58 protein-coding genes (1 of these 58 cut by a window edge) are annotated in these 54817 nt (G+C 73.3%); 43 read left to right on the forward strand and 15 right to left on the reverse strand.

The window, feature by feature from the left end; all coding sequences use genetic code 11:
• Window positions 1-87 precede the first annotated feature (87 nt).
• The 4 genes from ACIRSU_RS08535 to ACIRSU_RS08550 all read right to left on the reverse strand — a co-directional run bounded on the left by ACIRSU_RS08535 (window position 88) and on the right by ACIRSU_RS08550 (window position 5533).
• Window positions 88-1338: a sensor histidine kinase gene (locus ACIRSU_RS08535; RefSeq protein ID WP_403789965.1), complete on the reverse strand. Its 1251-nt coding sequence runs from the start codon at window positions 1336-1338 to the stop codon at window positions 88-90.
• Window positions 1339-1434: 96 nt separating this feature from the next.
• Window positions 1435-2919, reverse strand: a complete 1485-nt coding sequence (locus tag ACIRSU_RS08540) for a SagB family peptide dehydrogenase (RefSeq protein ID WP_403789966.1) — start codon at window positions 2917-2919, stop codon at window positions 1435-1437.
• Window positions 2920-2963: 44 nt separating this feature from the next.
• On the reverse strand, window positions 2964-5246 hold the full coding sequence (locus tag ACIRSU_RS08545; RefSeq protein ID WP_403789967.1) for a TOMM precursor leader peptide-binding protein: 2283 nt from the start codon (window positions 5244-5246) through the stop codon (window positions 2964-2966).
• A complete protein-coding gene (locus ACIRSU_RS08550; RefSeq protein WP_403789968.1) occupies window positions 5243-5533 on the reverse strand; it encodes a hypothetical protein in 291 nt (96 codons plus the stop codon). Before ACIRSU_RS08550 ends, ACIRSU_RS08545 begins: the two co-directional genes overlap by 4 nt.
• 306 nt (window positions 5534-5839) lie before the next feature.
• Between ACIRSU_RS08550 and ACIRSU_RS08555 the strand changes: the two genes are divergently transcribed.
• The 14 genes from ACIRSU_RS08555 to ACIRSU_RS08620 all read left to right on the forward strand — a co-directional run bounded on the left by ACIRSU_RS08555 (window position 5840) and on the right by ACIRSU_RS08620 (window position 17048).
• Complete coding sequence (locus tag ACIRSU_RS08555; RefSeq protein ID WP_403789969.1) at window positions 5840-7390, forward strand: acyl-CoA carboxylase subunit beta; 1551 nt, start codon at window positions 5840-5842, stop codon at window positions 7388-7390.
• Window positions 7391-7404: 14 nt separating this feature from the next.
• A complete protein-coding gene (locus ACIRSU_RS08560; RefSeq protein WP_403789970.1) occupies window positions 7405-7578 on the forward strand; it encodes an acyl-CoA carboxylase epsilon subunit in 174 nt (57 codons plus the stop codon).
• A gap of 77 nt (window positions 7579-7655) precedes the next feature.
• Window positions 7656-7913, forward strand: a complete 258-nt coding sequence (locus ACIRSU_RS08565) for a DUF6059 family protein (protein ID WP_403789971.1) — start codon at window positions 7656-7658, stop codon at window positions 7911-7913.
• A gap of 98 nt (window positions 7914-8011) precedes the next feature.
• Entirely contained in the window at window positions 8012-9760 is a 1749-nt protein-coding gene (locus ACIRSU_RS08570) for a fatty acyl-AMP ligase (protein ID WP_403789972.1), read from the forward strand.
• Between the two features lie 18 nt (window positions 9761-9778).
• Window positions 9779-11584 carry an acyl-CoA dehydrogenase gene (locus tag ACIRSU_RS08575; RefSeq protein ID WP_403789973.1) on the forward strand — a complete coding sequence of 602 codons (1806 nt, stop codon included), beginning with the start codon at window positions 9779-9781 and terminating at the stop codon, window positions 11582-11584.
• Complete coding sequence (locus tag ACIRSU_RS08580; RefSeq protein WP_403789974.1) at window positions 11581-11901, forward strand: acyl carrier protein; 321 nt, start codon at window positions 11581-11583, stop codon at window positions 11899-11901. The genes ACIRSU_RS08575 and ACIRSU_RS08580 overlap by 4 nt, the downstream gene beginning before the upstream one ends.
• Complete coding sequence (locus ACIRSU_RS08585) at window positions 11898-12257, forward strand: hypothetical protein (protein ID WP_403789975.1); 360 nt, start codon at window positions 11898-11900, stop codon at window positions 12255-12257. Before ACIRSU_RS08580 ends, ACIRSU_RS08585 begins: the two co-directional genes overlap by 4 nt.
• On the forward strand, window positions 12258-13160 hold the full coding sequence (locus ACIRSU_RS08590; RefSeq protein WP_403789976.1) for a 4'-phosphopantetheinyl transferase family protein: 903 nt from the start codon (window positions 12258-12260) through the stop codon (window positions 13158-13160).
• 144 nt (window positions 13161-13304) lie between these two features.
• Window positions 13305-14135 (forward strand): BTAD domain-containing putative transcriptional regulator, encoded by an 831-nt coding sequence (locus tag ACIRSU_RS08595; RefSeq protein WP_403789977.1) that lies wholly within the window; start codon window positions 13305-13307, stop codon window positions 14133-14135.
• Between the two features lie 150 nt (window positions 14136-14285).
• Window positions 14286-15038, forward strand: a complete 753-nt coding sequence (locus ACIRSU_RS08600) for a thioesterase II family protein (protein WP_403789978.1) — start codon at window positions 14286-14288, stop codon at window positions 15036-15038.
• A 38-nt stretch (window positions 15039-15076) separates the two neighbouring features.
• The gene (locus tag ACIRSU_RS08605; protein WP_403789979.1) at window positions 15077-15907 is read left to right on the forward strand and encodes a BTAD domain-containing putative transcriptional regulator; all 831 of its coding nucleotides are present in this window, start codon (window positions 15077-15079) and stop codon (window positions 15905-15907) included.
• A gap of 40 nt (window positions 15908-15947) precedes the next feature.
• The gene (locus ACIRSU_RS08610; RefSeq protein WP_403789980.1) at window positions 15948-16211 is read left to right on the forward strand and encodes an acyl carrier protein; all 264 of its coding nucleotides are present in this window, start codon (window positions 15948-15950) and stop codon (window positions 16209-16211) included.
• The gene (locus tag ACIRSU_RS08615) at window positions 16211-16591 is read left to right on the forward strand and encodes a SchA/CurD-like domain-containing protein (RefSeq protein ID WP_403789981.1); all 381 of its coding nucleotides are present in this window, start codon (window positions 16211-16213) and stop codon (window positions 16589-16591) included. Before ACIRSU_RS08610 ends, ACIRSU_RS08615 begins: the two co-directional genes overlap by 1 nt.
• A gap of 10 nt (window positions 16592-16601) precedes the next feature.
• Window positions 16602-17048, forward strand: coding sequence for a DUF1772 domain-containing protein (locus ACIRSU_RS08620; RefSeq protein WP_403789982.1), 447 nt, complete (start codon window positions 16602-16604; stop codon window positions 17046-17048).
• Between the two features lie 52 nt (window positions 17049-17100).
• On the opposite strand, the gene ACIRSU_RS08625 is transcribed toward ACIRSU_RS08620, so the two are convergent.
• Complete coding sequence (locus tag ACIRSU_RS08625) at window positions 17101-17481, reverse strand: SchA/CurD-like domain-containing protein (protein ID WP_403789983.1); 381 nt, start codon at window positions 17479-17481, stop codon at window positions 17101-17103.
• Window positions 17482-17644: 163 nt separating this feature from the next.
• On the opposite strand from ACIRSU_RS08625, the gene ACIRSU_RS08630 reads away from it, so the two are divergent.
• From ACIRSU_RS08630 to ACIRSU_RS08675, 10 genes are all read left to right on the forward strand, one after another.
• Window positions 17645-17980: a TcmI family type II polyketide cyclase gene (locus tag ACIRSU_RS08630; RefSeq protein ID WP_403789984.1), complete on the forward strand. Its 336-nt coding sequence runs from the start codon at window positions 17645-17647 to the stop codon at window positions 17978-17980.
• On the forward strand, window positions 17977-18423 hold the full coding sequence (locus ACIRSU_RS08635) for a cupin domain-containing protein (protein WP_403789985.1): 447 nt from the start codon (window positions 17977-17979) through the stop codon (window positions 18421-18423). Before ACIRSU_RS08630 ends, ACIRSU_RS08635 begins: the two co-directional genes overlap by 4 nt.
• Window positions 18420-19709 (forward strand): beta-ketoacyl-[acyl-carrier-protein] synthase family protein, encoded by a 1290-nt coding sequence (locus ACIRSU_RS08640; protein ID WP_403789986.1) that lies wholly within the window; start codon window positions 18420-18422, stop codon window positions 19707-19709. The genes ACIRSU_RS08635 and ACIRSU_RS08640 overlap by 4 nt, the downstream gene beginning before the upstream one ends.
• 2 nt (window positions 19710-19711) lie before the next feature.
• Complete coding sequence (locus tag ACIRSU_RS08645) at window positions 19712-20935, forward strand: ketosynthase chain-length factor (RefSeq protein WP_403789987.1); 1224 nt, start codon at window positions 19712-19714, stop codon at window positions 20933-20935.
• Between the two features lie 18 nt (window positions 20936-20953).
• A complete protein-coding gene (locus ACIRSU_RS08650) occupies window positions 20954-21415 on the forward strand; it encodes an SRPBCC family protein (protein ID WP_403789988.1) in 462 nt (153 codons plus the stop codon).
• Entirely contained in the window at window positions 21412-21873 is a 462-nt protein-coding gene (locus ACIRSU_RS08655; protein WP_403789989.1) for an anthrone oxygenase family protein, read from the forward strand. The genes ACIRSU_RS08650 and ACIRSU_RS08655 overlap by 4 nt, the downstream gene beginning before the upstream one ends.
• A 33-nt stretch (window positions 21874-21906) precedes the next feature.
• Window positions 21907-22659: an SDR family NAD(P)-dependent oxidoreductase gene (locus ACIRSU_RS08660; RefSeq protein WP_403789990.1), complete on the forward strand. Its 753-nt coding sequence runs from the start codon at window positions 21907-21909 to the stop codon at window positions 22657-22659.
• On the forward strand, window positions 22659-22979 hold the full coding sequence (locus ACIRSU_RS08665) for an antibiotic biosynthesis monooxygenase family protein (protein ID WP_403789991.1): 321 nt from the start codon (window positions 22659-22661) through the stop codon (window positions 22977-22979). Before ACIRSU_RS08660 ends, ACIRSU_RS08665 begins: the two co-directional genes overlap by 1 nt.
• Window positions 22972-23280: an antibiotic biosynthesis monooxygenase family protein gene (locus ACIRSU_RS08670; protein WP_403789992.1), complete on the forward strand. Its 309-nt coding sequence runs from the start codon at window positions 22972-22974 to the stop codon at window positions 23278-23280. The genes ACIRSU_RS08665 and ACIRSU_RS08670 overlap by 8 nt, the downstream gene beginning before the upstream one ends.
• Window positions 23281-23389: 109 nt before the next feature.
• On the forward strand, window positions 23390-24250 hold the full coding sequence (locus tag ACIRSU_RS08675; protein ID WP_403789993.1) for an NAD(P)-dependent oxidoreductase: 861 nt from the start codon (window positions 23390-23392) through the stop codon (window positions 24248-24250).
• Between the two features lie 84 nt (window positions 24251-24334).
• Here the strand turns inward: ACIRSU_RS08675 and ACIRSU_RS08680 are convergent, their stop codons facing one another.
• A complete protein-coding gene (locus ACIRSU_RS08680) occupies window positions 24335-25942 on the reverse strand; it encodes an FAD-dependent monooxygenase (protein WP_403789994.1) in 1608 nt (535 codons plus the stop codon).
• Between the two features lie 169 nt (window positions 25943-26111).
• On the opposite strand from ACIRSU_RS08680, the gene ACIRSU_RS08685 reads away from it, so the two are divergent.
• Window positions 26112-26447, forward strand: coding sequence for an antibiotic biosynthesis monooxygenase family protein (locus tag ACIRSU_RS08685; RefSeq protein ID WP_403789995.1), 336 nt, complete (start codon window positions 26112-26114; stop codon window positions 26445-26447).
• Window positions 26448-26468: 21 nt separating this feature from the next.
• Here ACIRSU_RS08685 and ACIRSU_RS08690 read toward each other — a convergent pair whose 3' ends face one another.
• On the reverse strand, window positions 26469-27206 hold the full coding sequence (locus ACIRSU_RS08690) for an SDR family NAD(P)-dependent oxidoreductase (protein ID WP_403789996.1): 738 nt from the start codon (window positions 27204-27206) through the stop codon (window positions 26469-26471).
• Between the two features lie 173 nt (window positions 27207-27379).
• Here ACIRSU_RS08690 and ACIRSU_RS08695 point away from each other — a divergent pair, with 173 nt between their 5' ends.
• Both ACIRSU_RS08695 and ACIRSU_RS08700 read left to right on the forward strand, forming a co-directional pair.
• Window positions 27380-28555 (forward strand): nucleotide disphospho-sugar-binding domain-containing protein, encoded by a 1176-nt coding sequence (locus tag ACIRSU_RS08695; protein ID WP_403789997.1) that lies wholly within the window; start codon window positions 27380-27382, stop codon window positions 28553-28555.
• A gap of 25 nt (window positions 28556-28580) precedes the next feature.
• Window positions 28581-29438 carry an LLM class flavin-dependent oxidoreductase gene (locus ACIRSU_RS08700; RefSeq protein WP_403789998.1) on the forward strand — a complete coding sequence of 286 codons (858 nt, stop codon included), beginning with the start codon at window positions 28581-28583 and terminating at the stop codon, window positions 29436-29438.
• Between the two features lie 61 nt (window positions 29439-29499).
• Here the strand turns inward: ACIRSU_RS08700 and ACIRSU_RS08705 are convergent, their stop codons facing one another.
• Window positions 29500-31107 carry an FAD-dependent monooxygenase gene (locus ACIRSU_RS08705; RefSeq protein WP_403789999.1) on the reverse strand — a complete coding sequence of 536 codons (1608 nt, stop codon included), beginning with the start codon at window positions 31105-31107 and terminating at the stop codon, window positions 29500-29502.
• Between the two features lie 239 nt (window positions 31108-31346).
• Between ACIRSU_RS08705 and ACIRSU_RS08710 the strand changes: the two genes are divergently transcribed.
• Window positions 31347-32363, forward strand: coding sequence for a methyltransferase (locus ACIRSU_RS08710; protein WP_403790000.1), 1017 nt, complete (start codon window positions 31347-31349; stop codon window positions 32361-32363).
• Between the two features lie 84 nt (window positions 32364-32447).
• Here the strand turns inward: ACIRSU_RS08710 and ACIRSU_RS08715 are convergent, their stop codons facing one another.
• Genes ACIRSU_RS08715 through ACIRSU_RS08725 form a run of 3 tightly spaced genes read right to left on the reverse strand, consistent with a single transcriptional unit; the run spans window position 32448 to window position 36012 of the window.
• Window positions 32448-33458, reverse strand: coding sequence for a methyltransferase (locus tag ACIRSU_RS08715; protein WP_403790001.1), 1011 nt, complete (start codon window positions 33456-33458; stop codon window positions 32448-32450).
• Window positions 33455-34942 carry an MFS transporter gene (locus ACIRSU_RS08720; RefSeq protein ID WP_403790002.1) on the reverse strand — a complete coding sequence of 496 codons (1488 nt, stop codon included), beginning with the start codon at window positions 34940-34942 and terminating at the stop codon, window positions 33455-33457. The genes ACIRSU_RS08715 and ACIRSU_RS08720 overlap by 4 nt, the downstream gene beginning before the upstream one ends.
• A 41-nt stretch (window positions 34943-34983) precedes the next feature.
• Window positions 34984-36012, reverse strand: coding sequence for a methyltransferase (locus ACIRSU_RS08725; RefSeq protein ID WP_403790003.1), 1029 nt, complete (start codon window positions 36010-36012; stop codon window positions 34984-34986).
• A gap of 190 nt (window positions 36013-36202) precedes the next feature.
• Between ACIRSU_RS08725 and ACIRSU_RS08730 the strand changes: the two genes are divergently transcribed.
• From ACIRSU_RS08730 to ACIRSU_RS08765, 8 genes are all read left to right on the forward strand, one after another.
• On the forward strand, window positions 36203-37402 hold the full coding sequence (locus ACIRSU_RS08730) for a cytochrome P450 (RefSeq protein ID WP_403790004.1): 1200 nt from the start codon (window positions 36203-36205) through the stop codon (window positions 37400-37402).
• A 5-nt stretch (window positions 37403-37407) separates the two neighbouring features.
• Window positions 37408-37638: a ferredoxin gene (locus ACIRSU_RS08735; RefSeq protein WP_403790005.1), complete on the forward strand. Its 231-nt coding sequence runs from the start codon at window positions 37408-37410 to the stop codon at window positions 37636-37638.
• Window positions 37635-39032: an FAD-dependent oxidoreductase gene (locus tag ACIRSU_RS08740; RefSeq protein ID WP_403790006.1), complete on the forward strand. Its 1398-nt coding sequence runs from the start codon at window positions 37635-37637 to the stop codon at window positions 39030-39032. Before ACIRSU_RS08735 ends, ACIRSU_RS08740 begins: the two co-directional genes overlap by 4 nt.
• A 35-nt stretch (window positions 39033-39067) precedes the next feature.
• Window positions 39068-39925 carry an LLM class flavin-dependent oxidoreductase gene (locus ACIRSU_RS08745; protein WP_403790007.1) on the forward strand — a complete coding sequence of 286 codons (858 nt, stop codon included), beginning with the start codon at window positions 39068-39070 and terminating at the stop codon, window positions 39923-39925.
• On the forward strand, window positions 39925-41136 hold the full coding sequence (locus tag ACIRSU_RS08750) for an FAD-dependent monooxygenase (protein ID WP_403790008.1): 1212 nt from the start codon (window positions 39925-39927) through the stop codon (window positions 41134-41136). Before ACIRSU_RS08745 ends, ACIRSU_RS08750 begins: the two co-directional genes overlap by 1 nt.
• A gap of 19 nt (window positions 41137-41155) precedes the next feature.
• Window positions 41156-42007: an NAD(P)H-binding protein gene (locus tag ACIRSU_RS08755; protein ID WP_403790009.1), complete on the forward strand. Its 852-nt coding sequence runs from the start codon at window positions 41156-41158 to the stop codon at window positions 42005-42007.
• Window positions 42008-42111: 104 nt separating this feature from the next.
• Window positions 42112-42804 carry a TenA family protein gene (locus ACIRSU_RS08760; RefSeq protein WP_403790010.1) on the forward strand — a complete coding sequence of 231 codons (693 nt, stop codon included), beginning with the start codon at window positions 42112-42114 and terminating at the stop codon, window positions 42802-42804.
• A complete protein-coding gene (locus ACIRSU_RS08765) occupies window positions 42801-44393 on the forward strand; it encodes an FAD-dependent monooxygenase (protein WP_403790011.1) in 1593 nt (530 codons plus the stop codon). The genes ACIRSU_RS08760 and ACIRSU_RS08765 overlap by 4 nt, the downstream gene beginning before the upstream one ends.
• Before the next feature lie 58 nt (window positions 44394-44451).
• Here ACIRSU_RS08765 and ACIRSU_RS08770 read toward each other — a convergent pair whose 3' ends face one another.
• Window positions 44452-45129 (reverse strand): class I SAM-dependent methyltransferase, encoded by a 678-nt coding sequence (locus ACIRSU_RS08770; RefSeq protein WP_403790012.1) that lies wholly within the window; start codon window positions 45127-45129, stop codon window positions 44452-44454.
• Window positions 45130-45141: 12 nt separating this feature from the next.
• A complete protein-coding gene (gene asnB, locus ACIRSU_RS08775) occupies window positions 45142-46998 on the reverse strand; it encodes an asparagine synthase (glutamine-hydrolyzing) (protein WP_403790013.1) in 1857 nt (618 codons plus the stop codon).
• Window positions 46999-47169: 171 nt separating this feature from the next.
• Between asnB and ACIRSU_RS08780 the strand changes: the two genes are divergently transcribed.
• Entirely contained in the window at window positions 47170-48231 is a 1062-nt protein-coding gene (locus ACIRSU_RS08780) for a methyltransferase (RefSeq protein ID WP_403790014.1), read from the forward strand.
• A gap of 5 nt (window positions 48232-48236) precedes the next feature.
• Complete coding sequence (locus tag ACIRSU_RS08785) at window positions 48237-49442, forward strand: cytochrome P450 (protein ID WP_403790015.1); 1206 nt, start codon at window positions 48237-48239, stop codon at window positions 49440-49442.
• A gap of 64 nt (window positions 49443-49506) precedes the next feature.
• On the opposite strand, the gene ACIRSU_RS08790 is transcribed toward ACIRSU_RS08785, so the two are convergent.
• Window positions 49507-49950 carry a hypothetical protein gene (locus ACIRSU_RS08790; protein ID WP_403790016.1) on the reverse strand — a complete coding sequence of 148 codons (444 nt, stop codon included), beginning with the start codon at window positions 49948-49950 and terminating at the stop codon, window positions 49507-49509.
• Between the two features lie 151 nt (window positions 49951-50101).
• Between ACIRSU_RS08790 and ACIRSU_RS08795 the strand changes: the two genes are divergently transcribed.
• The 5 genes from ACIRSU_RS08795 to ACIRSU_RS08815 all read left to right on the forward strand — a co-directional run bounded on the left by ACIRSU_RS08795 (window position 50102) and on the right by ACIRSU_RS08815 (window position 54187).
• On the forward strand, window positions 50102-50713 hold the full coding sequence (locus tag ACIRSU_RS08795; protein WP_403790017.1) for a PadR family transcriptional regulator: 612 nt from the start codon (window positions 50102-50104) through the stop codon (window positions 50711-50713).
• A gap of 91 nt (window positions 50714-50804) precedes the next feature.
• Window positions 50805-51488, forward strand: a complete 684-nt coding sequence (locus ACIRSU_RS08800) for a TenA family protein (RefSeq protein WP_403790018.1) — start codon at window positions 50805-50807, stop codon at window positions 51486-51488.
• Window positions 51485-52690, forward strand: a complete 1206-nt coding sequence (locus tag ACIRSU_RS08805; RefSeq protein ID WP_403790019.1) for a cytochrome P450 — start codon at window positions 51485-51487, stop codon at window positions 52688-52690. Before ACIRSU_RS08800 ends, ACIRSU_RS08805 begins: the two co-directional genes overlap by 4 nt.
• A gap of 25 nt (window positions 52691-52715) precedes the next feature.
• The gene (locus ACIRSU_RS08810; protein WP_403790020.1) at window positions 52716-53414 is read left to right on the forward strand and encodes an SDR family NAD(P)-dependent oxidoreductase; all 699 of its coding nucleotides are present in this window, start codon (window positions 52716-52718) and stop codon (window positions 53412-53414) included.
• A gap of 2 nt (window positions 53415-53416) precedes the next feature.
• Window positions 53417-54187: an SDR family NAD(P)-dependent oxidoreductase gene (locus ACIRSU_RS08815; protein WP_403790021.1), complete on the forward strand. Its 771-nt coding sequence runs from the start codon at window positions 53417-53419 to the stop codon at window positions 54185-54187.
• Between the two features lie 136 nt (window positions 54188-54323).
• Here ACIRSU_RS08815 and ACIRSU_RS08820 read toward each other — a convergent pair whose 3' ends face one another.
• Window positions 54324-54817, reverse strand: partial view of an MFS transporter gene (locus ACIRSU_RS08820; protein WP_403790022.1) — the end only. The gene runs 976 nt beyond the window's last position; 494 of the gene's 1470 nt are visible here — the last part of the coding sequence; the start codon falls outside the window, past its right edge — the gene reads right to left on this strand; it ends in the stop codon at window positions 54324-54326.

A 54817-nucleotide genomic window follows, 5' to 3' on the forward strand; every position in this document is an offset into this window, starting at 1 on the left:
GATCGGGCCGGGCTCAGGAAGCGTCGGGGCCGCTCGACCGGATCGCGTTCTCCGGCCGGGCGCGGTCCCGGAGCAGGGCCCGTGTGCTCACCCCACCAGACGCTCGTCGTCGGAGGCGTCCGCGTCCGGTGCCGGTGCCGGTGCCTCGTGGGCATCCGCCGCGGCCGTGGCCTCCAGGTGGAACCAGCCGTCCTCGCGCACCCCGGCGGAGAAGGTGCCGCCGACCTCGGAGAGCCGCAGGGCGAGGTTGGACAGGCCGCCGTTGTCCCGGGTGAGCTGCTCCGGGCGGCCCCGGCCGAGCTCGCGCAGCCGCGGCGGCACGCCGTCGTTCGCCAGGCGCAGGCTGATCACGCCTTCCTGGGCGACCGCCTCGATGGTGCAGCGGGAGGCCTTGCTGTGCCGTATCACGTTGGTGACGCCCTCGCGCAGCACCGTCGCGAGGACGGTGTCGGCGCTCCCCGACAACCGGCCGCAGTCCACCCGCAGATGGGCGTCTATGCCGGCCGCCGCCAGCACGGAGCGGGCCGAGGACACCTCCGTCAGGAGCGACATCGATCGGTAGCTCCGGGCCACCTCGCGGACGTCCCGCAGGGCCTGGCGTGACAGCTCGACGATGCTCTCCAGCTCCGCCCTGGCCCGCTCGGGCGAGCGGTTGACCATGGTGTGGGCCAGCTCGCTCTTCAGCGTGATCGCCGACAGGGTGAAGCCCAGCAGGTCGTGCAGGTCCCGGGCGAACCGCAGCCGCTCCTTGATGACGGCGACGCGGGTGATGTCGTCCTGTGCCTCGTGCACGGCCAGCGTGAGGTCGGACAGCAGCGTGAGGCTGTACACGATGATGCCGGTGACCAGCGTCGACATCATCATGTACAGCACGTCGACGACTCTGCCCTGGTGGGTGTGGGCGGTGCCCACGCCGATGGCCACGATCAGCGTGCCGAACGCGGGGACCGCCACCCGGCGGGGCAGCAGGGTCAGCATGGACGCGCCGGTGAAACCGCCCATCCCGCCCCACGGCCCGCCGAGTAACAGCGCGGGCACGACCGTGAGCAGTGCCTGCCCGAGCAGCGTCCACCGTCCGTACATGGTGCGCAGCCGGCGGAACCGCGGGAGGGTGTGGACCAGTTGGAGCCCGAGGATCGCGGGCAGCACGGTGACGCTGCAGGCGACGGTGACCGCGGTGAGCGATTCGTTGAGGATGTCGACGATCTGCATCGTCAGGAACGCCGCGATGACCGTCCAGACCACGACCAGTGCGAACCGGGGCGCCGGAGCCTCGATGCCGAGGACCCGGACTCCGGGTTCCTGCCTGACTGGGCTCTCCATGTAACGGTCTGTCATGGCTCTCCCTCTGGTCACACCGGTTGCGGGCAACGGTCGATGGTAATGCCGTACCTTGACGTTGCAGCCAACTATGCGTGGTGCGACGGGTGTCGGTCAGTCCCTGGAGGACACTTCGCGTTCCTCGGGGAGAGTGCCGAGGACGAACTCACCGACCGCGGACTCCTCCCGCCAGTCGAGACCGAAGGCCTCCGCCGACAGCTGGGTGGTGCCGGTGCCCAGCGCGCACGGTGCCAGACCCATGCCGGTCGCCAGCAGGTACAGCGTCTGCTGCACCACGCCGACGTGCTTCAGCGTCAGCGCGTACGCGAGTCCGCTGTACTTCCAGGAGACCCGGGCGAACCGGGCCGTCAGGGTGAGCAGCAGTGCGGGCCGGGCACTCATGCCCGCGCCGGCCTGTGCCTCGTCGAGGAGCGCGGTGGCCAGTTGTGCGCGGTCGGGCAGCCGGATCAGCGCATGGTCGAGCGGGTCGTAGTAGTAGGCGCCGGGTTCGAGGCCGGCGCACCGGCCCACTGTCAGATAGCACTCCAGCTCGTAGCGCGCGCCGCCGCTCGGGTACGGGCGGCGCTGCGGCTCGTGCGGGGCGGCGGCCGCGCCGGGCCCGGCGGGCTCCCGGACGCGCAGGGAGCGGTGGAGGATCTCACCGAGCTGGTGGAGTGTCAGATCGGCGGAGCCGTGGTCGCGAACCGAACGCCGCCGCTCCAGGACCTCGGTCAGGGACGTGTCCCAGTCGGGGATGCCGGGGCCTGGCCCGGGCAGCTTGATCCGGGGCCCGTCCGGCGGCCGCTTGAGCCGGGGCGGCTCTTCCTGGCGGCCCCGCAGCGGGTAGGTGGCGCCGAAGTCGCCGTCGCGGCCGCCGGGGCGGCTGCTCCAGTGGAAGCGCAGGTCGTCGGCGGACCACGGGAGCAGCGCGGGGTCGTGGTCCTCGGGGAAGACGGCGTCGTGGGGCGCCGTGGGCTGTTCCGCGACCTCCACCATGCCGGTGGCGACGAGGTGGGAGACGAGCGCGCCGACCACCGGGGCGGCCAACGGCGTCCGGGCGGCGGCGCGTTCGAGGGTGACGGGCCGGCTGAGCATGCTGATCAGCCAGCCCGCCTCGGGCCGTGCGAAGACGGCGCGGAACTGCGACAGCGGCGACTCGAGCACCATGTCGTGGCCGTTGGAGCGCAGCTGGGCGAACCGCGACAGCCGCATCATGCGCCCGGCCGGCACCGGCACCGGATCGAGCCGGGCGCCGGTGACCGTCGGTACCACGGACAGCAGGGGACGCTCGCCGTCCGGCGCGCCGACGGAGCGTACGACGAGCCCGGCCAGCTGCCGCAACGCCTGCAACAGACGGAGCCGGGCGGCGAGTTCGTCGACGCCGGGCACGTTGTCCAGCTGGACGGGGCCGAGCAGCATACGGCGCAGTGTCTCGGTGAGCACCGTTCCGGGGCGCGGGATGCGCAGGTCGCCCCACCGGGAGTGCAGCACCAGGGCGGAACCCTCCGGGAGTTCCTCCAGCAGGGTCTCCTCCCGCAGTGACCACAGTTCGATCGAGGGGGCGGGCGCTGAACTGCCCGGGGGTTGCACGGGTGGCACGATCGCTCCTGCTCGGGACTCGGCGTTGCGCGGCTCGGCATTGCTCAGACAAACAGCGGTATCGGGTTCAGTCCCTCGTACGGCGTCGGCTCGGGCAGTCTGCCGAGGGACACCGGGACGTCGAAGAGCCTCCCTGGGGCGAACCGGGGCCAGAAGTGCCGCAGACCGGGAACCAGGGTCCGCACCACGGGCAGACCCAGGTCGGGACGGGTCTGATCCAGTATGTACACCTCAAGCCCGTTGCCCTCGATGGTTCGGCGCAGGTTCTGGAACTCCTCGAGCACGCCTCCGACACCGCTCCAGGCGTAGTCGAGCGGGGTGCGAGCGGGGACTCCGGGATCGGGGGCGAGGTAGGGCATCGCGTCCCGGGCCGCGGTGCGCCACCAGCGCAGGGCGACCGGGTCGGCACAGGCGTACCCGGTGCCGTCCGGGTGGGAGTCGAGGACCGGCGGGAGCATCTGGTTCAGTTCGGTGAGCGCCCGGGAGAGGGCGATCGCCGGGTCGGGGTGGGCGCCGAAACCGAAGACGATGTCCTCGGGGGCGCCGACGCCCCGGTCGGTGCGCCGGGACAGCGCGGCGAAGACCGGCACGCCGAGGTCCGAGGTGAGGTCCAGGGCCCAGACCTCGCGGCGGAGTTCCCGGTGCGTCCGGAGCACCTCGGCGGTCCAGTGGTCGTCGAAGGCGGTCAGGTCGACGCCCGGCTGGCGGGTGCGGTTGTACCACCACAGGGCGACGGCGTCGCGTTCGACGAGTTCGAGCAGACCCTGCAGGGCCGCGTCCTCCAGCGAGCTGCCTGCCGCGCAGCCGTTGGAGTCGGCGCGGACCATCCGCCGGCCGGTCGCGTCGGGGACGTGGTAGTAGAGCAGCGCGGCCGGGAAGAGCACGTGCCGTTCCCGGGTGAGCGACCAGACCGGCGACCAGTCCAGCTCCGCGTCCGGGTCGAACGCCTCGGCCACCTGGTGGAACGGGTGGCCTCCGGCGTTCCACCGGGCGCGCTCGGCGATCTGGCGCTCGTGCCAGAGCTGGCAGTCGCCGGGGTGTACGGCGTCCGGTCCGAGCGTGCGCAGCGAGCCCCGTACGACGGACTCGTCGCCCTGCCAACTGCCGCTGATCCGCTCCAGCGCCTCGCACAGCGCGCCGACCCGGGCGTCCAGCGGCGTCCTGCCCTTGCCCGAACTCTCCTGGCGCAGCGAGGCGTTCAGCTCGTTCATGTGGCGGGGCAGGGCCAGATTGTGTCCCGCCCGGTAGACGTTGAGCAGCTCGGGACCGCGCCGGTCGCGGCGGATCTCCTTCACGACGCCGGTCACCGGGCCGACCAGGTGGCCGTACCGGTCGAGGACCGCCTGCGGGGACAGCGCGCGGTGGCCTCCGGAGGTGCGTACGGTGCGGTGGCGGCCGGTCAGGACGACCGGCCGGGCCGCCTGGCAGGCCATCAGGGAGGGGTCCCCGCACTCGGGGCACTGCGGGCGCCGGGTGAGCGGGTGCGACCGGCTGGTCAGGTCGAGGGTGTCGAGCGTGACCACGCGGTCGTGTTCCTCGCCGCGGTGTCCCGCCAGCCACTTGACGCACTCCAGGGCGGCGATCTGGGCGCCGAGCGCGAGGGTGGCCGGAAGCCCGGCGTGCGGCACGTCCACCGCGGCCCCGCCGTGCGCCACCCGGACCGGTGCCTCGGCGCAGCGGTGGGCGCGAAGCCTGTGGGCCAGGCAGTTCCAGCAGGCGCCGGACGCCGTGCCGGGCCGGAACACCGGGCCCACCCAGAGCGTGGTGCCGCACAGCTTGGCGAGCAGCCACGGGCGCCCGTCGGCGCGGCGGGCCGCGTCCACGGCGGCCAGCCGCGGGTCGAGGTAGTCGGCACAGACGACCAGGTCGAGGGTGGCGGGAGCGTCGGACTCGGTGACGGTGATCCCGGCGCGACGGCACGCGGCGGCCGGCCGGGAGGCGTCCAGGTCGCCGACGGCGACGATGCGTACGGTCCCGGTCCCGTCCGGGGCCTCGGTGCCGGCGAGGTCCCAGTACGCGCGGGCCGCGGGATCCTCGGCGCCGCTCTCCCGGGGCGGGCGGTGGCCGAGCAGACCGCAGCGGGTCAGCTGCCCCACGATCTGCGCGACCCGCGCAGGGGGAACGACGGGCGCCGCGGCCTCCAGCAGGGTGGCGAGGTCACGCGTGCCGTCCAGCAGCGGCGCGACGGCCGCGAGATGGGGGCCGCGGACCGCGGTGACCCCGTGCTCCGACATCAGGTAGACGGCGTCCCCCGAGATCACCTCCAACCGCAGGTGGCGCTTGAAACCGATCAACGGCGCCCGCTCGTTCCTCCTGCGCCCGGTCATATCGTCAGGGCCTCCGCGCCGCGGCCGGCGGTGTCGTTCTCGACGTCGCAGATGGTCAGGCAGGAACCGGCCGCCGGGGCGTCGGCGGGCAGCAGCTCGAAGCGGTCCACGACCACGTCGAGTTCCTCGGCCAGTGGCAGCGCGGGCGCGCTCTCGCCGGGCAGCGGGCGGATGCCCGCCTCGGCCAGCACCTGGTACGGGTTCTGTTCGTAGCGGCGGCGCAGGGCCGGGTCGGTCCAGGCGCGGACGATCAGCTCTGCGAAACGCCAGTCCTTGTCGATGGACATGCTCTTCCTCCGTTGATCCGGCCGGATCCGGCCGCGAGTCGATGGATGCTGGAGCCGTGTTCAGGCAAGGAGTAAACGAAATCCGAGCGATCCTTGACCAGTGCCGCTCTCACGGGCGGACCGTGAAAAAGTCATAGCGAGAGCCGGGAGCCCCGCACTACCGGCCGGGCCCGGGCGGGTGCCAGGCTGCGCGCCACACGTGTGCCTTCCTCGCCGGGCCCGCGGTGCGCGTGTCGACCGGATCTCCAGCCCGCTCCGAGGTGCCTCTCCCAGCGTGACCGCAGCCGTCGCGCGGAGGAGGATGCCATGACCGCACGGGAACGGGTCGCCGAGCTGCACGAGATCCGGGAGCGGATCCTGCGGGGCCCCGATGACAAGGCCACCGAGGCGCAACACGCCAAGGGCAAGCTGACCGCGCGCGAGCGCATCGGACTGCTCCTGGACGAGGGTTCCTTCCACGAGGTCGAGCCGCTGCGCCGGCACCGCGCGCAGGGCTTCGGCCTGGAGGCGAAGCGGCCCTACACCGACGGGGTGATCGTCGGCTGGGGCACCGTGCACGGGCGGACGGTGTTCGTGTACGCCCACGACTTCCGGATCTTCGGCGGCGCGCTCGGCGAGGCGCACGCGCAGAAGATCCACAAGATCATGGACATGGCCATCGCGGCCGGTGCGCCGCTGGTCTCGCTGAACGACGGCGCCGGCGCCCGCATCCAGGAGGGGGTCACCGCCCTCGCCGGCTACGGCGGCATCTTCCAGCGCAACACCAGGGCGTCCGGCGTCATCCCGCAGATCAGCGTGATGCTCGGCCCGTGCGCGGGCGGCGCGGCGTACTCGCCGGCGCTGACCGACTTCGTGTTCATGGTCCGCGAGACCTCGCAGATGTTCATCACCGGCCCGGACGTCGTCCAGGCGGTGACCGGCGAGAAGATCTCCCAGAACGGGCTCGGCGGCGCCGACGTCCACTCCTCGGTCTCGGGGGTGTCCCACTTCGTCCACGACGACGAGCAGTCCTGCATCGACGAGGTGCGCTACCTGCTGTCGCTGCTGCCGCAGAACAACCGGGAGGCGCCCCCGGCCGGGCCGGCCGGCGACCCCGTCGAGCGCCGCAACGACTCGCTGCTCGACCTGGTGCCCGCCGACGGCAACCGCCCGTACGACATGCGGGCGGTGATCGAGGAGGTCGTCGACGACGGGGAGTACCTGGAGGTCGGCGAGCACTGGGCGACCAACGTCATCTGCGCCCTCGCCCGGATCGACGGGCATGTCACCGGCCTGATCGCCAACCAGCCGCAGTCGCTGGCGGGCGTCCTTGACATCGACGCCTCGGACAAGGCCGCGCGCTTCGTCCAGACCTGCGACGCGTTCAACATCCCGCTGGTGACGCTGCTCGACGTGCCGGGCTTCCTGCCCGGCGTCGACCAGGAGCACGGCGGCATCATCCGGCACGGCGCCAAACTGCTGTACGCCTACTGCGCCGCGACCGTCCCGCGCATCTCGCTGATCCTGCGCAAGGCCTACGGCGGCGCCTACATCGTGATGGACTCACGCTCGATCGGCGCGGACCTGGCGTACGCCTGGCCGACCAACGAGATCGCCGTCATGGGCGCCGAGGGCGCGGCGAACGTGATCTTCCGGCGGGAGATCGCCGCGGCGGAGGACCCCGAGTCGATGCGGGCCCAGCGGATCAAGGAGTACCGCAACGAGCTGATGCACCCGTACTACGGGGCCGAGCGCGGTCTCGTCGACGACGTCATCGACCCCGCCGAGACCCGTGCCGTACTGGCCGCCGGACTCGCCATGCTCCGCGCCAAGCACGCGGACCTGCCCAGCCGCAAACACGGCAACCAGCCCATGTGAGGAGACGCCCGACGATGTTCGACCTCCGCATCGAACGCGGCACACCCACCGCCGAGGAACTCGCCGCGCTCACCGCCGTACTGGCCGCCCGCCTCGCCGCCGCCGGCCCGCCGAACGAACCCACGCGCCTGCCGGTCCCCCGCCCGGCGGAGTACCTGTCTCCCCTGAGCTGGCAGCGCGCGGCCTGAGTTCGACTTGAGCGCCTGGTGCGAGGCTGGCGCGGATCCATCGGACCCCACCAGCCACGCACCAAGGAGGAGGAACCATGTCGTCCGCCACCGAGCGCTCCCTGGCCGGCTTCCTGCGGCAGCTCGCGATCCTCGGGGTGATGTACGGCTTCATGCCGCCCGCTCCGGTCCTGGCCCAGCTGCTGAGCCCCCAGGACGAGGCAACGGTACGCCGTCCGCCCGCGGCGGCGCACCCCGAGAAGGTCGTCGACGACCGCCCGCTCAGCGAGGCCGAACTGGGCTTGTCGCGGCAGCTGCGCCGGGTGCGGATGCTGTCCCGGCTGAAGGGCTGGTGAACGGAGGCGGACGCGGTCTCCCGGACTTCGAGCCGGGCTTGAGCGAGGGCACACACGCTCGACTGGTGCAGGGAGACCGGACGTAGAGGAGTTGTGTGGTGGCCAGAGCTGCTGATTTCACCGACCTGCTGCTTCGCCGGGGCGCGGAGCTGGCGGACCGCGAGGCGTACCGCCTCACCGGGGACGGCGACGACGTCATGGTCACCTACGGCCGGCTGGACCGTACGGCGAAGGGGATCGCCTCCCGGCTCCGGCAGCACCGGCCGGCCGGGTCGCCGGTGGTGCTCTGCCACGGCGACAACGCCGGTTTCCTGCCCGCCTTCCTGGGCTGCCTGTACGCCGGGGCGATCCCTGTGCCCGCACCCGCCCCGAGCGGCACCCGGCAGTCGGTCGAACGGCTGGTCGGCATCCTCAAGGACGCCGCCGCCGCGCTCGTGCTCACCGACACCCGGCACGCGCCGGCGGTCTCCCAGCTGCTCGCGGCGGCCGGCCAGTCGCACATCCCGTGCCTGGCGACCGACCGCCAGGATCTGGGCGACCCGGACAGCTGGGAACGCCCCGTCGTCCCGCCCGACCAGCCGGCGTTGCTGCAGTACACGTCCGGCTCGGTCAGCCGGCCCAAGGGCGTCGTGGTCAGCCACGCCCAGCTGCTCGCCAACCAGCGGGCCATCCAGCGCGCCCTCGGCACCGGCGAGGACTCCCGGTTCGGCGGCTGGCTGCCGTTCCACCACGACATGGGCCTGATCGGCCTGCTGCTGCACCCGCTGTTCCTCGGCGCCTCGACCGTGCTGATGCCGCCGCGCGCCTTCGCCCTGCGACCGCTCCGCTGGCTGCAGATGATCGACCGGTACGGCGTCACGGTCTCCGGCGCGCCCGACTTCGCCTACCGGCTGTGTGTCGAGCGGGTCACCGATCAGCAGGTGGCCGAACTCGACCTCACGCGCTGGGAGACGGCCGTCAGCGGCGCGGAGTCCGTCCGGGCCGACACCCTGGATGACTTCGCCGCGCGGTTCGCCCCGGCCGGCCTGCGCCCGGAGGCCCTGCGTCCCGGATACGGCCTGGCCGAGGCCACCCTGCTGGTGGCGGTCGGCGGCTCCGGCCCACGACCGGCCCGGCGCACCGTGGACGCCGCCGCCCTGGCCGACAACCGGATCGAGCCGCCGGTGCCCGGCCGGCCGTCCCGCACCTTCGTTCCCGTCGGCCCGGTCATCGACGAGGTGGAGGCGCTGATCGTCCACCCGGAGACGCTGTGTCCCCTGCCGGAGGGCGAGGTCGGCGAGATCTGGCTGCGTGGGAGCAGCGTGGCCGGCGGGTACTGGAACCGCCCCCTGGAGAGTGCCGAGCTCTTCCGGGCCGCACCGGACGGGGCCGGCCCGGAGGAGGACGGCTATCTGCGCACGGGCGACATGGGCTTCCTCGACGACGGCGAGCTGTTCGTCGCCGGCCGGCTCAAGGAGGTGCTGGTCGTCGCCGGGCGCAACCTCTACCCGCAGGACATCGAGCAGCAGGTGCAGAGGCTCAGCGTGCTGTTCGGATCGGCGGCCGCCTTCGCGGTGGGGGAGGAGCAGGACCAGGTCGTCGTGGTCCAGGAGGTGCGGACCAGCACGCGCGGCGGGGCCGAGGAACTGCCCGCGCTGGCCGACACCGTACGGAGCTGCGTGGCCGAGGAGTTCGGCATCGCCGTGCAGCATGTGCTGCTGGTGAGGCCCGGCACCGTACGGCGCACCACCAGCGGCAAGCTGCGGCGCACCGCGATGCGTCAGCTGTTCCTCAGCGGCCGGATCAAGCCGCTGCACGCCGTGGCCTCCGGCCCTGCGGCCGCGGTCGGCCGGCCGGGCCGTCCCTGAAGCCGGGAGCGGGCAGCCGTGGGCGAGCAGGAGCAGGAGGTACGGCGACGGGTCGCCGAGCTGGAGCGCGGATTCGGGGATCCCGCCGACGCGGACAACCCGGTCGGCGTCGCCGCGTTCGTCGCCGCCGACATCCGCGGGAAGCCCCTCGCGGCGGCCGAGCGGCTGCTCGAACGGTACGGACTGAACGCCGAGTTCGTACCCCGTGACCTCGGCGGCCGGCTGACCGGACTCGACACCCTCGCCCGGGTGACGCGGGTGGTCTTCCGGCGCGACGCCGCCCTCGGCCTCGGCCACGGCATCACGAGCTTCCTCGCCGCGGTGGTGGTCTGGGCGGCCGGCAGCCCGGAGCAGCGGCGCACCGTGGCCCGCCTGTTGCTCACCGGGCGCCATCTCGTTTCCGCCTACCCGGAGCTGGCGGCCGGCAGCAGCTTCCTGTCCAACGAGCTGACCGCCACCGCCGACGGCGCAGGCGACGCACCCGGCGGCTTCCGGCTCAGCGGACGCAAGGAGGCGCTCAACAACGTCGAACGCGCCGCCGCCCTGGTCCTGTTCGCCCGCACCGGCACCGGCCGGCACAGTCACTCCGCGCTGCTGGTGGAACGGGACGCGCTGCCCGCGGGCCGCGTCACCGCGCTTCCCCGGCACCGGACCTCGGGCATCCGTGGCTGCCAGGTGGCGGGCGTCGAGTTCGGCGACTGTCCGGTGCCGGCCGACGCGCTGGTCGGCGAGCCCGGACACGGACTGGAACTCGTCCTGCGGATCTTCTCCGTGACCCGCGGCGTCGGCCCCTCCGCGGCCCTCGGCTGCGCGGACACCGCACTGCGCACGGCGGTCGCCTGCGCCGTGGACCGCGGCGTGGTGGGCGACGCCGCCGACGACGTCACCGGCCCGCAGCGCCTCTCGCACGCCAGGAGCACCCTGACCGGTGCCTTCGTCGACCTGCTGCTGTGCGACTGCCTGGCACTGGTGGCGACACGCGCGGTCCATCTGGTCCCGGAGGACGCCGGACTGTACGCGGCGGCCGTCAAGTACCTGCTGCCGCAACTGCTCACCGACACCTCCTACGAGCTGTCGACCCTGCTGGGCGCCGACTTCCACGCCCGGAACGGCGCGTACGCCGCGTTCCGCAAGAACGTGCGCGACCTGCCGATGATCGGGCTCGGCGCGGCCGGCTCGGCGGCCTGCCGGGCCACGGTGATCCCCCAACTGCCCCGCCTCGCCCGCACCGTGTGGTGCGCGTCCGCCGCCACGACCGTGGACGGTCTGTTCCGGCTGGAGGCCGACGGGCTGCCCCCGCTGGATCTCGGCCGGCTCAGCCCGGCGGCCGGCGGCGACCCGCTGGCCGCCTCACTGGCGCTCGCCGCCGACGCCCCGGCCCCCGAAGGCGACCGGCCCGCCGAACTCGTCCGGCTGCTCGCGGGGGAACTCGCCCTGCTCCGGGACGGCTGCGCGGGGCTCGACCGGGACGGCCGCTCCGCGCTCGGCGACCCGCGCGGCCACGCCCTGGCCGAACGCTACGCGCTGATCCTGGTCGGCGCCGCCTGCCTCGGCGTCTGGCGCCACCAGCAGTCGGCGGGCACCGGTTTCCTGGCCCGCCCGGAGTGGCTGGAGGCGGCGCTCGCCCGGGTGCTGCGGCGCCTCGGCACCGCCCTGCCGAAGGCCACCCCGGACCACGAGGAACCGCTGCTCGCCGAGGTCCTGGCGAGGTACCGCGAGCACCGCAGCTACGACCTCTACGACACACCGCTGGCCGGTGCCCCCGGCGCACCCGGAGCATCCGGAGCAGATCAAGAGGCACGAGAGGGAGGGGAAGAACGATGACTCACCGGACGCGGCACCGGCCGCACCTGGTGCTCACCGCGCTGGACGGTACCGAGCACGAACTGCACGCATGGCTGGGGGCGCGGCTCCTGACGGGCGCGCCGCCCGGAAGCCGCGGGGACGACGCCGGCCGGCCGCTGCTCGACTTCGGAATGGACTCCGTACGGCTGCTCGGCCTGATCGGCGCGCTCGACGAGGTCTTCGGCCTTGAGCTGGATCCGGACGAAATCTACGCGTCGGAGACGGTGGGGGAGCTGGCCGCATACCTCGCGGACCGGGCGTCCGCCGCGGCCCGCGGCGGGCGGGCCGCGTCATGACGGCCGGCACCACCACCGCCGGCACGGTCACCGGCGGCACGGTCACACCGAGGCTGCGCCTCGCCCTGCTCGGCGTCAGCGGAATGACACCGGAACTGCTCGACGGCGAGGCGCCCGAGGGGCCCGCGGAGTACGACGGCGCCGCGGAGCACGACGGCGCTCTGGACGAGGAGCTCCAGCTGGTGGACGACCTCGACTTCGACTCCGTGATGCTCCTCGAACTCAAGTGCCAGCTGGAGCGGCGGTTCCCCGAACTGGGCGAACTGTCGATGCCGGAGATCCTGCCCGAGCTGCGCACCGTCGGCTCGATCCTCGGACTCCTCACCCGGCGGCTCGCCGCGGTCGGGGCGGTCTGAATGGTCTCCTCACTCGACCCGGCGACCGACCCGCGGATCCGGCGCGTGTTCGCCCGTCCGATCCAGGTGCGCGGACCGGACGGCCCCTGGGCGGAGGTGCGCGAGGCGGTCTCCCGGCACGGCAGCGCGCTCGTGCACGCCCGGCTGGACGACTGGCTGCCCGCCGACCTCGGCGACCCCGCCCTGCCCGAGCGGCTCGGACCGGACCACGCCCGTTTCCGGCGCATGCGGCACCCGATGGTGAAGGCGCGGTTCGTGGCCTCCCGGCTGATGCTCAAACACACCGCAGGAGCGGTCCTCGGTGAGCCGCCAGGGGCGCTGGAACTGGCCTACAAGCTGGGCGGACGCCCGTACCTGCGCGGTCACGAACAGCTCGACATCAGCCTGACGCACACCGCCGACCTGATCGTGGTCGGACTCACCCGGCGGGGCTGGATCGGAGTCGACGCCGAGCTGAACGACCGCCGCATGACCGGCCTCGGCACCGAGGCCCAGATGTGCACCCGGCACGAGCTGGCCGAGCTCGCGAAGCTCCCCGAGGACGCGCGCAACCGCGCCCTCGTCCGGCTGTGGACCCTGAAGGAGGCGTACAGCAAGGCGATCGGCCAGGGCATGCGGTTCCGCTTCACCGAGTTCGGCTTCGGGCCGCAGGACCGTCAGGCACGGGAGGTACTGCTCCCGGACGGCTCGCCCGGCACCGGCGACGAGTGGAGTTTCCACACCTGCGAGGTGCGGGGGCGCTACACGATCAGCGTCGCCCTGTACGACTCCGGATTCGGCGAGGGCGGTGACGGTCTCGACGCCCTGCGCGTGTCCGGCGGGCTGCTGGCGGAGTTGTTGACGGGTCCATCATCCGGCGATCGGCCGGAATCCACCAGTGCGGAGTTCACGCCCGCCACGTGAAGATCTCACCTTCGTCCGCAGGCGCACACTCCTGTCCGACTCCTGAAGATCTCACTGTTCGCGGCACGCTCCCCGTGCCAAGATCCGAAATGACCGGACGCACCCGCAGCCCGGCATTCGCGGAAAGAGACGGGGGAGCCACGAATGGAAATTCAGGTCCTTGGCCCACTGACCGCTGCCGTCTCCGGAGGGTCCATCGTCCCGACGGCCGCCAAGCCGCGTCAGATCCTCGCGCTGCTCGCGCTGAACGCCAACCGGGTCGTGTCGGTGGCGCAGTTGATGGAGGAGCTGTGGGGTGCGGACCTGCCCCGCAGCGCCGCCACCACGCTGCAGACCTACATCCTCCAGCTGCGCCGCATGCTGCGTGCCGCCGCCGCCCGCAGCGGGGTGCCCGGCAGTGCCGAGCACGTGCTGGCCACCCGGCACGGCGGATACGTGCTGGAGGTGGCACCCTCCGCGGTCGACGCGAACGAGTTCGACCGGCTGACCGCCGCCGGCCACGCCGCGTTCGGCGCGGGCGACATGGAGCGCGCCTCCGCCCTGCTCGGCGCGGCCTCCGCGCTGTGGCGCGGCTCGGTCCTGGTCGACGTACGGCACGGATCCCAGCTGCGCATCGAGGCCACCCGCCTGGAGGAGTCCCGGATCGGTGTCCTTGAACGGCGGATCCGCGCCGACCTGCGGCTCGGCAGGCACCACGAGGTGATCGGCGAACTGTCCGCGCTGACCGGACACCACCCGCTGGACGAGGCGCTCCACGCGCACCTGATCGTCGCGCTCTACCGGGCCGGCCGCGCACCCCGGGCGCTCGGGGTGTACCGCCAGTTGCGCGAGACGCTGATCGAGGAGATCGGCCTGGAGCCGTCCGCCGTGCTCCAGCACCTCCAGCGGGCCATCCTGCGCGGCGAGCCGGTCGACGACTACGGCCTGGAGGGCACGGCACCCGCCGTGCCGGCCCGGGGCAGCCTCGCCGGCTGAGCCGGCGCGGACACCGAAGAGCCCTCCGATCGCCACGCCGAAGACCCCTTCGATCGCTTCTCCAGTTCATGTCCAGTGACCTTCCAGAGTCCTTGGCCACCATCGTCGGGCACTGCCTTCCGGTGGTGCCGACGGGGCGAAGGAGGCCGCGTGAACCGGTATTTCGCAGCCAGACCGCGGGACGGGGCGCCACTCCGGCTGTTCTGCTTCCACCACGCCGGGGCCGGGGCGATGGCCTTCGCCGGCTGGGCCGGCCGGATCGGCCCCCAGGTCTCGGTGGTACCGGTCCGGCTGCCGGGCCGGGAGAGCCGGCTCGGCGAAGCCCGGATCACCGATGTCGCCCCGCTCTTCGACGAGCTCGACGAGCACCTCGGCCCGCTCCTCGAACAGGGCCCGTACGCCTTCTACGGCCACAGCCTGGGCGCCCTGGTCGCCTACCGTTTCGCCGAGCACCGGATCGGCTCCGGACGACAGGCGCCCGTCGGCGTGGTGGTCGGCGCCTGTATGCCGCCCGACCTGCCCAATCCGCTGATCGGGGCCGGCCACCTGGACGACGAGGCGCTGCTGGCCCTGCTGTCGTCCTTCGGCGGGGTGCCCGAGGAACTCCTCGCCCGCCCCAAGTGGCTGCGCGAGATGCTCGCCACCACCCGTGCCGACCTCCGCCTCGGCCGGGCGCTGCGCGAGGGGGCCCGTACCCCGTTGCCGTGCCCGATCTGGGCGTTCGCCGGGGAGAGCGACCGGGTGGCCACCCCGGGCGCCGTCGCCCAGTGGGAGCGCTGGACCACCTCGTCCTTCCACTTCCGCACCCTGGCCGGCGGCCACTTCTTCGTCCGCGACGACGAACTCCCCCGCGTGCTGGGCGAACTGCTCGCCGAGGAGCATCTGTTCGCCGTCGTCGACTGACCCCGGCACCACCGCGAACCTCGAAGGGAGAAGGCGATATGGATATCGGCCTGCTCGGCCCGCTACGGGTCGACCAGTCGGGGGTGTCCGTCGTGCCGACGGCCGCCAAGCCGCGCAAGGTGCTGGCCCTGCTGGCCTGCCGGGCGGACCGGCTGGTGTCCGTGGAGTCACTGATCGAGGAGGTCTGGGGCGAGGACCCGCCGCGCAGCGTCCAGACCACCCTGCAGACGTACGTGCTGCAGCTGCGTGGCTGCATCTCCGCCGCGCTGAACGGGCAGCTGCCCCCCGATCTGCCGCTCGGCTCCAAGAGCGTGCTGGTCACCGAGCCCGGCGGCTATCTGCTCGACACCCAGGGCGGCACGCTGGACAGCGCCGAGTTCGACCGGCTCGCCCGGCGCGGACACGCCGCGATGGAGACCGGTGACTGCGCGACCGCCTCCGCCGTCTTCCGGCAGGCGCTGGCGCTGTCCCGCGGGCCCGCCCTGGTCGACGTGCAGTGCGGCCCGCTCCTCGAGGCCGAGGCGCGCGCCCTGGAGGAGTCCCGGCTGAGCATCCTCGGCCGGCGCATCGAGGCCGACCTGCGGCTCGGGCGCCATCACGAACTCCTCGGCGAACTGGCGGGACTCTGCGCCCAGTACCCCCTGCACGAGGGCCTCCAGGCGCAGCTGATGATCGCGCTGTACCGGGCCGGACGCCGCAGCACCGCCCTGGAGACCTATCAGCGCCTGCGCACCCTGCTCAGCCGCGAGCTCGGACTCGATCCCTCCCCCGAACTGCGCGAGTTGCAGAGCGCCCTGCTGGCGGCCGACCCGGCCCTCGCCGCGCCTCCGCAGACCCCCGCCTCCACCCGGCTGCTGCGGGCCATCTGACGTCCGTCCGATCCCGTTCCCACCCTCAGGAAGGTGCCCGATGAACGCGTTCACCCTGCCCGAGCTGATCGAGAAGCTGCGCGAGTGCGCCGGCGACAGCGACACCTACGACCTCGACACCGACGACGTCAACGACGTCCCGTTCCTCGAGCTCGGCTACGACTCCCTCGCCCTGCTCCAGGTCACCGGAGTCCTCGACCGGGAGCTCGGGATCGAACTGTCCGACGACGAGGTGGCCGCCGTCGAGACCCCCCGGCTGTTCCTCGGCCTCGTCAACGACGCTCTCGGTCTGCGAGCCGCGTGATGCCGTACGCAGCGATCACCTACCGGGTCAAGCCCGGCCACGAGGACGAGATAGCGGCGGTCTTCGCGGACTTCCAGCGGGTCGACACCCCTGACTACACCGCCGAGGACGGACGTGCCGCCGGGCGGCTGCTCGGCACCGGGGTGTTCGTCAAGGACGACGTCCTCGTCCGGGTCATCCACTACGAGGGCGACTTCGCCGCGATCGGCCGGCACATGGCGGCCCAGCGCGGAGTGCACCTGCTGGAGGAGCGGCTGGCCCCGTACCTCGCCGAGGAGCGGGACACCACCAGCGCCGAGGGCTTCGCGGCGTACTTCCGTGCCGCCGTCATGCGGCCCATCGCCCAGCTCACCGTGGACACCCATCCGGCCCGGCGCTGAGGGACGGCCCATGACCACGGTACTGGGCGTGCTGGCGCTGCTCGGCAGCGGCGTCACCGCCGGAGTGCTGTTCGCCGTCGCGCTGAGCGTCCTGCCGGCGCTCTTCGCGATGCCGGCCAGCACCTACGTCTACGCGCACCAGCTGCTGGGCCGGAACTGGGACCCGACCATGCCGGTCATCGTCCTCGGCTCGACGCTGGCGGACATCCTGTGGGCGGTGTCCGGTGACGGGGGAGTGCCGGCCGCGGCGGCGGCCGTGCTGCTGCTCGGGGTCTCCGCCGTGTCCCACCTGTGCAACGTGCCGATCAACCGCCGGGTCAAGGCCGTCACCGACCCGGAACGGCTGCCCGCCGACTGGACGGACCCGCGCCCGCTGTGGCGGCGCTGGCACCTGCTGCGGTGCGCCCTCGCCGTGGTGGCGCTCGCCCTCAACAGCGTGGCGGCCCTGCACGGTTGACGGATCGGGCCGGCTCCCCGGGGAGGGGGGCCGGCCCGATCCGCGCGTACGGTCAGGACGCCGCGGGCACGTCCCGTACCGAGATCTGTGCCACCGTGCGCAGCAGGCTGCGCCGGAAGGTCGCGACGAAGCCCTCGACGGTGTCGGTGTCCCGGGGCCGGGTCAGGTACGGCTTCAGCTTCCGCTCCACCTCGCGCACCCCCGGCTGGGACGCCATGTGACGCGCCACCGCGTCCAGGTCGCCCTCGTACTCGATGACCCGCACCAGGGTGTCGTCCCGGAGGAAGACGGCCGTGGCGAGGATGCGGCCGGCGTCCTGCCCGCCCGCGTCACGGACCCGGTCGGACTTCACTCGGCGGAAGTCCCCGAAGATCTCGGCGAGTTCGGCCTCGCAGCCGGGCTTGATGTCGTAGGTCAGGGCGGCGAAGGGCATGGGATCGCTCCACAGGTCGGCACACAGGACGCCACGATGCCAGCACCCGCGACTCGCGTTCGCCTCAAGTCCGTTGTCTGGACGCGTACTTGAGCCGGTCTCCAGGTTGCCCGGGGACAGTCTGGCGTGTCGGTGTCGGCACCCTATCCGCAGGAGGACAGCAGTGCACCGCACCCTGATCGTCGCCCGGCTGAAGCCGGGCAAGGCCGATGACATCGCGAGCATCTTCGGTGACTCCGACGCGACCGAGCTGCCCCACCTGGTCGGTGTCTCCCGACGCACCCTGTTCCGCTTCCACGACCTGTACTTCCACCTGGTCGAGGCGGACCAGGACATCTCGCCGGACCTCTACAAGGCCCGCAGCCACCCGCTCTACCAGGACATCAACACCCGTCTCGCGGCCTGCGTGAGCCCGTACGACCCGGACTGGAAGGAGCCCAAGGACGCCATGGCGACCCCGTTCTACGTGTGGACCAAGGATGAGGGGCGGATCCAGTGACCGACACCGACCGCACCGCCGGCACCCGTACGGTGAAGGTCTCCGCCGGAGAGGTGGAGCCCAACACCAGGCGCGGCGGCGACATCCGGGTGACCCTCAGCCCGAAGACCGTCGGCTGCACCTCCGGCTTCGGCGGCACGCTCACCCTGGTACCCGGCGACCACATCACCGAGCACTACCACCCGTACTCCGAGGAGTTCCTCCACGTCACCACCGGTGAACTGGAGATGACCCTGGACGGCCGGCCGGTGCGGCTGACGGCCGGGGACTCCCTGCTGGTCCCGATCGGCGTGCGCCACCGCCTGGTGAACACCGGCACCGGCACGGCCAGGTGCGTCTTCCACCTGTCCCCGCTGGCGCCGCGCCCCGAGCTCGGGCACGTCGACACCGAAGGCGTCCAGCACCCGGAGGCGGCCAACCCGCGGGTGGGTGGCGGCACGTGAGCGGCGGCGGTGAGCGCCGGGCGGTGATCACCGGCATCGGCGTGGTGGCGCCCGGCGGCGTCGGCAGGGAGGCGTTCTGGCAGCTGCTCACCGAGGGCCGCACCGCGACCCGGCGGCTCAGCCTCTTCGACCCCGCCAAGTTCCGCTCCCAGGTCGCCGCCGAGGTGGACTTCGACCCGGCCGGCGCCGGTCTGACCGCCAGGGAGATCCGGCGCATGGACCGCGCCGCCCAGTTCGCCGTGGTGTCCGCCCGCGAGGCCATCGCCGACAGCGGACTCGACCTGACCGCCGTACGCCCCGAGCGGATCGCGGTCGGCCTCGGCAGCGCCGTCGGCTGCACCATGGGCCTGGAGGAGGAGTACACCGTCCTCAGCGACCAGGGCCGCAACTGGCTGGTCGACCACGAGTACGGCGTTCCGCACCTGTACGGCTACATGGTGCCCTCCACCCTCGCGGTCGAGGTGGCCTGGGCCGCCGGCGCGGAGGGCCCGGTCTCCCTCGTCTCCACCGGCTGCACCTCCGGCATCGACGCCGTGGCGCACGCCGTCCAGCTGATCGAGGAGGGCAGCGCCGACGTGGCGCTGGCCGGTGCCACCGACGCACCCATCTCCCCGATCAGCGCGGCCTGCTTCGACGCCATCCGGGCCACCACCGCCCGCAACGACGACCCGGAGCACGCCTCCCGGCCGTTCGACCGCGACCGCGCCGGGTTCGTGCTCGGCGAGGGCTCCGCCGTCCTGGTGCTGGAGGAGAAGACGGCCGCCGAGGCGCGCGGCGCCCATGTCTACGGCGAGATCGTCGGCAGCGCTGGGCGCAGCAACGCGCACCACATGACCGGCCTGAAGCCGGACGGCCGCGAGATGGCGGAGGCCATCGGCATCGCCCTCGACCAGGCCCGCCTGGATCCGACGGCGGTCGGCTACGTCAACGCCCACGGCTCCGGCACCAAACAGAACGACCGGCACGAGACCGCCGCCTTCAAACGGGCCCTCGGGGACCACGCGTACCGCGTCCCGGTCAGCTCGATCAAGTCGATGATCGGGCACTCGCTGGGCGCCATCGGCTCCATCGAGGTGGCCGCCTGCGCGCTCGTGCTCGACCGGCAGGTGGTACCGCCGACCGCCAACCTGGAGAACCCCGACCCGACGTGCGACCTGGACTACGTCCCGCGCACCGCCCGCGAGCACCGCACCGACGTGGTGCTGACGGTCGGCAGCGGCTTCGGCGGGTTCCAGAGCGCGATGGTCCTGGCGCGGCCCGGGGCGGTCGCCCACGGGAGGAGCTGACCATGTCCAACGGGCACCGCCCGCCGGTGATCACCGGCATCGGCGTCACCGCGCCGACCGGGCTCGGCGTGGAGGCCCACTGGGCCGCCGTGCTGGCAGGGAAGTCCGGCATCGACCGGATCTCCCGGTTCGACCCCACGCCCTACCCGGTACGGCTCGCCGGCCAGGTGAGCGGTTTCAGCGCCGCCGACTCGGTGCCCAGCCGGGTCGCCCGCGAGACCGACCACTGGACCCACCTCGCCCTCGCCGCCGCCGAGGCCGCCCTGGCCGACGCCGGGGCCGACCCCGCCACGCTGCCCGAGTACGAGATGGCCGTGGTCACCGCCAGCTCCTCCGGCGGCACCGAGTTCGGCCAGCACGAGATGGAGGCGCTCTACCAGCACGAGCCCTCGTGGGTCGGCGCCTACCAGTCCATCGCCTGGTTCTACGCCGCGACCACCGGACAGCTGTCCATCCGGCACAAGATGCGCGGCCCCTGCGGCGTGCTCTGCGGCGAGCAGGCCGGCGGACTCGACGCCGTCGGCCAGGCCCGCCGGCTCACCCGGCGCGGCGCCCGGCTGGTGCTCACCGGCGGCACCGACGCCTCCCTGTGCCCGTACGGACTGAGCGCGCAGCTGTCCACCGGCAGGCTCTCCACCGTCACCGACCCGGCCCGCGCCTACCTGCCGTTCGACCGCTCGGCCGCCGGCTACCTGCCCGGCGAGGGCGGCGCGATCCTGGTGCTCGAGAGCGACGCCGGAGCCACCGAACGGGGTGCCGGACAGCGGTACGGCACCGTGCTCGGCTACGCCGCCGGCTTCGACCCGGCCCCCGGCTCCGACCGCCCCCCGGCCCTGCGGCGCACCATCGAGGCGGCGCTCGCGGACGCCTCCCTCAGCCCCGGTGACATCGACGTCGTCTTCGCCGACGGCGCCGGCACGCCCGCCGAGGACCTCGCCGAGGCCCGGGCGATCAGCGCGGTGTTCGGCCCGCGGGCCGTACCCGTCACGGCGCCCAAGGTGCTCACCGGCCGGCTGTACGGCGGCGGCGCGCCGCTGGACGTGGTCACCGCGCTGCTCGCGCTGCGCGACGGCGTCGTCCCGCACACCGCCGGCGTCGAGCAGCTCGCCCCCGGCTGCGACCTCGACCTGGTCACCGGCGAACCCCGCACCACACCGCTGCGCCGTGCCCTGGTCCTGGCCCGCGGCCACGGCGGCTTCAACTCAGCTGTCGTCCTCGGACGTTGACGAAAGGTTGGCGCACCCATGGCAGGCCACACCGACAACTCGATCCTCATCGACGCACCCCTGGAGACCGTCTGGGAGATCACCAACGACCTGGAGAACTGGCCGAACCTGTTCAGCGAGTACGCCGCCGCCGAGGTGCTGGAGCGCGACGGCGCCACCGTCACCTTCCGGCTCACCATGCACCCCGACGAGAACGGCACCGTGTGGAGCTGGGTCTCGCGCCGCACCCCCGACCCGAAGAGCCGCACGGTCGAGGCGTACCGGGTGGAGACCGGCCCGTTCGAGTTCATGGACATCCGCTGGGAGTACACCGAAGAGGACGGCGCGGTGCGGATGCGCTGGATCCAGGACTTCCACATGAAGCCGCAGGCCCCCGTGGACGACGCGGGCATGACGGAGCACCTCAACCGCAACACCGCCGTCCAGATGAAGCTGATCAAGGAGAAGGTCGAGGCCGCGGCCCGCCGGGAGCCGCGGTGACCGCAGTCCTCGCACCCCTGGTGGTGCTCCTCAACGGCCTGGGCGCGGGGGTCCTGCTCGGCACCCAGCTCGGCGGCTGGCCCCTGCTCGCCGCCCTGCCGCCCGACCGCTACGTCCACGCGCACGCCTTCTTCGCCACCCGCTACGACCCGGCGATGCCGATCTGCCTGCTCGGCACACTCGTCGGCGACCTGGTGCTGGCCGTCGGCGGCCGGCCGCCCGCGGCCCGGCTGCTGTACCTGACCGCCGCGCTGCTCGCCGCCGCCACCGTCACCATCTCGCTCGTCAAGAACGTCCCCATCAACCGCTGGATCCAGGGCGTCGACCCCGGCCGGCTCCCGGAGAACTTCGACGAGGTCGACCCGCGCCCCGTCTGGGGCCCCTGGAACCGGCGGCGCAGCGCGCTCGCCATCCTCGCCTTCGCCGCCAACTGCGGCGCACTGTCCGTCCTGCTCTGACGCACCCACCGCCCAGCCTCACGGAGGAAGACCATGAACCTGGCCCTGGAGGGAAAGAAGGCCCTCGTCACCGGCGGCACCCGAGGCGTCGGCCGGGGCATCGTGCTCGCGCTGGCCCGGGCCGGCGTCGACGTGGTGACCTGCTACCGGCAGCCCAGCGACCACGTCGGTTCGCTGGAACGAGAGCTGAAGGAGACCGGCGGCGACCACCACGTCCTGCGCGCCGACCTCAGCAGGCCCGAAGAGGTCGCCTCCCTGGTGGAGCAGGCCGGAGCGGCGTACGGCCGCCTCGACCTGGTCGTCAACAACGCGGGCACGATCAGCCACGTCCCCTACGCCGACCTGCCGGTGGAGGAGTTCCAGCGGATCTTCACCACCAACGTCACCGCCGCCCACCTCGTGATCCAGCACTCCCTTCCGCTGCTGCACGCGGGCTCGTCCGTCATCAGCATCGGCTCCAAGGCGGTGGACGCCGGCATCCCGCTGCGCTCGCACTACACCGCCACGAAGGCGGCCCTGGTCGGCCTCAACCGGTCGCTGGCCAAGGAGTTCGGCGCCAAGGGCATCCGGTTCAACGTCGTCGCCCTCGGCGTGGTGGAGACCGAGAACCTGCACGCGCTCCCCGAGGACCAGCGGAAGCTGATGGTCGAGCGCTACAGCGCCAAGACCGCGCTGGGCCGGCTCGGCACCCCGGACGAGGTGGCCGGCGCCGTCCTCTGGCTCGCCAGCGACCTGTCCCGGTACGTCACCGGGTCCACCGTCAGCGTCGACGGGGGGATCTCCTGATGACGTTCCGGGTCACCCTGCGGATGGAGCTCAAGCCCGGCGCCGAGCACGCCTTCGTCGACGAGTGGCACCGCGGCACCGACGCGGTCACCGGCCACCCGGCCAACCTCGGACAGTGGCTGTGCAAGGACACCACCGTGGACGACGTCTACTGGATCGTCAGCGACTGGCTCGACGAGCCGCGCTTCCGCGCCTTCGAGAACAGCCCCGCCCACCTGGAACACCGGGCCAGGCTGCACCCGTACCGCAGCGGCGGCTCCTTCCACACCATGGAGGTCACCGCCCACATCCCCGGACCGGCGGCGAGCCCCGATGCCTGAGGTGCGGGTGCTGGTGTACCAGTTCGCCCGCGACGACGCCGAACTGGCCGCCGTACGCACCGCCTACCACCAGGTCAGCGAACGGCTCGCCGAGGTGCCCGGAATGCTCGGCAACGAACTGCTCCTCCGGCTCCACGACCCCGGCTCGCTGGTGGTGGTCAGCCGCTGGGCGAGCATGGCCGCCTTCCAGGACTGGGAGGCCGGTCCGGAACACCGCGACGACACGGCGCCCCTGCGCCCCTACCGGGACACCCGCACCGGCACGCCGTTCGCGGTCTACGAGGTCGACGCGGCCTACTGAACGACCCGCACCCCGCGACCGCTGTCCCCGGCGCCCCTCCCCCTGGCGCCGGGGACAGCCCCCTGTCGCGGCAACCCCCTCACCAAGGAACACGAAGGAAGGCGGCACGATGAGCCCCACCACTCTGGCCTTCATCGGACTCGGCAGCATGGGCGGCGGCATGGCACACCGCCTGCTCGGGGCCGGATACCGGCTGACCGTCCACAACAGGACCGCGGACAAGGCCGCACCGCTCCTCGCCCAGGGCGCCGTGGCCGCGGGCTCGCCCGCCGAGGCCGTGGCAGGCGTCCGCACCGTGCTGCTCAGCCTCAGCGACGAGGCCGCCGTCGAGAAGGTGCTGTTCGGCGAGGTGGTCGCCGCCCTCGAGCCCGGCAGCATCGTCATCGACACCTCCACGGTCTCCCCGGAGTACGCCCGGCACAGCGCGGCCCGGCTCGCCGAGGCCGGGCTGCGCCGGGTCGAGGCGTGCGTCGTCGGCAACCCGCTGCAGGCCCGGGAGGGCCTGCTGCGAGTCTTCGTCTCCGGCGACGACGCCGACATCGAGGCGGTGCGGCCCGTCCTGGAGACCATCGGCTCCGAGGTCGTGCCGCTCGGCGCGCCGGGCGCCGCCGCCACCGCCAAACTGATCCTCAACCTGCTGCTCGGCGCCCAGGTCGCCGCGCTCGCCGAGGCCGTGACGTACGGCCAGCGGGCCGGCCTCGACCGGGACCGGCTGCTCGCGACCGTCGCCGGGAGCGGGTTCAGCTCCGAGGTCCTGCGGTTCCGCGCCGAGCTGATGCGCAAGGGCAGCTACCGGCCGGCGTTCTTCCGCTCCGCGCTGATGGAGAAGGACCTGCGCCTCGCCGTCGCCGACGCGGCGCGGGCCGGTGTCGCGATGCCCGTGCTCGACACCGTACGGGCCCGCTTCGCCACCGTCGTCGAGGCCGGGGACGGCGACCACGACGCCGCGGTGCTGATCGAGCACACCTAGGGCCTGTCGTTCACACGCCCGCCTGCCCGCCTGCCCGCCTCCCGGCGACGCCTGGCACGCCCGCTCGGACCGCCGGGGCGGGCGTCAGCGGCGGAGCATCCGGGCGAGGGCGGCGTGCAGGGCGTCCTCGGCGTCGTCCGGTATCCCGGCCGACCGCCAGGCCACCACCCCGTCCGGGCGGACCAGCACCGCCCCCGCGTCCGTCGTGCCGTACGCCTTCGCCCAGCCGCCGTCCCGGTCCCCGTACGCCCCGCCGCCGCCGATGCCGTGCACCCGGAGCGGCACGCCGAGGCGCCGCGCCGCCGCCGCGGCCGCCGCCGGCCACGGTCCCGGCCGGGCACCCGTCAGCAGCACCGGGCCGTCCCCGAACAGGTCCAGGGTCGAGCACTCCGCACCGTCACGCAGCAACGTCACGTGCGGGGCGCGGGTCCCCGGCAGGCCGCGCGGATCGGTCACCCAGACGTCGCCGCCCACCGCGTAGCGCCAGCCGAACCACACGGTGGTGTCGTCCACGACACCGGGCGGCAGCACCCGCCGTGCCCCGCGCCCACCGTCGCGCGGCCGGTCCCGCTGGCGCAGCACCGCCTGCCGTACGGTGGCCGCACCGACCGGCCGGCGTTCGGCCTCGTAGCTGTCGAGCAGAGCGGGGGAGGCCTGCCCGGCGAGCACCGCGGCCAGCTTCCACGCCAGGTTGTGGGCGTCCTGCACACCGCAGTTCGAGCCGAAGGCGCCGCTCGGCGGCATCACGTGGGCGGCGTCGCCCGCGAGGAAGACCCGGCCGGCCCGGAACCGGCGCGCCACCTTGGCGGCGGCCTCCCACGGAACGGCGCCAAGCACCCGCACGGCGAGATCCGGCACGCCCGAGGCGGCCCGCACCAGCGCGGCACACCGCTCGGGCGGGAAGGCGGCGAGCACCTCCTCGGGCGTGCCCGGGTCGTCGGGGCCGAGGATGACGTCCAGCCGCCATTCGCTCGCGTTGTCCAGCGGGATCAGCGCGCCGCGTACCCGGTCGTTGAACGTGTAGCACATGACGAACCGCCGTTCGCCGAGCTCCTCCGTGAGATCGGCGCGGAAGTGGATCGCCAGGAAGCGGCCGAGACCGCCCGTCCCGTCGAACGGGATGCCAAGGCGGCGGCGCAGCCCGCTGCGGGCGCCGTCGGCCGCGACCAGATAGCGCGCCCGGAGCCGGCTCGTCGCACCGGCCGCGCCGTCGCGCACCACAGCCGTCACCCCGTCGGCGTCCTGCGCGCACGACACGAGCTCGCTGCCGAAGCGGAACTCGGCCCCGGCCCGTTCGGCGGCCCGGCGCAGCACGCCCTCCAGCTCGTTCTGATGGCACAGACACCAGCTCGTGGGCGACAGCGCGCCGAGATCGGAGGCGACCTCGCGGTAGTATTCCTCCTGGAACGCGCCCAGTTCCGGCCCGGCCAGCGACCGCGCCAGCCGCAGCCCGCTGTTGCGGGCCAGCGCCCGCGCGGACGGCAGGGCGCGCAGCTCGTCCTCGAGCCCGGCGGCGCGCAGCAGCTCCATCGAGCGCGGGTTGACGCCCCGGGTACGCGGATGGGCGGACAGGCCCGCGCGCTGCTCGAGGACCACGCAGGCCACGCCGCGCCTCGCCAGGAAGAGCGCCGTCGACAGCCCGACCAGGCTGCCTCCGACGACCAGTACGGGAACCTGCGGCTGCTCGGTCATCCGGATCTCCTCTGCGGGGACGTCGGGGGCCCGAGGATCGGCACGGGGTGTCGAGGACGGCTCAAGAGGGGCCCCATCGAGCGCGATTCGAGTCCGGCCGGGCAGCCTGGCGGCGCGGGCGAGCGCCACGACCCGCCTGAGCAGCGAACGAGTCGAGGGGAGCGTGGAGATGACCGAGTACGCGCGCGGGCCGGTGCGGGTGGTCCTGCGGATGGAGATCGCCCCGGGCCGGGAGGCCGAGTTCGAGGCGGTCTGGCTGGAGATCGGCACGATCATCGCCCGGCAGCCGGCCAACCGGGGCCAGGTCCTGGTCCGCGACGAGGACCAGGACCGGCCCGTCTACCACGTGTTCACGGACTGGGCGGACGAGGCGAGCTTCCGCGCCTTCGAGCGGAGCGCGGAGCACGTGGACCACCGGCGCCGGCTGGCTCCGCTGCGCACGGGCGGCGCCATGACCGTCACCCGGATCGTCCACGACCTCCGCCCCGCGCCCGCCACCGCCTAGGGGGTCTCGAAGACCCCGGATCTACACCCCGCCGTCCACGTTCAGCGTCACCCCGCTGATGTACGCGGAGGTGTCGCCGGCCAGGAACAGCACCGCGCCGGCCACGTCCTCGGGGCGGCAGATCCGGCCGAGGGCGGTCATGCCGACGATGCGGGTGACCGCCTCCGGCGGCAGCCCGGCGCCCGGCTCGGTCTCGGTCAGGCCGGGCGCCACGGTGTTGACGCGAATGCCGCGCGGCCCCAGCTCCTTGCAGAGCGCCCGGGTCAGGCCGATCAGCGCGGCCTTCGACGCCGTGTAGTGGACCCCGCGGACCCGGCCGCGCAGCGCCACCGACGAGCCCACGTTGACCACGGACGCACCGTCGGCCAGCAGGGGCAGCGCCGCCTGCGTGACCAGGTACGCCGAGGTGACGTTGGCGTCCATCACCCGGTGCCACTCGTCCTCGGGCAGCTCCTCGAACCAGACCTGCCCGTCCACGCCGACGTTGTTCACCAGCGCGTCCAGGCCGCCCAGCGACTCCCGCGCCCGCTCGGCCAGCTCCGCCGCCCCCGCCGAGGTGGTCACGTCGGCCCGGACCACCAGATGCCCGTCACCGGTCTCCTTCAGTTCGCGCACCAGCGAGTCGGCGTCCGCGCCGGCCGTCCGCGAGCACACCACCACGCGCGCGCCCGCACGGGCGAACGCGAGTGCCGTCGTCCTCCCGATGCCCCGTGTCCCACCGGTGACGAGTACGCGCTTGCCCGCGAGTCCCTGTTCCATCCGAGTCTCCTTCCGCTGCCGTCATGCCCGGGCCGTGCAGGGCCGGGCCACCCTCCCGCGCCGTTCTCGCGAACTCCTGGACGGCAGCTCGAGCGGCCCGCGATCCATCCGAGAGCCCGATGGGGGACCTTCCGGACCGTCAGCTGAACCTCCGGAGAGGGTGGGGCGGATCGATGCGGGTACTGTTCACGACCTGGGCGTGGCCCTCGCACCTGTACGGGCTGGTCCCGATGGCCTGGGCCTGCCGGGCGGCCGGGCACGAGGTGCTGGTCGCCGGCCAGCCCGGCATCCACGACGAGACCGTCCGGACCGGGCTGCCCGCGGCGACGGTCGGGCACGACGTGGACGCGGTGGGGCTGGTCCGCGGCTATGTGCTGCCGTCGCGGACCCTGCCCGCGCCGGCCGCGCCGGCCGGCCCCGAGGGGCGCGGCCCGCGCGCGCTGCGGATGTTCCACGCCCACGCGGACTCCATGGCCGACGACCTCACCGCGCTGGCCCGCGACTGGCGGGCCGACCTGGTGGTGTACGAACCCACCGCCCTCGCCGGTCCGATCGCCGCCGCCGCGGCCGGAGTCCCGGCCGTACGGCTGCTCTACGGCACCGACCTGATGCTGCGCGCGCGGCCCCTGCTGGCCGACGTGCTCGCGCCACTCGCCGCACGCAACGGCGTGGACGCCTTCGACCCGTTCGGCGACCTCACCGTCGACCCGTGCCCCGACGAGTTCCAGCTCCCGACGGACCTGCGGCGGCTCTCCATGCGCTACGTGCCGTTCAACGGGCCCGGCGCCGGCACCCCGATCGCACCGCCCCCGCCCGGCCGGCGCCGAGTGGTGGTGACCTGGGGCCACACCATGGCCCGGCTGTCCCCGGCGCACTTCCTCGCCCCTCAGGCGGCCCTGGCCGCCCACGGCCCCGACACCGACGTGGTGCTGGCCGTCTCCGCCGACCAGCTCCCGCTCCTCGGCGACCTCCCGGCCGACGTCACCGTCGCCGTGGACACCCCGCTGCGGCAGCTGCTCGGCGACGCCGACCTGGTCGTCGCGCACGGCGGCGCCGGCACCGTACTGACGAGCCTCCAGGCCGGCGTACCCCTCCTGCTCGTCCCCCAACTCCCCGACCACGCCGGCCACTCGGCGCGCGTCCTGGCCACCGGCACCGGCGAGGTGCTCAGCCGCGACGAGGCCGGCCACGAACGGCTGCGCGGCGAGATCCGGCGCCTGCTCGCATCCGACCGGGAGCGCGCCGCGGCCCGGCGCCTCGCCGAACGCAACCTGGAGCGGCCCGCCCCCACCGACCTCGTCGCCGAGCTGGAACGGCTCACCGACACGCGGGCGGCAGCCGTCCGCTGAGCGCACACCAGAAGGAGAGAGAGCCTTGGAGATCGGACTGGGTCTGCCCACCACCGTCCCCGACGTCGACGGCCGGACGCTGCCGCAGTGGGCCCGCCGTGCGGAGGAGTGCGGCTTCGCCAGCCTCGGGGTGCTGGACCGGCTGGTGTACGCCAACCTCGAGCCGTTGGTCTCGCTCGCGGCGGCGGCGGCCGTCACCGAGCGGATCAGACTGCTGACCACCATCCTGATCGCGGCCTACCGGGGCGACACCGCGCTGCTCGCCAAGCAGGCCGCCACCATCGACGCCCTCTCCGGCGGCCGGCTGGTGCTCGGGGTCGCCGCCGGCGGCCGGGAGGACGACTACGCCGCCACCGGCACCGGCTACCGGGACCGCGGAGCACGCCTGGACGCCGCGCTCACCGAACTGCGGGAGATCTGGGCGGGCCGCGGCAAGGTCCCCGGCATCGGCCCCGCCCCGGTCCGCCCGGAGGGAGTACCGCTGCTGGTGGGCGGTCACTCGCCGCGCGCGATGCTGCGCTCGGCGCGGTTCGGCACCGGCTGGATCGCGGGCGGCAACTCCGTCACCGCGTACGCCGAACTGGTCCGCCAGGCGCGGCAGACCTGGATCGACGAGGGCCGCACCGAGCGCCCGCGGATGGTGGCCATCCTCTACGCCCACCTCGGCCCGGACGCCGCCCGCGTCGCCGGTGACTACCTGCGCGGCTACTACTCGTTCGTCGGCCCGAAGGCCGAGCGGACGGCCGCCGGCGTCCTCACCGATCCGCGGCGCGTCCGCGACGCCGCCCAGGCCTACGCCGAGGCGGGCTGCGACGAGCTGATCCTGCTGCCCTGCACGGCGGATCTCGCACAGGTGGAGCTGCTGGCCGACGCGGCGTTCTGACCGCGACCGCCGAAAGGGCCCGCCCCGGAAGATCCGGAGCGGGCCCTTTCGGCGGTCGCGGTCAGCGGAGCCCGGCCGACCTGCCCAGCACGTCGTCGAGCACCTGCTCGGCGTCCGCGCCGCCCGGACCGGTGGCACGCCAGGCGACGAAGGCGTCCGGGCGGACCAGCACCGCACCGCCGGCCCCGACCCCGTACGCCTCGGCCCAGTCACGGTCCTTGGGCCGCAGCTCGCTCTCCGGGCCGACGCGGTGCACCCGCAGCGGCACGCCGAGCCGCTCGGCCGCCGCGACGGCCGCCTCGGCCCAGGGGGACCCGGCGTCGTCGGTGAGCAGGACGTACGCGTCCCAGAACAGGTCGATCGTGGAGACGATGGCGCCGTCGCGCTCGATCCAGACGTGCGGCGCTCGCGTGCCGGGCTCTCCGGTGAGCTGCAACTGCGGCGTGAGCACCGGGCCGGTGGTGTCGCTGACGATCGACGGCGACGTGTACCGGTAGCCGAGCGTGATGATGATGTCGTCCACCATGTCCGCGCGGTCCTGCTCGGTGGCGTGGCCGTGCCGGATGCGGTTGCGGACCATCGCCTGCGCGGCCATCGCCGAACCCACCGCGTGCCGCTCGTCGTGGTAGCTGTCGAGCAGCGGGTCGCCCGCCCAGCCCTTGAGCACGGCCGCCAGCTTCCAGGCCAGGTTGTGGGCGTCGTGGATGCCCGTGTTGGCGCCGAAGCCGCCCGCGGGCGGGTGCAGGTGGGCGGCGTCGCCGGCCAGGAAGACCCGCTGCGTGCGGAACCGCTCCGCGACCAGCTGGGCGCCCTGCCACGGCACCTTGTCGACGATCTCCACCGCCAGGTCCGCCTTGCCCGCCGCGGTCCGGACGATCTCGACGCAGCGCTCGTCGGTGAAGTCCTCCGGCTTCTCGCCGCGCTCGGGATGGTAGATCGGCGCGGCCAGGTACGGGTCGCAGCCGTGCAGCCGGGACAGCCCCATCAGGGTGCCGTCGACGTTCGCGTAGCAGAGGATGAACCTGCGGCCCTTGAGCACGGTCTCCAGCTCGGGCGCCTTGAAGTAGATGCTGAGCGCGTTGAACACCGTGCCGCGTCCCTCGCGCTCCACCCCGAGGTGTCCGCGGACGCTGCTGTTCGCGCCGTCCGCGCCCACCAGGTAGTCGGCGCGGATGGTGAACCGCCGGCCGGTGGCGTTCTCCTCGGCGACGGCGGTCACCCCGTCCGCGTCCTGGGTGAACTCCACGAGCCGGGTGGCGAACCGGACGTCGGCGCCGTACTCCCGGGCCTTCTCCACCAGTACCTTCTCGTACCGGTCCTGGCCGCAGCCCATCACCCGCTCCGGGCTGACGGTCGGGCCGTCCAGCGACGGCGACTCGAGCACCACGGCGTCGTCGATCCCGGAGAAGGTGTCGACCTGGATGATGCCGCCCTCGAAGTAGGGGTGCGAGTCGCCCATCTCCAGCGCCCGGATGTCGGCGGAGACGCCGGCCGCCCGGAACAGCTCCAGGGTGCGCGCCTGGAGACCCGGGGCGCGGGGCAGCAGCGACGTGCCGTCGCGCTTCTCCAGCACCATCGTGCGGATCCCGTGCCGCCCGCTGAACAGGGCGGTGGAGAGGCCGACCGGCCCCGCTCCCACGATCAGCACAGGGATGTTCACGTCATACATGCGTGTCCCCTCATGAACAGACGAACAGTGCCGGGTTGATCCGCCGCACTGCGACCGGAGGAAAGAGTTACCGGCGGCGCCTCGAGGATTCCTGGCCTCACGGTCGGGCGCCCTCGGGCCGGCGGGCGGCGCTCCGGGTCTCCAGGGAGGTTCGAGGGGCGCTCCACGCCCTGCTGACAGCGTCTCAGGCCGACAGGTGCGGCGCCTGGCAGGCAGGCGTCCAGGAAGGAGTCCTCACCATGACGACCAAGGCCCCGGACGTCGGCACTGCCGCCGGGATCCTGCGCCTCGGCAACGCGTTCTGCGACGCCAAGGCCCTGCTGACCGCCGTCGAACTCGACCTGTTCACCCACTTGCACAACGCGCCGGGCGGATCGGCCGACGAGGCCGGGATCAGGGAGGCGCTCGGGCTGCACGGACGCGGCCTGCGCGACTTCCTCGACCTGCTGGTGGCGCTGCGGATCCTGGAGCGCCGAGGCGGCCGCTACCGCAACGCCGCCGGCGCCGACCGGCACCTGGTGCGCGGCGCCGGCGAGTACATCGGCGGCTTCCTGCTGCGCTCCAGCCGCAACCTCTACCCGGCGTGGGGCCGCCTGGAGGAGGCCCTGCGCACCGGGCAGCAGCAGTCGGGCAGCCACTACGACGAGGTGACGCAGAATCCGGAGATCCTGCGCCAGTTCATCGGCAGCATGGACGCCTTCACCAATGTCCTCGGCGCCCAGCTGATCGAGGCGTACGACTGGTCCGGTCACGCCTCGGTGCTCGACGTCGGCGGCGCCCGGGGCAACCTCGCCTCGCAGATCGTCCGGGCCCGGCCGCACCTCGCCGGGCACGTCTTCGACCTGCCCGAGATGGAGCCCTTCGCCAAGGAGCTGATCGCGGACCTCGGCCTCGGCGGCAGGCTGGAGTTCCACGGCGGCAGCTTCTTCACCGATCCGCTGCCCTCGGCCGACGTGGTGATCCTCGGGCACGTCCTGCACGACTGGGACCCCGGGCAGCGGAGCATGCTGATCCACAAGGCGTTCGACGCGGTCAACCCCGGGGGCACCCTGCTGGTCTACGACCGGATGCTGGACGACGAGCCCGAGCACGCCGAGAACCTGGTGATCAGCCTCGACATGCTGCTCGTCACCGACGGCGGCTCGGAGTACCCGGCCGCGGAGATCGTCGGCTACGCCGAGCAGGCCGGCTTCGCCCGTACGGAGGTCCGTCCGCTCGGCGACTACGACACCCTGGTGGCCTGCCACAAGGCCTGACGGGTGCCAGGAGCGGCCCGCGCACACCGCAGCGCCCCCGGAGGTTTCCGGGGGCGCTGCCGCATAGGGACGCGATCGTGGCGGTCAGGGCTTGCGGGCGACGACCAGGGTGTCGAACGCGGCGAGCGGCCGATGGGTGATCCCGGTGAACCCGGCGTCGCGGGCCTCGGCGGTCAGCTCCGCGACGGTGTACTCCGCGCCGCCGTCGGTGACGAGCAGCATGTTCAGGCTGGCCACCAGGTTCTCGGTGTCGTCCTGCCGCTCGCCGAGCATCCGGTCGTAGATCAGGACCGCCCCGCCGGGGCTGACCGCGTCGAACGCCTTGCCCAGCAGGTGGCGGCGCTGCGCGGGGTCCCAGTCGTGCAGGATGTGGCCGAGGACCAGGACGTCGGCCGGGGGCAGCGGGTCGCGGAAGAAGTCGCCGGGGTGGAACACCGCCTGTCCGGTGCGGCCCAGTTCGGCCATGTGCTCGTGGAAGAACGGCTCCAGCTGCGGCAGGTCGAAGACGTGCCCTTCAAGGCCGGGCCGTGCGGCGAGGAGCTGGCCGAGGAGTCCGCCCCGGCAGCCGCCGACGTCGAGCACCGAGCGGTGGCCGGAGAAGTCGTACGCCTCGGTCAGCCGGGCGCCCAGGCCCTGGGTGAGCCCGTCCATCATCCGTACGAAGTTCCCGGTCGCCCCGGCGTCGTCGAGCATGCCCGTGTAGTCGGTGTACGCCTGCGGCTCGCCGGTGCGCAGGGCCTCCGCCAGTCGCCCGTACACCGGGTACAGGTTGAGGTCCGAGCCGCGCAGGAAGCCGCCGACGGCGCCGGGCCGGCCGGAGACCAGGTAGCGGGCGGCGCCCTCGGCGTTGCGGTAGCGGCGCTCCTCGTCGCGGTGCAGCAGCCCCAGCGCGGTGAGCAGGTCCAGGAAGTCGGTCAGGCCCCGTCCGTGCAGCCCGAGCCGCACGCGCAGCTCCTCGGCGCCGGCCGGGCCCTCGTCGAGGACCGTGAACAGGTCGAGACGGACCGCGGTGAGCAGCGCCTTCGCGTCGCAGAACCGATTGCCGAGCCGGAGGATGCCGGCCGCCGTGCCGGTGTCCCAAGCGGTTGCTGTCATGCCGGGTCTCCTTCGTGTGGGCGGGCCTGTGGCCCGGATTCCTCCGGCGCCTGGCGCGCGGCGCGAGCGGGGAGCAGGAACACCAGCAGGAAGGCCGCGGCGAGCAGCCCCGTCTCGTACCAGAGCACCTGGGAGAAGGAGACGGAGAAGCCGCGGTGGCCGGCGAGCAGGCCGAAGAACAGCACGCCCAGTACGGCGACACCGGCCGCCGAGCCCAGCTGGTTGACGGTGTTGAGGACGCCGGACGCCGCGCCGGCGTCCCGTTCGGGCACCCCGGACAGCACCAGCTGGACCAGGGGAGAAGCCACCACGCCCATGCCGAGGCCCGTGACAAGCAGCCACGGCGCGAGCTGCCAGGTGCCGGCGGAGGAGCCGAGGTGCCGGACCGTCAGCAGGAGCGCGAGCGTGCCGGCCGTCATCACGGCGATGCCGACGGCCAGCACCACCCGGCCGAAGCGCCGGGCGGCCAGCGGGGAGACCGCGGAGGTGGTCATGGCGCCGAGGGCGTACGGCATCACCGCCAGGCCGGCTTCGGACGGCGAGAAGCCCAGGCCGTTCTGCAGGTAGTAGGTGAACGGGAAGAAGAAACCGGCCACCGCGGCGAAGAACACCGTGAGCAGCGCGAGGCCCACGGTGAAGGTCCGCCGTTCGAAGAGCGCGGGCGGCACCAGCGCGAAGCCGTCCCGTCGCTCCTTGGCCCGCTCGTGGAGCGCGAACCCCACGGCGAGCGGGACCGAGCCGGCCATCAGCACGAACGACCAGACGGGCCAGCCCAGTTCGCGCCCCTGCACCAGCGGGAACAGCACCGCGAGCAGGGCCGCGGTCAGCAGCAGTACCCCCGTGAGGTCAAGGCGCCTGGCCACGGGGGCCCGCGAGTCGCGGACGCAGACGGCCACGCCCGCCAGCGCGACGAGCCCCACCGGCAGGTTGATCAGGAAGATCGGCCGCCACGAGAGACCGAACAGGTCGGCGTTGATCAGCAGGCCGCCGAGCATCGGTCCGAGCGCCGAGGACAGCCCGGACAGCGCGCCGAACAGCCCGAAGACCCGGGCGCGTTCATGGTCGGGGAACGACACCTGAAAGGTCGACATCCCCTGGGTGACCACGAGCGCGCCCCCGAAGCCCTGGAACGCCCGTGAGACGATCAGGACGCCCGCGTCCGGCGCGACGCCGCAGCTCAGCGACGCCAGCACGAACACCACGATCCCGGTCAGCAGCACGCGCTTGCGCCCGACGAGGTCGCCGATCCGGCCCGCCGTCACCAGGCTGAGCGCGAACGTGAGGGTGTACGCCTCCACCACCCACTGCAGGGTCGCCCCGCCGGCGTGCAGCTGCCGCTGGAGGCCGGGCAGGGCCACCACCACGATGGAGGTGTCGATCAGGTCCAGCGCCATCGCGACCAGGACGAAGACCGCGGCCCGCCAGCGGGCCGGGTCGAGGGCGCTCGGATCGGCCAGGGTCACGGAGTCGGATGAAGTCGTCATGCGGATCTCTCGGTGGGGGCTTGCGGGGGCGCGGGCGGAGGTCAGGACGCGGCCGGGGCGGCCTCCAGCGCGTGGTACTGGTAGGGGCACGGCAGCGGGACGGTCGCGGTGAGCTCCAGACCGGCCGCCTCGAACACCCGGCGGTACTCCTCCAGCGTCCGCTCCCGGCCGGTGGTCATCACCAGCATCTCGATGTCGGAGATGGCGGCGCCGAGCGCGTCGGCCGGATCCGTGTCCGCGCCGTTCTCGGGCAGCACCGAACTGAACACCACCACGCGGCCGTCGGCGGGCAGCACCTCGCGGATGTTGCGGAGGATGCGCACGCTCTCCTCGTCGTTCCAGTCGTGCAGGATGTTCTTCAGCAGGTACAGGTCACCGCCCGCGGGCACCGAGTCGAAGAACGAACCCTCGCTGATGCCGCAGCGCTCCGAAAGACCGGCCTCCGCGAGCACGCCCGCCGTCTCCGCCAGTCCGTTGTCGGTGTCGAAGACGGTGCCGCGCAGCTCCGGGTTGGCCGCCAGGACGGCCGAGAGCAGGGTGCCGCGGCCGCCGCCCACGTCCACCACGTGGCGGAACCGGGTGAAGTCGAAGTGCCGCACGATCGCCGGGGACTGCACGTCGCTGCCGCCGGTCATCGCGGCGTGGAAGGTCGCCGCCAGCTCGCCGTCCTTCTCGAAGTAGTCGAACAGTGGGGCGCCGTTGGCGATCTCGAACGCCGAGCGCCCGGTGCGCACCGACTCCTCGAGCACCTCCCAGGCCCGCCACACCGGCGCCGCCGCGTGCATGTCGGACAGCGGCCCGAAGTGCTCGGCGACCGGCGTCGCCCGGTACCCGTCGGCGTCCAGCGAGAGCACCCCCGCCCGGACGGCCGCGTACAGCAGCCGGCGCAGACTGCGCGGGTGGGCACCGGTGGTCTCGATCAGCTCCTCGGCGGTGCGCGGGCCGTCCTGCACCGCGGCGAGGACACCGAGGCTGCTCACGGTCGCGCCGATCTGGTGGAGGGCGAATCCGAAGGCCAGCGGCAGGTACTCCGCCGCGGTCGCCGGCTGCGTCGGGATCTGACTGCTCATTGCTCTCCCTCTGGGTTCCGTACGGAGGTGTACCGGGGGGAATGTCGCAGTGCCCGATGGAGTCTCGCTCGAACCCGCGCCGGGCCGTGGCGCGGCCGCGGCGTTCGACCGGGCTTCGAGCGGATCCCCAGGACGGATGCGCACGCTGGCCCGGTCCGAGCAGTGCGCGCAAGGAGAGGGCGGTTCAGACATGAGCGGCGACCGGTGCCCCGTCGGGTATCCCCTTCCATGGGCCCCCGCCCCCGACATACCGGAGGGCTGGACGACGCTGCGCGAGCAGCCGCTCCTCGAGATCACACTGCCCAGCGGCGAACCCGCGCTGCTGGTCACCCGGTACAAGGACGTACGGCGGCTCTTCGCCGACGAGCGGCTCAGCCGCAACACCTTCGGCCGGGCCTCCCGCGTCTCCGCCAGCAACGACCTGTTCGGGGATCCCCGGATCGACAACGACCCGCCCCGCTATCTGACCGAACGCGCCGTCGTCATGCGGGCGTTCAGCGCGCGCCGGATCGAGGCGCTGCGCGTGGTGGTCAAGGAGATCGTCGGGCAGCTCCTCGACGAGATGACCGCGGCGCCGCAGCCGGTCGACCTGATGGAGGCGTTCGCCTACCCGCTGCCGATCCTGGTGATCTGCCACATGCTGGGCGTGCCGCCGCAGGACCGGGCCAAGTTCCGCCGCCTCATCGACGGCTTCCTGTCCGTCTCCCGGCTGCCCGAGGACGAGGTCGAGGAGTGCCGGCGGCAGTACTGGGACTACCTGACCGAGCTGATCGACGCCAAGCGCGAGAGCCCGGGCGACGACCTGATCAGCGAGCTGATCGAGATCAGCCGCGAGGACCCCACGAAGCTGACCGACTACCAGCTCCAGCACTGGGTGAAGACCCTGCTGATCGCCGGCTACGTCACCACCGCCTCCCAGCTCGGCACCGGCATGGCCGTGCTGCTGCACCGGCCCGAGGTGGCCGCCGAGCTGAAGGCGGACCTGTCGCTGGTGCCGTCGGCCGTGGAGGAACTGCTGCGCTACCAGATCATGGGCACCTCGCTGGGCACGCTGCGCTACGCCGTCGAGGACATCGAGCTGCTCGACGGCACCACGGTCATCCCCAAGGGCTCCACGGTGCTGCTCTCCCAGGAGGCCAACATGGACGCCGACGAGTTCGAGAACCCGCTCGACCTGGACATCCGCCGCACCGAGAACCACCACCTGACCTTCGGCGCGGGCATCCACTTCTGCGCCGGCGCCGCGCTGGCCCGGATGGAACTCCAGGAGGCCACCGAGGGCCTGCTGCGCCGCCTGCCCGGGCTGCGGCTCGCGGTGCCCGGCGAGGAGCTGAAGCGCCCGGAGGGCGGCTTCCTGGCCGGCTACACCGAGATCCCCGTGAGCTGGTGACGGCGATGGGCTCCCTGCGTGTCTCCGCCGACCGGGAGACCTGTGTGACCAGCAGCCTGTGCGTCTACCGGCTGCCGCAGGTGTTCGACCAGGACGAGGAGGGCCGCGTCCTGGTCCTGGACGGGCGGCCCCCGGACACCCTGCGCGACGAACTGCGACGCGCCTGGCGAGGCTGCCCGACCCGCTCCATCCAGGTCGAGGGCCTCACCTCCGAGGAGGGCGACACCACCCCATGACCAGCGAACCGCTGCACGCCGAGGCCGCCGCCGGCGAGACACCTGCCGCCGCTCCCCTCCGCGTCATCGTCATCGGCGCCGGCACCGGCGGCATGGCGCTGGCGCACGGGTTGCGGCGGGCCGGGTTCGACGTCGTCGTCTACGAGCGGGACCGGACCCGAAGCGCCGGCCTGCACGGCTATCGCGTCGGGATCGGGCCCGACGGGAGCGCGGCCCTCAAGCAGCTGCTGCCGCCCGAGCTGCACGAGACGTTCAAGGCCACCTGCGCCCGGCCGCCGCGCCACTTCGTCATGCTCACCGAGCGGCTGCGCACCAGCATCGACCTGCCGCTGCGCCCCGCCGTGGACGAGGAGAGCGGCGAACGCTCCGTCAGCCGGATGACGCTGCGCCAGGTGCTGTTCACCGGCATGGAGGACGTCATCCGGTTCGGCCGGACGTTCACCCATTACGAGCAGCGCCCCGACGGCAGGGTCACCGCGTACTTCGCGGAGGGCGGCGAGGACACCGGTGACCTGCTGGTGGCGGCGGACGGCGTCGGCTCCCGCGTACGCAAGCAGTACCTGCCGCACGCCCGGGTCGAGGACGCCGGCATCATCTCCGTCGCCGCCAAGCTCCCGCTCACTCCCGAGTCCCGCGCCCTGCTCCCGGAGGCCGTCGCCGACGGCATCGGCCTGGTCCTCGCGCCCCACGGGTACAGCTGCATCCTGCACACCATGGAGTTCCCGTGGGACCGGGACGGGCGGCTCAAGAACGGCATCGGCGGCAACGACGCCGACCTGGTCCGGCAGTGGCCCGGCCTGCTCTTCGACAACACCCGCGACTACGTCAACTGGGGCTTCTGGGCGTCCACCGACAAGTTCCCGCCCGACGTGCTCAAGCGCGACGGCCGCCAACTGATCGACCTCGTCCGGCAGATGACCGCGGACTGGCACCCGAACCTGCGGGAGCTGTTCCGGCTCGCCGACCCGAGCACCTGCTTCCCCATCAACATCCGCACCTCCGTGCCCGTGCCCCAGTGGCCCACCGGCAACATCACCCTCATCGGCGACGCCATCCACACCATGACGCCCGGTCAGGGCGTCGGCGCCAACACCGCGCTGCGCGACGCCGCCCTCCTGACCCGCAGGCTCATCGACTTCCGGGACGGCCGCAGCAGCCTGCACGACGCCGTCCGCGCCTACGAGACCCGAATGATCGACTACGGCTTCGAGGCCGTCCTCGCCTCCCGGGCCCAGACCGGCGGCGACCAGCCGATCCACCGGCCGTACCTCGGCCGGCTCGCCCTCGCGGCCCTGCGCGCCCAGCTCCATGTCGCGTCCCGCATCCCGTCCGTGAAGCGGCGGATGGCCGACGCCATGCACACCCGTCGCGGCGGAGACCGCGACGAGGACTGACCCACCCACGTACCGCCACCCGAGGAGGAACCACCGTGGACATCGGCGTTTGCCTGCCGATCGGCGTGCCCGGCGCCGAGGGCGACCGGTTGATCGAGTTCGCCCGCCGGGCCGACCGCCTCGGCTTCAGCAGCCTGACCGTCACCGACCGCGTGGTGTACGACAGTTACGACAGCATCGTCGCCCTGTCCGCCGCCGCCGCGGTCACCACCCGGATCAAGCTGGTCACCGCCATCCTGCTGCCCGCCTACCGGCCCAGCGCCGTCGAGCTCGGCAAGCAGCTCGCCAGCCTCGACCGGATCTCCGACGGCCGCCTGGTCGTCGGTGTCTCCGCCGGCATGCGCGAGGACGACTACGCCGCCACCGGCACCGACTTCCACACCCGAGGCCGCCGCCTGGACACCACGATCGAGGAGATGCGGCAGATCTGGGCGGGAGAGGGACCCCACGCCGGCGTCGGACCCCGCCCCGTCCACGGCGACATCCCGCTGTGGGGCGGCGGCCACTCCCCAGCCGGCCTGCGCCGCGCCGCCCGCCACACCATCGGCTGGATCTCGCCCGGCGGCCCGCCCCAGCGGTACGCCGAGCAGGTCGAGGGCTTCCGCAAGCTCTGGGCCGAGGAGGGCCGCGAGGGCGCCCCCCGGATGGGCGCCAACTGCTACGCCGCGCTCGGCCCGAACGGCGCGGAAGACGCCCGCGCGCACATGCTCTCGTACTACGGCTACATGGGGCAGCTCGCCGAGCACCTGGCGAAGGGCGCCATCACCGAGGCCGGGACGCTCCGCGCGGTCGCCGACGGCTACGCGGCGGCCGGCTGCGACGAACTGTTCCTGCTGTCGGTCACGGCCGACCCCGGCCACCTCGACCTGCTCGCCGAAGCGGTCCTGCGCTGATGGCGCGGATGCCCGGCACCGGGCGCAGCGCCGTCGTGGTGGGCGGCGGGATCGGCGGCCTGGCCGCCGCCGTCGGCCTGCACCGGACCGGGTGGCGGGTGACCGTTCTCGAACGCGCCCCCGAACCGCGCGAGACCGGTGCGGGCATCTCACTGCTCACCAACGCCCAGCGCGCGCTCGACCTGCTCGGCGTCGGCGACGACGTACGGCAACGCGCGGCGACCATGGCCCCCGGCGGCGAAGGCCTGCGCCTCGCCACCGGGCGCCGCCTGCAGCCACCCGCCGACCCGGCGTTCCTCCGCGCGCACGGCCTCTCCCTGATCGTGCTGACCCGCCCGGAGCTGCACGCCGTGCTCCGCGCGGCCCTCCCGGACCGCGCCCTGTGCACCGGTGCCGAGGTCACCGGCGTCGTCGACCTCCAGGGCGGCGCGGCGGTCGTCCACCGCACGCCCGTCGGCGAGCGGACCGTGCACGCCGACCTGGTCGTCGCCGCCGACGGCGCGTTCAGCCGGATCCGGCGCGCGCTGTGGCCGCAGGTCCCGCCGCCCGTGTACAGCGGCCACAGCGTGTGGCGCGGCATCGCCGAGGGCGTCGACAGCTCCGCCGAGCCCGGCGGCAGCAGCTGGGGCCGCGGCCTGGAGTTCGGCCGCATGCCGCTCGGCGGCGACCGCGTCTACTGGTTCGCCGTCGCCAACACCCCGGAGGGGCTGCGCTTCGCCGACGAACACGCCGAAGTTCGACGCCGGTTCGGACGCTGGCACCACCCGGTGCCCGAGCTGATCGCCGCCACCCCGGCGGACCGCGTCCTGCGCCACGACGTCTACGAGCTGGCCCGGCCGCTGCCCTCGTACGTCTCCGGACGGGTCGCGATGCTGGGCGACGCCGCCCACGCCATGACCTCCGACCTCGGCCAGGGCGCCTGCCAGGCCCTGGAGGACGCGGCCGTCCTGTGCGCCGCGCTCGCCGCCGAGCCCGACGTCCCGACGGCCCTCGCCCACTACGACGAGCAGCGCCGGCCGCGCTCCCAGGGCATCGTCGAAGCCAGCCGCCGCATGGGCGAGTTCAAGCTCACCGAGAACCGCTGGCGCATCCTGCGCCGCAACGCCCGCCTCCGCCGCACCCCGCCCACCGCGAGCCAACAGGGCCTGGCCGCCGTCGGCGACTGGCACCCCCCGGCCCTCGACACGGCCCCCCTCAAGGAAGCGACATGACGCAGCGAGAGGAATCGACGTGTTCGTCGTGATCGGCGCCGGCGGAACCGTCGGGCGCGAAGTGGTCGCCGGGCTGCGCGCCGACGGCCGGCCCGTCCGGGCGTTCGTACGGGATCCGGGCCGGGTCCGCTTCGGGCCCGGCGTCGAGGTGGCCGTCGGGGACCTCGGACGGCCGGAGACCGTACGGGCCGCGCTGGACGGAGCCGAGGCGGTCTTCGTGCTGTCCGCCGGGCCCGACGCCGCCGCACAGGAGGCGGTGGTCGCCGACGAGGTGCGCCGGTGCCGGGTCGGCCGGGTCGTGAAGCTCTCCTCGGTCGCCGCGGACGAGCCCGCCCTCGGCTCGTACGGCCGCGCCCACGCGCAGGCCGAGCAGGCGTTCGCCCGTACCGGCGCCGAGTTCACCGCGCTGCGCCCCACCGCCTTCATGTCGAACGTGCTGCAGTGGCGCGCCTCGATCACCGCCGAAGGGACCGTGTACCAGACGTACGGGCGGATTCCGCGCGCCGTGGTCGACCCGGCGGACGTGGCCGCCGCGGCCGTGGTCTGCCTGACCACCGACGGGCACGGCGGAAAGGTCCACCGGCTCACCGGGCCCGAGGCGCTGACCGCGCCCCAGCAGGCGGCCCGCGTCGCCGCACTCCTCGGCCGCCCGCTGACCTACGTCGAGGCGCCCCGCGAGGCCGCCGCCGAGGCGATGGCGGCGGGCGGCCTGCCGGCCGGGTTCGCCGCCGGACTGCTCGACGCCCAGGCCGACCCCGACCCGCGCAGAGGCGGCCTCCCGCTGCCCACCGTACGGAACCTGACCGGACGGGAACCGAACGGTTTCGACGCCTGGCTGGCGCGCCACAAGCACCTGTTCGAGACGGGATGACGCTCCGGCGGGACTCAAGCCGTTCTCGATCGACGTGGTCGAGTTTCGAGGGGATCCACACCTGGTAGAACTCGCCCGACGGGGGCAGGAGGGGGACGAGAAGCATGACGTTACGTCAGCGGTTGTGGACGCGTGCCGAGCCGCTCCTCGGGCAGGTGCGCGCACACCCCTTCTGGACGGGCCTGTGCGACGGCACCCTGCCGCCCCAGGCCCTCCGGTACTTCGCCGAGCAGGACTTCCGCTTCACCGTTCCCGCCTACGCGCGCGCCCTCGCCCGTACGGCCGCCGCCGCGCAGCGCCCCGAACAGGGGGCGCTCCTGGCGGGCGCCGCCGGCGCGACCTTCGAGTCCCTCGACCGGATGTCACGCGAACTCGACACGCTGGCCGACCGGTTCCCGCACCTGGAACCGGCCCACGCCATCAGCGCGGCCACGCTCGCCCACACCTCCTTCCTCACCGCGGTCTCGACCGGCTCCTTCGCCGCGGCGATGGGCGGTCTGCTGCCGATGACCTGGTTCCACCAACAGGTCTGCGTCGAGCTGCGGCGGCGCCAGGTGCCGGGCACGCGCTACACGGACTGGATCGCCCAGTACTGCCCGGGAGACGGCTTCGACGACTACGTCGAGGCGTACCTCGCGCTCGTCGACGACTTCGCCGCCACCGCGTCCGAGGCCGAACTCACCCTCCTGGCGGACGGTTTCCTGCACGGGGCGCGCTACGAGCTCGCCTTCTGCGAAGCGGCCCTGGCGGCCGCGGAACCGGGCCGACACCACATCGGAAAGGAATTCATGAAGTGACCCCGTACGACGAGACCGTGCCCGTCCTGATCGTCGGCGGCGGCTATGCCGGGCTGGCGACCTCGCTCTTCCTCTCGCACCACGGAGTGAGGTCGCTGCTCGTCGACCGGCACGCCGGTGTGGCGGTCCAGGGGCGCGCCCGCGGCATCAACCCCCGTACGATGGAGATCTACCGGCCGCTCGGCCTGGAAGCGGAGATCAAGGAGGCCGGCCGCCCCTTCGACGCCGACTCGGGCGTCGTCCGCTGCGAGAACCTCAGCTCCGAGTGGCACTGGATCATGGCGCAGGACTCCCCGCGCGCGCTGCCCGAGTTCACCGCCGGCGAGTTCGGCATGGCCGACCAGAGCACCGTGGAGCCCGTCCTCGCGAAGCGCGCCCGCGCCAACGGCGCCGAGATCCGGCACCACACCCAGTGCGTCTCGGTGGAGCAGGACGCGGACGGCGTCACGGCCGTGATCGAGGACCGCGGCACGGGCGAGCGCCGCACCGTGCGCGCCGGGTACCTGGTGGCCTGCGACGGCTACCGCGGCACCATCCGCGACGGCCTCGGCATCGCGCGGACCGGGCGCGGCACGATCCGCTCCTACGTCTCCTTCGTCATCAAGGCCGACCTGTCGGACCTGATCGAGAAGACCGCGCTGTTCTGGATCATCGGCGGCAACGGCGTCGCCGGCGGCTTCGTCACCCACGCCCTGCCGGACCACTGGGGCGTCGCGCTCACCTACGACCCCGCCGAGGAGTCTCCCGAGGACTACACCCTGGAGCGGTGCGTCGCGGCGGCCCAGGCCCTGATCGGCCGGGACGCTCCGGTCGAGGTCATCGACAAGTCCTCCTGGGAGGAGGCGGTCGGGGTCGCCGACCGCTACCGCGCCGGCCGCGTCTTCCTCGTCGGCGACGCCGCGCACGTCTGGCCGCCGGCGGGCGCGCTGGGCGCCAACTCGGCGGTGCAGGACGCCCACAACCTGGCCTGGAAGCTCGCCGCGGTGATCAAGGGACAGGCCGGCGACGGCCTGCTGGACAGCTACGAGGACGAGCGGCGCGCCGTCGCCGTGGAGCTGGCCGACCTCACCGTGCGCAGCCAGGAGTCGCGCTTCGGGCCCACCCCGCAGGAGGACCCGCTGGAGCCGACGCTGTGCATCCTGGCCCAGCGGTACCGCTCCTCGGCGATGATCGGCGCGGAGCACAGCGGCGTCATCGGCGAGCAGGTCGACCAGTACGCCAGGCCCGGCACCCGCGCGCCGCACCTGTGGCTCGACCACGACGGCCGCCGCATCGGCGCGCACGACCTGTTCCACGACGCGTTCGTGCTCCTCACCGGTCCCTCCGGCGACGAGTGGAAGGGCGCGGCGGCCGAGGCCGCGGCGCGCGCCTCGGTGCCCGTGCGGGCCTACCGGGTCGGCCCGGCCGCCTCCGGCGCCGAGCTGACCGACGTCGAGTCCGAGTGGGCGACCCGTTACCGCCTCGGCCAGGGCGGTGCGGTCCTGGTCCGCCCCGACGGCTACGTCGCCTGGCGCGGCGAGGAGCTTCCCGCCGACCCGGCGGCGGCGCTCACCGACGCGCTCCGGCAGGTCCTCTCCGTCACCGCCTGAACACCACGAGGGCGCCGGTCCCGCACGGGACCGGCGCCCTCGGCATTCCCCGCCGGCGTCAGCCGGCCGTCGCCCGGAACAGCGCGACCGCGCCGCGGATGCGCACCCGGTACTCCGGGAAGTACTTCGCCAGCTGGCGCTCCAGACCCTGCGGATCGTCGCCCTGGTTCTGGAAGTTGCCGCGCCGGTGCTGCTCCAGGAGCAGCTTGTGCGTCAGCCGGTTCATCGGCACGCCCTCGGCCAGCACGGTCGTGCCGAACAGCACGCCGCCGGGGCGCAGCGTCTGCGCGACGTGCTTGAGGATGACGCCCTTGCCGTCCCAGCCGCCGGGGATGGTGTGGAACACCAGGTTCATGGCGGCCGAGTCGAAGTGCTGCGCGGGCAGCGGCAGCGGCTCCATCAGGTTGGCCCGGCAGGTCCGCGGGCGGTAGCGGGCGATCCGCGCCGCCGACATGTCGAGGCACTCCTGGTTGAGGTCGAGCAGCGTGATCTCCGGATCGGGGTCCGGGAACCGGCACTTGTCGACGAAGTAGCCGGTGCCGGGCCCGATGTCCAGATGGCGCCGGCCGACGGAGGTGTCGTAGAGGCGGCGCATCACGTGCGCCGGGCAGCGCCACACCGCCGAGCAGAACAGCCCCAGCACCCACTTGTCGTAGATCGCCAGCTTCCCGCGCGTGTACACCTCCTGGGCGTGTGCGATGCGGGGATCGAGCCGGTCGGGCGCGAGGTCGGTCATGTGGGTCTCCGTTCAGATCGCCAGTTCGATGCCGTAGTGGCGCAGCCAGGTGTTGAACTGAAGGGCCATTTCCAGGTGCATGCGGCTCGGCCAGTCGTGCGCGTCGCCGGGGTGGTCCAGGGTGCGCCGCACCGCCTCGTGGTTGAGGTACGGCTGGATCGGCGCGCTGTCGTCGGCGGCCAGGGCGGCCAGCTCCGCGTGGAGCATCCTGGTGTACGCCGGGTCCTGGGTGACCGGCCACGGGCTCTTCTTGCGCTCGAGGACGGAGGACGGCAGCAGGTCCCGGGCGACGGCCCGCAGGAGGGACTTCTCCTGACCGTCGAAGGTCTTGAAGCTCCACGGGGTGTTGTAGAGGTACTCCACCAGCCGGTGGTCGGCGTACGGCACGCGCAGCTCCAGGCCGTGCGCCATGGAGAGCCGGTCGCCGCGGTCGAGGAGCATCGGCAGCCACCGGGTCAGGGTGAGGTGGCCGATGGTGCGCATCCGGGCCTCCTCGGGGCTCTCGCCCGTCTGGTGCGGCACCTGCGCGACCGCCTCGCGGTAGCTGTCGGCGTAGTGACCCGCCATGTCCAGCTTCTCCAGGAAGCCGACGGCGAACAGGTCGCGCCCCTGGCCGCCCCGGTTGCTCGGGTGCAGACCCTCGTTGACCACCCAGGGGAAGACGTCGGCGGCCACGCACTCCGGCTTGAACATCCAGTTGTAGCCGCCGAAGATCTCGTCGGCGACCTCGCCGACCAGCGCCACGGTCGAGTGGGTCTTGATCTCGCGCGAGGTCAGGTAGTTGGAGGTGTCCATGTCGCCCAGCGTGGACGGGGCGTCCTGCGCGAGCACCACCTCCCGCCGGGTGCCGGGGTCCATCAGGGCGTGCGGGTCGAGCCGGATGTTGACGTGGTCGGAGGAGACGTGCGCCGCGACCTCGGCCGCGTACGGCTCGTCCGGCGAGAACCGCACGTCGTCCTTCCGGAAGTTCTCCACGTAGCCGTCGAAGGTGGTGACGAAGGTCCGGATCCGCTCGCCGTCCTGCTTCCACCGCAGGCCGGCGGCGACCGCGGTGACCGTGCTCGAGTCCAGGCCGCCGGAGAGCGCGGTGCACAGCGGCACGTCGGCGACCAGCTCGCGCCGCACGATGTCGTCCAGCAGATCGCGCACCGTGCCCACGGTGTTCCGCAGGTCGTCGGTGTGCTCGCGCGCCGTCAGCGTCCAGTACGTGCGCAGCCGGGCGCCGTCGCGGCCGATGGTCAGCGTGTGGCCGGGCAGCAGCTCCCGCATGTCCCGGAAGACCGCCCGGCCCGGCTGCTTGGCCACGGTGAACAGCTCGCGCAGGCCCTCCAGGTCCACCACCGGGCGGACCGCGGGGTGGGCGAGCAGCGCCTTGGGCTCGGAGCCGAACAGCACGCCCTGCGGGAGGGCGGTGTAGAACAGCGGCTTCACGCCCAGCCGGTCGCGCACCAGCACCAGCTCGTCGCGGCGCACGTCCCAGATGGCGAACGCGAAGATGCCCTCCAGGCGCGAGGCGAAGGACGGCCCCCACTCCAGGTACGCCTGGAGCGCCACCTCGGTGTCCGTGCGGGTGCGGAACCGGCGCCCGCGGGCCTGGAGTTCGCCGCGCAGCTGCTGGAAGTTGTAGATCTCGCCGTTGTGCACGATCACGGCCGCCGTGCGGCCGTCCTCCTCCACCGCCAGCGGCTGCGCGCCGCCGGCCACGTCGATGACCGCCGTCCGGGTGTGCCCGAGCGCCGCGTGGCCGTCCAGCCACAGCCCCTGGCCGTCGACGCCGCGGGCGGCCAGGGCGTCGGTCATCGCCTGCAGCACCGGCCGTTCCCCTGCGAGGTCCCGGCCGAAGTCCACCCACCCCGTGATGCCGCACATAGGCGTCCCCTTCGTCGATTGCGCTACCGCCCCGAGCGTCCGGCAGCCGCTTCGAGTACTCCTCGACCGCCGGTGGAACCCGCCGTCGCGACCGAGCACCGTTCCACCCGGATTCGAGCCGGCGCCGGGAGGCTGTCGGCGGCCGGAGCCCCCGACGAGAGGTGGACAAGGATGAACGCGCAGGACGGCCCTCCGCAGCCCGCGGGCATGGACGGATGGTTCGACCGCGGCCTGCCGCCGCGCCAGCAGGTGCTCGGATTCGTCTACGCGAAGTGGGCGATCGGCGCGCTACGGGCGATCGTCGAGGTCAGGGTGCCCGACGCGCTGGCCGACGGCCCGCGCACGGTGGCCGAGATCAGCGCCGCGACCGGCACCGACCCCGACGCCCTCTACCGGGTGCTGCGGGCCGTCGCCGCCGCCGGCGTGCTCCACGAGGGCGAGGACGGCCGCTTCGCGCTGCTGCCGGTCTCCGAGGGCCTGGTCTCGGGCGCCGAGGGCGGCATCCGCGACATGTTCCTGTTCGCCTCCGACCCGATGCTCTGGCGTCCCTACGAGAACGTGGCGCACACCCTGCGCACCGGCGGATCGGCGTTCACGCACGCTTTCGGGATGCCGTTCTACGCGTACACGAAGGCCAACCCCGAGAAGGCGGCGGTCCTCGACCGGGCGATGCTGCAGAACAGCTACCCCGGCACGGAGCGCGTCTTCGACGAGTTCGACTTCGGCAGGTTCGCCAGGATCGCCGACGTGGGCGGCGGGCGCGGCCACTTCCTCGTCGAGCTGCTGCGCCGCCACCCCGGCACCACGGGAGTGCTGGCCGACCAGCCGCACACCGTCGCCGAGGCCAAGGAGGTCCTCGACGGCTCCGGTGTGGAGGACCGCGTCACCGTCGCCCCGATCGACTTCTTCACCGAGGTGCCGTCGGGCTGCGACGCGTACTTCGTCAAGAACACGCTGCACAACTGGGACGACGACAAGGCCGTGCTCATTCTGCGCAGCATCCGCGCGGCGATCGGCCGCACCGACGCCCGGCTGCTGATCATGGAGAACCTGCTGCGCGGCCCGGGCGAGTGGGACATCGGCAAGCTGATCGACGTCGAGTCGCTCGCCGTGCTCGGCGGCCGGGAGCGCGGTCGCGCCGAGTGGAACCGGCTGGCCGCCGACGCCGGATTCGCCCCGGCCAACGATCCCGCGCCCGGCGACGTCGCGCTGCTCGAGTACCGGCCGGTGTGACGAGCATGTCGATGCCGCTTCCCGACCCGATGACCTTGCCGGCGCGGCGCGGTTGCCCGTTCGACCCGCCCGAGGAGTACGCGCGGCTGCGCGCCGAACGGCCGATGAGCCGGCTGCGGCTGCCCGGCGGCCGGATCGGCTGGCTGGTCACCCGGTACGAGGACGTGCGGGCCGCGCTGGCGGACCCGCGGACCAGCCCGCCGCTGATCCAGGTCACGCCGGCGACCGAACTCCCGCTCCCCGAGGACGAGCTGGACGTGCCGCCCGGCGTCTTCTCGGCGCTCGACCCGCCGGAGCAGAGCCGCTACCGGCGGCAGGTGAGCCGCTACTTCACCCGCAAACGCTGCCGTGAGATCACGCCCCGGCTGGAGCAGATCATCGACGAGCAGCTGACCGCGATGACCGAGCACGGCTCGCCCGCCGACCTGGTCCAGTGGTTCGCGCAGCCGATCCCGACCAGGGTCATCACCGAGATGCTCGGCATCTCCGAGGCGGAGCGCCCGGACTACCAGCGCTGGATCCTCGCGATGCTGTCCCTGGACACCGCCGAGGAGCCGCTGCGCGAGGCCCGGGACGGACTGTACGGCGGCCTCGCCGAGCTGGTACGGGACCGCAGGGTCCGGCCCGGCGAGGACATCCTGAGCGACCTCCTGCACGGGGCCGGCTCGCTGACGGACGAGGAGGTCGTCGGGATCGGCGCGCTGCTGCTGATCGCCGGCCTGGAGACGACCGCGAACATGCTCGGGCTCGGGGCGTTCGCGCTGCTCCGGCACCCCGGACAGCTGGCGGCGCTGCGGGCCGCCGACGAGAGCCTGTGGGACACCGCGGTCGAGGAACTCCTGCGCTATCTGACCATCGTCCAGTTCGGGCTGACCCGTACGGCCCGCGAGGACCTGGAGGTGGCCGGGCAGAAGGTGCGGGCGGGGGAGACCCTGATCATCTCGCTCGCCTCGGCCAACCGCGACGCGGCGGTCTACACCGCTCCGGACCGGCTCGACCTGTCCCGCGACGAGGCGCCTCATCTGGCCTTCGGGCACGGTGTGCACCAGTGTCTGGGCGCCCAACTGGCCCGGTTCGAGATGAAGCTGGCCTTCCGCGCGCTGCTGCGCCGGCTGCCGGACCTGCGCCTCGCCGTCCCTCCGGAGCAGGTCCCGACGGCCGGCGAGGACAAGGTGTTCCACGGGGTGCACTCGCTCCCGGTCGCCTGGTAGCGGCGGCCCAGGGCCCGTCCGGCGGATCAGGGTCGCGGCCGCCCCTGATCCGCCGGACAGCCCCCTAGCCGCGCGACGGGTCGTCGACGGTGGTGTGCCGGCGCTCCTTGAGCGCGCGCCGGGCGTCGTCCAGGTACTCCCGGGAGAGCATCGCGGACACGATGGCCACGCCGCCGCGGTGGACCCGGATCTCGCTGTCGACGGCGGTGCCGTACAGGTGGATCCGGCGGCCCGTCTTGCCGTCGGGGCCCTGGGCGTCCTTCAGCCGGCCCTTGGCGGGCCAGGTGACGTCCCCGTCGTCGAGCACGTCGCCGTCGCCCACCAGCAGCTTCAGCGTGCTGTGCCGCAGGTCCACGGTGATCTGCAGGTCCTGGGGGACGTCCGGGGCGCGCAGGTCGAGCACGATGCTCGCGTCCTGGCCGCGGACGTCGAAGGCGTCGGCGGCCGTCCATGTGCCCAGCCGCTTCGTCACGGTGCCACGGGCGGTGATGCGCTCGGTGGTGGTCATGTCGGTGGTCCTTTCGGTCGGCCCGTCGTGTCTTCTGCGTGCCGGTTCGCCGTCTTGCGGCTCTTTCGCCGGCCTCTCACGCCGGCCCCTCAATGGTTGCACAGCAACTAGTGTCAGTGCAACTAGTTACGGTGGGGCTTAGACTGCCGCCATGTCCACCTCCACACCGCGCAGTTCCCCGCTCGCCCTGACCGTCCTGTCGCTGCTGCACTACCGGCCGCTGCACCCGTACGGCATGCAGCGGCTCATCAAGGAGTGGGGCAAGGACCAGGTCGTCAACGTCGGCCAGCGCACGAGCATCCACCGGACCGTCGAGCGGCTCGTCGCCGCCGGTCTCGTCGAGGTGCACGAGGTGGAGCGCGACGAGCAGTACGCCGAGCGCACCGTCTACCGGATCACCGAGGAGGGCCGCCGGGTCGCCCGTGAGTGGCTGCTCGACATGCTCGGCACGCCCAAGGCGGAGTATCCGCAGTTCCCCGTCGCGCTCTCCTTCGCGCTGATGCTCACCCCCGAGGAGGCGCTCACCGTCCTGGACGGCCGCGCCGCGGCCCTCGCCCGCACCGTGGACGCCCTCGACGCCCGGCTCGCCGGCGAGGGCGACGACGGCCTCGGCCGCGTCATCTGGCTGGAGACCGAGTACCAGCACGCCATGGCCGCGGCGGAGCTGCGCTGGCTCAGCGCCGTCACCGACGACCTGCGCGCCGGACGCCTGCGCTGGTCGTGGGAAGAACTCACCGGCCTCGCCGGACCCGGAGCCGGCTAGGGGCCTGACCGGTCGAGAGCGGCACCAGCCTCCTTCGAGTGCGCGTCACTACCGTCCCGAGCCGACGGACGACGCGGCGAGAGGGAGAGCGATGCGGCAGGAACTCCGCGAGATCTGCGCACCGGTGCTGCACGAGGTGCTGAACCATCCGTTCTGGACCGGCCTGCGCGACGGGACGCTGCCCGCCGCAGCGCTGGCCCGGTTCGTCCACCAGGACACCGCCTACCTGCTGCCCGCCTACGCCCGCGCGCTGGCCCGCTGCGCCGCCGACGCCCCCGACGACGCCGGCGCCCGCCTGTTCGGCCAGTCCGTCGTCGGCACCCTGGACGCCCGCGACGGCCTGCGCGCGGCCTACGCCGCCCTCGCCCCCGGCCTCGGGCTGCCCGGGCCGGACGCCGCCGCGGAGCCCGTCGCGCCGGCGGTGGCGACCCACGCCGCCTTCTTCACCTCCGCCGCGGCCTCCTCGTACCACGCCGGCGTCGGAGCGCTGCTGCCCATGGTCTGGTTCAACGCCGAGGTCTCCGACCACCTGCGCGACCACGCCGTACCGGGCACCCGCTACCTGCCCTGGATCACCGCCTACCACCCCGGCGAGTCGTACCGCTTCGCCGTCGAGGCCTTCTCCGAGCTGGCCGACCGGCTCGGCGAACGGTCCTCACCCGCGCAACGCCGCCTGATCACCACGCACTTCGCCCTCGGCATCCACCACGAACTCGCCTTCGCCGACGCCTGTGCCGCACCGGCCGCGCGGCCGGCCGGAAAGGGTGCGCAATGACCGTCTCGAACCTCGACCTGATGGACCCGAAGTCCTTCGCCGACGGAGTCCCGTACGAGCACTTCCGCCACCTGCGCGACTCCGCGCCGGTCAGCCGCGGCAAGGACACCGACGGCGAGCCGCTGTGGCACGTGGTGCGGCACCAGGACGTGTCCGCCGTCTCCCGGGACGCGCGGACCTTCTCCTCCAGCCCGACCACCATGACCTCGATCCGCAAGGTCGACCCGAGCCCGCCGATCATCACGTTCCTGGACGGCGCCGAGCACACCCGGGTGCGCAAGCTGACCTTCAAGGTGTTCGCGCCCGCCCGGCTGGCCGCCCTGCGCGCCCCGATCCGCGGCATCGTCGACTCCCTCCTCGAAGAGGCCCGGGAGAAGGGCGAGTTCGACCTCGCCGAGGACATCGCGCTGCGCCTGCCCTTCGAGGTGCTGCTCGAACTGCTCGACATCCCGCGGCAGGACCGCGCCACCATGCTCGGCTGGGCCCGCCGGACGGTGAACCTCGGCGACCAGGAGTACGGCGACGACGCCGGGCCCAACCCCTTCCAGCAGATCCACGCCTACCTGCACGACTTCGCCCACCACCGGGCCGCCCACCCCGCCGACGACTGCTTCTCGCTGCTGCTGAACGCCCGCCTGGACGGCGCGGAACGGCTCGGCCTGCCCGACCGGCTCACCCCGGACGAGGTCGGCCTGTTCGCCTCCACGCTCATCACCGCGGGCATCGAGACCACCTACTGCTCCGTCACCGGCGGCGTCCTCGCCCTGCTCGACCACCCCGGTCAACTCGCCCGGCTGCGCGAGGACCGCGGCCTGCTGCCGGGCGCCGCCGCCGAGGTGCTGCGCTGGGTCACCCCGGTCACCCACTTCGCCCGGCGCGCCGTCACCGACACCGAGATCGCCGGGCAGCCGGTGGCGGCGGGGGAGAAGGTCGTCGTCTGGTACAGCTCCGCCAACCGCGACGAGCGGGTGTTCACCGACCCCGACCGGTTCGACCTCGGCCGCACGCCCAACCCCCAGCTCAGCTTCGGCGGCGGCGGACCGCACGTGTGCATCGGCAACGGCCTGGCGGTCCTGGAGCTGCGCGAGTTCCTGGACGGCGTCGCCGACCTGCTGCCCCGGCTGGAACTCGTCGAGGCCCCCGCCCGCCCGGAGACCAACTTCATGAACAGCGTCAAACACCTGCGCGTGCGCCTGCACTGACCGGCGCCGGACCCCAGGAGACCCGATGACCACCGGCACCGCCCCGACCACCGGCACCGCCCTCATCACCGGCGCCAACCGCGGTATCGGCCGCGCCGTCGCCGCCGAACTGCACCGGCGGGGCCTGGACGTCGTGCTCACCGCCCGCGACCCCGAACAGGCCCGCGCCGCCGCGGCGGAGCTCGGCACCCGCTGGACGGACCTCGACACCACCGACCCGGACAGCGTCGCCCGCGCCGCGAAGACCGTCGGCCCGCCGGACATCCTGCTGTGCAACGCCGGCGTGCTGCTCGACGCGGGCACCGACCCCCTCGCCGTCCCGCTGGAGCTGGTCGAACGGACCCTGCGGGTGAACCTGCTGGGCACCTGGCGGGTGCTGCAGGAGTTCCTGCCGGCCATGGTCCGGCGCGGCAGCGGCCACGCCCTGGTCGTCTCCAGCGGCACCACCGCGGAGTTCGGCGGCCGGCTGTTCCCCGGCACCCCCGGCTACTCGCTGTCCAAGAGCGCGCTCAACGGCCTCACCACCCTGCTCGCCGCGACCACCGAGGGCACCGGCGTCCGCGTCAACGCCGTCAACCCGGGCCGCGTCCGCACCCGCATGATGCCGGGCCCCCACCAGCCCCCCGAGCAGGCCGCCCGGTACATCGCCGACGTCGCGACGCAGCCGCACGGCGGCCCCACCGGACACTTCTTCGCCGCACACTCATCCACGTCACAGGAGTAGCCATGCGATTCGACCTGACCGGCAGAACCGCCGTGGTCACCGGAGCCGGCAGCGGGATCGGGCTGGCCTGCGTGCGCGCCCTCACCGAAGCGGGCGCGCGGGTGCTCGGCGGCTCCCGCACCGTCGGCCCCGACCTGCGCGCCGCCACCCCGTACACCCGCACCGTCGACCTGGCCACCGAGGACGGCGCACGGACCCTGATCACGCACGCGCTGGACGAGTTCGGCGGCGTCGACATCCTGGTCAACAACGTCGGCGGCGGCGTGAAACTGGCCACGGGCTTCCTCGACATCGACGACGACACCTGGCGCGAGGCGTTCGGCCTGAACGTCCTCACCGCGATCCGCACCACCCGCGAGGCACTGCCCAGCCTGGTCGAGCGCCGCGGCGCCGTCATCAACATCGGCTCGATCAACGCCACCCTCGCCGACCCGCGTCTCGGCCACTACTCGGCCGCCAAGGCCGCCCTCGCCAGCGTCGGCAAGTCGCTGGCCGCGGAGTTCACTCCCAAGGGCGTCCGCGTCAACACCATCTCGCCCGGTCCCGTCCGCACCCGGGTGTGGACCAACCCGCAGACCGCGCGCAGCGCCGGACTCACCCCCGAGGAGTTCATCGAGGCCGTCCCGAAGATGACCGGCCTGGCCACCGGCCGCATCATCGAACCCGAGGAAGTCGCCACCCTGGTCGTCCTCCTCGCCTCCGGCAAGGTCCCCAGCATCACCGGCTCGGACTACACCATCGACGCCGGAATGACCCGCCCGGCCCTGCGCTGATCCGCCCGGCCCCGAGCGCACCGGCTTCACGTGCTTCGGCGGCTCCCGACGCGCCACGCGCCATGCGCCACGCGCCCCGCCTCCCGCCGGAGCTCCGGCGGGAGGCGGGGCGCGCGGGTCCGGTCCGGAGCCGGAGTCAGACCTGGCCCTCCGGGACCAGATCCGTGCGGCTCGCCGGGCCGGGCTGGGCCCGGTGGGTGCGGGGGCGCATCCCGAACGCCGTCACGAAGGCCGCCGCGAGCAGGCCGGCGGCGAGCCAGAAGGTGACGCGGAGGGCGCCGTCCGCGCCGTACCGCTCGTCCGGCAGGTAGCTGAAGAAGACCGTGCCGAGCAGCGCGTAGCCGATGCTGTTGCCCAGCTGCTGGAAGGAGTTGAGCAGGCCCGAGGCCGCGCCGGTCTCCGGCAGGGCGACCATGCCGAGCGAGATGTCGTAGTACGGGGTCAGCACGCCGCCCATGCCGAGGCCGAGCAGCGAGAGCGGAACCAGCAGCTGCCAGGTGGTGACGGCGTGGCCGCGCGAGACCACCGCGATCACCCCGACCGCCCCGGCCACCAGCAGCGCGAGGCCGCCCAGCAGGGTGCGCCGGCCGCCGAGGCGCCGTACCAGCAGGTTCCCGGCGACGGCCGATC

The organism is Streptomyces sp. NPDC101160, assembly GCF_044768205.1.
GTDB lineage: Bacteria > Actinomycetota > Actinomycetes > Streptomycetales > Streptomycetaceae > Streptomyces.

Excerpts from the sequence above, each read along its gene's own strand:
- ACIRSU_RS08555 (WP_403789969.1), top strand. The coding sequence starts at position 5,840 with ATGACCGCACGGGAACGGGTCGCCGAGCTGCACGAGATCCGGGAGCGG.
- ACIRSU_RS08795 (WP_403790017.1), top strand. The coding sequence starts at position 50,102 with ATGTCCACCTCCACACCGCGCAGTTCCCCGCTCGCCCTGACCGTCCTG.
- asnB (WP_403790013.1), bottom strand. The coding sequence starts at position 46,998 with ATGTGCGGCATCACGGGGTGGGTGGACTTCGGCCGGGACCTCGCAGGG.
- ACIRSU_RS08590 (WP_403789976.1), top strand. The coding sequence starts at position 12,258 with ATGGTCTCCTCACTCGACCCGGCGACCGACCCGCGGATCCGGCGCGTG.
- ACIRSU_RS08585 (WP_403789975.1), top strand. The coding sequence starts at position 11,898 with ATGACGGCCGGCACCACCACCGCCGGCACGGTCACCGGCGGCACGGTC.
- ACIRSU_RS08800 (WP_403790018.1), top strand. The coding sequence starts at position 50,805 with ATGCGGCAGGAACTCCGCGAGATCTGCGCACCGGTGCTGCACGAGGTG.
- ACIRSU_RS08685 (WP_403789995.1), top strand. The coding sequence starts at position 26,112 with ATGACCGAGTACGCGCGCGGGCCGGTGCGGGTGGTCCTGCGGATGGAG.
- ACIRSU_RS08670 (WP_403789992.1), top strand. The coding sequence starts at position 22,972 with ATGCCTGAGGTGCGGGTGCTGGTGTACCAGTTCGCCCGCGACGACGCC.
- ACIRSU_RS08565 (WP_403789971.1), top strand. The coding sequence starts at position 7,656 with ATGTCGTCCGCCACCGAGCGCTCCCTGGCCGGCTTCCTGCGGCAGCTC.
- ACIRSU_RS08545 (WP_403789967.1), bottom strand. The coding sequence starts at position 5,246 with ATGACCGGGCGCAGGAGGAACGAGCGGGCGCCGTTGATCGGTTTCAAG.
- ACIRSU_RS08790 (WP_403790016.1), bottom strand. The coding sequence starts at position 49,950 with ATGACCACCACCGAGCGCATCACCGCCCGTGGCACCGTGACGAAGCGG.
- ACIRSU_RS08710 (WP_403790000.1), top strand. The coding sequence starts at position 31,347 with ATGACGACCAAGGCCCCGGACGTCGGCACTGCCGCCGGGATCCTGCGC.
- ACIRSU_RS08660 (WP_403789990.1), top strand. The coding sequence starts at position 21,907 with ATGAACCTGGCCCTGGAGGGAAAGAAGGCCCTCGTCACCGGCGGCACC.
- ACIRSU_RS08715 (WP_403790001.1), bottom strand. The coding sequence starts at position 33,458 with ATGACAGCAACCGCTTGGGACACCGGCACGGCGGCCGGCATCCTCCGG.
- ACIRSU_RS08615 (WP_403789981.1), top strand. The coding sequence starts at position 16,211 with ATGCCGTACGCAGCGATCACCTACCGGGTCAAGCCCGGCCACGAGGAC.
- ACIRSU_RS08665 (WP_403789991.1), top strand. The coding sequence starts at position 22,659 with ATGACGTTCCGGGTCACCCTGCGGATGGAGCTCAAGCCCGGCGCCGAG.
- ACIRSU_RS08645 (WP_403789987.1), top strand. The coding sequence starts at position 19,712 with ATGTCCAACGGGCACCGCCCGCCGGTGATCACCGGCATCGGCGTCACC.
- ACIRSU_RS08620 (WP_403789982.1), top strand. The coding sequence starts at position 16,602 with ATGACCACGGTACTGGGCGTGCTGGCGCTGCTCGGCAGCGGCGTCACC.
- ACIRSU_RS08550 (WP_403789968.1), bottom strand. The coding sequence starts at position 5,533 with ATGTCCATCGACAAGGACTGGCGTTTCGCAGAGCTGATCGTCCGCGCC.
- ACIRSU_RS08535 (WP_403789965.1), bottom strand. The coding sequence starts at position 1,338 with ATGACAGACCGTTACATGGAGAGCCCAGTCAGGCAGGAACCCGGAGTC.
- ACIRSU_RS08725 (WP_403790003.1), bottom strand. The coding sequence starts at position 36,012 with ATGAGCAGTCAGATCCCGACGCAGCCGGCGACCGCGGCGGAGTACCTG.
- ACIRSU_RS08610 (WP_403789980.1), top strand. The coding sequence starts at position 15,948 with ATGAACGCGTTCACCCTGCCCGAGCTGATCGAGAAGCTGCGCGAGTGC.
- ACIRSU_RS08690 (WP_403789996.1), bottom strand. The coding sequence starts at position 27,206 with ATGGAACAGGGACTCGCGGGCAAGCGCGTACTCGTCACCGGTGGGACA.
- ACIRSU_RS08785 (WP_403790015.1), top strand. The coding sequence starts at position 48,237 with ATGTCGATGCCGCTTCCCGACCCGATGACCTTGCCGGCGCGGCGCGGT.
- ACIRSU_RS08740 (WP_403790006.1), top strand. The coding sequence starts at position 37,635 with ATGACCAGCGAACCGCTGCACGCCGAGGCCGCCGCCGGCGAGACACCT.
- ACIRSU_RS08730 (WP_403790004.1), top strand. The coding sequence starts at position 36,203 with ATGAGCGGCGACCGGTGCCCCGTCGGGTATCCCCTTCCATGGGCCCCC.
- ACIRSU_RS08680 (WP_403789994.1), bottom strand. The coding sequence starts at position 25,942 with ATGACCGAGCAGCCGCAGGTTCCCGTACTGGTCGTCGGAGGCAGCCTG.
- ACIRSU_RS08805 (WP_403790019.1), top strand. The coding sequence starts at position 51,485 with ATGACCGTCTCGAACCTCGACCTGATGGACCCGAAGTCCTTCGCCGAC.
- ACIRSU_RS08625 (WP_403789983.1), bottom strand. The coding sequence starts at position 17,481 with ATGCCCTTCGCCGCCCTGACCTACGACATCAAGCCCGGCTGCGAGGCC.
- ACIRSU_RS08705 (WP_403789999.1), bottom strand. The coding sequence starts at position 31,107 with ATGTATGACGTGAACATCCCTGTGCTGATCGTGGGAGCGGGGCCGGTC.
- ACIRSU_RS08735 (WP_403790005.1), top strand. The coding sequence starts at position 37,408 with ATGGGCTCCCTGCGTGTCTCCGCCGACCGGGAGACCTGTGTGACCAGC.
- ACIRSU_RS08675 (WP_403789993.1), top strand. The coding sequence starts at position 23,390 with ATGAGCCCCACCACTCTGGCCTTCATCGGACTCGGCAGCATGGGCGGC.
- ACIRSU_RS08695 (WP_403789997.1), top strand. The coding sequence starts at position 27,380 with ATGCGGGTACTGTTCACGACCTGGGCGTGGCCCTCGCACCTGTACGGG.
- ACIRSU_RS08605 (WP_403789979.1), top strand. The coding sequence starts at position 15,077 with ATGGATATCGGCCTGCTCGGCCCGCTACGGGTCGACCAGTCGGGGGTG.
- ACIRSU_RS08580 (WP_403789974.1), top strand. The coding sequence starts at position 11,581 with ATGACTCACCGGACGCGGCACCGGCCGCACCTGGTGCTCACCGCGCTG.
- ACIRSU_RS08780 (WP_403790014.1), top strand. The coding sequence starts at position 47,170 with ATGAACGCGCAGGACGGCCCTCCGCAGCCCGCGGGCATGGACGGATGG.
- ACIRSU_RS08650 (WP_403789988.1), top strand. The coding sequence starts at position 20,954 with ATGGCAGGCCACACCGACAACTCGATCCTCATCGACGCACCCCTGGAG.
- ACIRSU_RS08770 (WP_403790012.1), bottom strand. The coding sequence starts at position 45,129 with ATGACCGACCTCGCGCCCGACCGGCTCGATCCCCGCATCGCACACGCC.
- ACIRSU_RS08595 (WP_403789977.1), top strand. The coding sequence starts at position 13,305 with ATGGAAATTCAGGTCCTTGGCCCACTGACCGCTGCCGTCTCCGGAGGG.
- ACIRSU_RS08815 (WP_403790021.1), top strand. The coding sequence starts at position 53,417 with ATGCGATTCGACCTGACCGGCAGAACCGCCGTGGTCACCGGAGCCGGC.
- ACIRSU_RS08750 (WP_403790008.1), top strand. The coding sequence starts at position 39,925 with ATGGCGCGGATGCCCGGCACCGGGCGCAGCGCCGTCGTGGTGGGCGGC.
- ACIRSU_RS08760 (WP_403790010.1), top strand. The coding sequence starts at position 42,112 with ATGACGTTACGTCAGCGGTTGTGGACGCGTGCCGAGCCGCTCCTCGGG.
- ACIRSU_RS08810 (WP_403790020.1), top strand. The coding sequence starts at position 52,716 with ATGACCACCGGCACCGCCCCGACCACCGGCACCGCCCTCATCACCGGC.
- ACIRSU_RS08720 (WP_403790002.1), bottom strand. The coding sequence starts at position 34,942 with ATGACGACTTCATCCGACTCCGTGACCCTGGCCGATCCGAGCGCCCTC.
- ACIRSU_RS08560 (WP_403789970.1), top strand. The coding sequence starts at position 7,405 with ATGTTCGACCTCCGCATCGAACGCGGCACACCCACCGCCGAGGAACTC.